This is a genomic window from Microbulbifer jejuensis (assembly GCF_047289955.1).
Lineage (GTDB): Bacteria > Pseudomonadota > Gammaproteobacteria > Pseudomonadales > Cellvibrionaceae > Microbulbifer.
This window is the reverse complement of record NZ_JBLBUB010000026.1, coordinates 1-57,671: the sequence shown is the minus strand read 5'-3', so window position 1 is coordinate 57,671 and position 57,671 is coordinate 1. Positions and strand designations below refer to the sequence as shown.

46 protein-coding genes, 1 tRNA gene and 1 pseudogene (1 of these 48 running past the window's edge) are annotated in these 57,671 nt (G+C 55.3%); 35 read left to right on the top strand and 13 right to left on the bottom strand.

Annotation, left to right across the window (positions count from 1 at the left end; all coding sequences use genetic code 11):
- The 18 genes from fabG to ACL7TT_RS15995 all read left to right on the top strand — a co-directional run.
- Nucleotides 1-516, top strand: the 3' portion of a protein-coding gene (gene fabG / locus ACL7TT_RS16080; protein WP_413396910.1) for a 3-oxoacyl-ACP reductase FabG. It extends 240 nt beyond the left edge of the window; 516 of the gene's 756 nt are visible here — the last part of the coding sequence; its start codon lies off the left edge, out of view; it ends in the stop codon at nt 514-516.
- Between the two features lie 225 nt (nt 517-741).
- Nucleotides 742-978, top strand: a complete 237-nt coding sequence (gene acpP, locus ACL7TT_RS16075; protein ID WP_299945251.1) for an acyl carrier protein — start codon at nt 742-744, stop codon at nt 976-978.
- A gap of 192 nt (nt 979-1,170) precedes the next feature.
- Complete coding sequence (fabF, locus tag ACL7TT_RS16070; protein ID WP_413396908.1) at nt 1,171-2,412, top strand: beta-ketoacyl-ACP synthase II; 1,242 nt, start codon at nt 1,171-1,173, stop codon at nt 2,410-2,412.
- A gap of 45 nt (nt 2,413-2,457) precedes the next feature.
- Entirely contained in the window at nt 2,458-3,228 is a 771-nt protein-coding gene (locus ACL7TT_RS16065; protein WP_413396906.1) for an aminotransferase class IV, read from the top strand.
- Nucleotides 3,225-4,286: an endolytic transglycosylase MltG gene (mltG, locus tag ACL7TT_RS16060; RefSeq protein WP_413396904.1), complete on the top strand. Its 1,062-nt coding sequence runs from the start codon at nt 3,225-3,227 to the stop codon at nt 4,284-4,286. The genes ACL7TT_RS16065 and mltG overlap by 4 nt, the downstream gene beginning before the upstream one ends.
- 3 nt (nt 4,287-4,289) lie before the next feature.
- Nucleotides 4,290-4,910 (top strand): dTMP kinase, encoded by a 621-nt coding sequence (gene tmk / locus ACL7TT_RS16055; RefSeq protein WP_413396902.1) that lies wholly within the window; start codon nt 4,290-4,292, stop codon nt 4,908-4,910.
- A gap of 71 nt (nt 4,911-4,981) precedes the next feature.
- Nucleotides 4,982-6,007, top strand: a complete 1,026-nt coding sequence (locus ACL7TT_RS16050) for a DNA polymerase III subunit delta' (RefSeq protein ID WP_413396900.1) — start codon at nt 4,982-4,984, stop codon at nt 6,005-6,007.
- Nucleotides 6,008-6,135: 128 nt separating this feature from the next.
- Nucleotides 6,136-6,489 carry a PilZ domain-containing protein gene (locus tag ACL7TT_RS16045; RefSeq protein ID WP_299945234.1) on the top strand — a complete coding sequence of 118 codons (354 nt, stop codon included), beginning with the start codon at nt 6,136-6,138 and terminating at the stop codon, nt 6,487-6,489.
- A gap of 8 nt (nt 6,490-6,497) precedes the next feature.
- Nucleotides 6,498-7,274, top strand: coding sequence for a TatD family hydrolase (locus tag ACL7TT_RS16040; RefSeq protein ID WP_413396898.1), 777 nt, complete (start codon nt 6,498-6,500; stop codon nt 7,272-7,274).
- A 23-nt stretch (nt 7,275-7,297) separates the two neighbouring features.
- Nucleotides 7,298-7,924 (top strand): dUTP diphosphatase, encoded by a 627-nt coding sequence (locus tag ACL7TT_RS16035; RefSeq protein ID WP_413396896.1) that lies wholly within the window; start codon nt 7,298-7,300, stop codon nt 7,922-7,924.
- 131 nt (nt 7,925-8,055) lie between these two features.
- Entirely contained in the window at nt 8,056-9,036 is a 981-nt protein-coding gene (locus ACL7TT_RS16030; protein ID WP_413396894.1) for a malate dehydrogenase, read from the top strand.
- Nucleotides 9,037-9,217: 181 nt separating this feature from the next.
- Complete coding sequence (locus ACL7TT_RS16025; RefSeq protein ID WP_299945224.1) at nt 9,218-9,739, top strand: DUF2244 domain-containing protein; 522 nt, start codon at nt 9,218-9,220, stop codon at nt 9,737-9,739.
- Nucleotides 9,740-9,822: 83 nt separating this feature from the next.
- Nucleotides 9,823-10,299 carry a thioredoxin-dependent thiol peroxidase gene (bcp, locus tag ACL7TT_RS16020; protein WP_413396892.1) on the top strand — a complete coding sequence of 159 codons (477 nt, stop codon included), beginning with the start codon at nt 9,823-9,825 and terminating at the stop codon, nt 10,297-10,299.
- 88 nt (nt 10,300-10,387) lie between these two features.
- Complete coding sequence (locus tag ACL7TT_RS16015; RefSeq protein WP_413396890.1) at nt 10,388-10,675, top strand: hypothetical protein; 288 nt, start codon at nt 10,388-10,390, stop codon at nt 10,673-10,675.
- Between the two features lie 33 nt (nt 10,676-10,708).
- Complete coding sequence (locus ACL7TT_RS16010) at nt 10,709-11,155, top strand: helix-turn-helix domain-containing protein (protein ID WP_299945218.1); 447 nt, start codon at nt 10,709-10,711, stop codon at nt 11,153-11,155.
- Nucleotides 11,156-11,266: 111 nt separating this feature from the next.
- On the top strand, nt 11,267-11,599 hold the full coding sequence (gene yajC / locus ACL7TT_RS16005) for a preprotein translocase subunit YajC (RefSeq protein WP_299945215.1): 333 nt from the start codon (nt 11,267-11,269) through the stop codon (nt 11,597-11,599).
- A gap of 497 nt (nt 11,600-12,096) precedes the next feature.
- A complete protein-coding gene (locus ACL7TT_RS16000; RefSeq protein ID WP_413396888.1) occupies nt 12,097-13,143 on the top strand; it encodes a D-cysteine desulfhydrase family protein in 1,047 nt (348 codons plus the stop codon).
- A gap of 107 nt (nt 13,144-13,250) precedes the next feature.
- A complete protein-coding gene (locus tag ACL7TT_RS15995; RefSeq protein ID WP_413396886.1) occupies nt 13,251-14,909 on the top strand; it encodes an alanine/glycine:cation symporter family protein in 1,659 nt (552 codons plus the stop codon).
- 180 nt (nt 14,910-15,089) lie between these two features.
- Here ACL7TT_RS15995 and ACL7TT_RS15990 read toward each other — a convergent pair whose 3' ends face one another.
- Together ACL7TT_RS15990 and ACL7TT_RS15985 are read right to left on the bottom strand one after the other, a co-directional pair.
- Nucleotides 15,090-17,222 carry a M4 family metallopeptidase gene (locus ACL7TT_RS15990; RefSeq protein WP_413396884.1) on the bottom strand — a complete coding sequence of 711 codons (2,133 nt, stop codon included), beginning with the start codon at nt 17,220-17,222 and terminating at the stop codon, nt 15,090-15,092.
- Between the two features lie 430 nt (nt 17,223-17,652).
- The gene (locus tag ACL7TT_RS15985; RefSeq protein ID WP_413396883.1) at nt 17,653-18,987 is read right to left on the bottom strand and encodes a glutamine synthetase family protein; all 1,335 of its coding nucleotides are present in this window, start codon (nt 18,985-18,987) and stop codon (nt 17,653-17,655) included.
- Nucleotides 18,988-19,232: 245 nt separating this feature from the next.
- On the opposite strand from ACL7TT_RS15985, the gene ACL7TT_RS15980 reads away from it, so the two are divergent.
- From ACL7TT_RS15980 to cysB, 3 genes are all read left to right on the top strand, one after another.
- Nucleotides 19,233-20,522 carry an NAD(P)/FAD-dependent oxidoreductase gene (locus ACL7TT_RS15980; protein WP_413396881.1) on the top strand — a complete coding sequence of 430 codons (1,290 nt, stop codon included), beginning with the start codon at nt 19,233-19,235 and terminating at the stop codon, nt 20,520-20,522.
- Between the two features lie 742 nt (nt 20,523-21,264).
- Entirely contained in the window at nt 21,265-22,167 is a 903-nt protein-coding gene (locus ACL7TT_RS15975) for a 5'-nucleotidase (RefSeq protein ID WP_413396937.1), read from the top strand.
- A gap of 209 nt (nt 22,168-22,376) precedes the next feature.
- Nucleotides 22,377-23,348 carry an HTH-type transcriptional regulator CysB gene (gene cysB / locus ACL7TT_RS15970; protein WP_413396879.1) on the top strand — a complete coding sequence of 324 codons (972 nt, stop codon included), beginning with the start codon at nt 22,377-22,379 and terminating at the stop codon, nt 23,346-23,348.
- Between the two features lie 35 nt (nt 23,349-23,383).
- On the opposite strand, the gene ACL7TT_RS15965 is transcribed toward cysB, so the two are convergent.
- The 3 genes from ACL7TT_RS15965 to ppsR form a co-directional block, all read right to left on the bottom strand.
- Entirely contained in the window at nt 23,384-23,677 is a 294-nt protein-coding gene (locus ACL7TT_RS15965) for a hypothetical protein (RefSeq protein ID WP_413396877.1), read from the bottom strand.
- 183 nt (nt 23,678-23,860) lie between these two features.
- Nucleotides 23,861-25,192 carry an aminodeoxychorismate synthase component I gene (pabB, locus tag ACL7TT_RS15960; RefSeq protein WP_413396876.1) on the bottom strand — a complete coding sequence of 444 codons (1,332 nt, stop codon included), beginning with the start codon at nt 25,190-25,192 and terminating at the stop codon, nt 23,861-23,863.
- A gap of 73 nt (nt 25,193-25,265) precedes the next feature.
- Nucleotides 25,266-26,093 carry a posphoenolpyruvate synthetase regulatory kinase/phosphorylase PpsR gene (gene ppsR / locus ACL7TT_RS15955; RefSeq protein ID WP_413396875.1) on the bottom strand — a complete coding sequence of 276 codons (828 nt, stop codon included), beginning with the start codon at nt 26,091-26,093 and terminating at the stop codon, nt 25,266-25,268.
- A gap of 205 nt (nt 26,094-26,298) precedes the next feature.
- Between ppsR and ppsA the strand changes: the two genes are divergently transcribed.
- The 5 genes from ppsA to ACL7TT_RS15930 all read left to right on the top strand — a co-directional run bounded on the left by ppsA (nt 26,299) and on the right by ACL7TT_RS15930 (nt 35,023).
- Entirely contained in the window at nt 26,299-28,662 is a 2,364-nt protein-coding gene (gene ppsA / locus ACL7TT_RS15950) for a phosphoenolpyruvate synthase (protein WP_413396874.1), read from the top strand.
- Between the two features lie 432 nt (nt 28,663-29,094).
- Nucleotides 29,095-29,664 carry a L,D-transpeptidase gene (locus ACL7TT_RS15945; RefSeq protein WP_413396873.1) on the top strand — a complete coding sequence of 190 codons (570 nt, stop codon included), beginning with the start codon at nt 29,095-29,097 and terminating at the stop codon, nt 29,662-29,664.
- Nucleotides 29,665-29,797: 133 nt separating this feature from the next.
- A complete protein-coding gene (gene rraA, locus ACL7TT_RS15940) occupies nt 29,798-30,277 on the top strand; it encodes a ribonuclease E activity regulator RraA (RefSeq protein WP_413396872.1) in 480 nt (159 codons plus the stop codon).
- Between the two features lie 281 nt (nt 30,278-30,558).
- Complete coding sequence (locus ACL7TT_RS15935; protein ID WP_413396870.1) at nt 30,559-32,793, top strand: acyl-CoA dehydrogenase; 2,235 nt, start codon at nt 30,559-30,561, stop codon at nt 32,791-32,793.
- A 22-nt stretch (nt 32,794-32,815) separates the two neighbouring features.
- The gene (locus ACL7TT_RS15930; RefSeq protein WP_413396868.1) at nt 32,816-35,023 is read left to right on the top strand and encodes an acetyl-CoA hydrolase/transferase C-terminal domain-containing protein; all 2,208 of its coding nucleotides are present in this window, start codon (nt 32,816-32,818) and stop codon (nt 35,021-35,023) included.
- Nucleotides 35,024-35,027: 4 nt separating this feature from the next.
- Here ACL7TT_RS15930 and pta read toward each other — a convergent pair whose 3' ends face one another.
- Both pta and ACL7TT_RS15920 read right to left on the bottom strand, forming a co-directional pair.
- Nucleotides 35,028-37,181: a phosphate acetyltransferase gene (gene pta / locus ACL7TT_RS15925; RefSeq protein ID WP_413396867.1), complete on the bottom strand. Its 2,154-nt coding sequence runs from the start codon at nt 37,179-37,181 to the stop codon at nt 35,028-35,030.
- A 2-nt stretch (nt 37,182-37,183) separates the two neighbouring features.
- Complete coding sequence (locus tag ACL7TT_RS15920; protein WP_413396866.1) at nt 37,184-38,392, bottom strand: acetate kinase; 1,209 nt, start codon at nt 38,390-38,392, stop codon at nt 37,184-37,186.
- A gap of 429 nt (nt 38,393-38,821) precedes the next feature.
- Here ACL7TT_RS15920 and ACL7TT_RS15915 point away from each other — a divergent pair, with 429 nt between their 5' ends.
- From ACL7TT_RS15915 to ACL7TT_RS15900, 4 genes are all read left to right on the top strand, one after another.
- The gene (locus tag ACL7TT_RS15915; protein WP_413396865.1) at nt 38,822-39,274 is read left to right on the top strand and encodes a MarR family winged helix-turn-helix transcriptional regulator; all 453 of its coding nucleotides are present in this window, start codon (nt 38,822-38,824) and stop codon (nt 39,272-39,274) included.
- 24 nt (nt 39,275-39,298) lie between these two features.
- A complete protein-coding gene (locus ACL7TT_RS15910) occupies nt 39,299-39,670 on the top strand; it encodes an antibiotic biosynthesis monooxygenase family protein (protein ID WP_413396863.1) in 372 nt (123 codons plus the stop codon).
- Nucleotides 39,671-39,917: 247 nt separating this feature from the next.
- Nucleotides 39,918-40,205 carry a cytochrome b gene (locus tag ACL7TT_RS15905; protein WP_413396862.1) on the top strand — a complete coding sequence of 96 codons (288 nt, stop codon included), beginning with the start codon at nt 39,918-39,920 and terminating at the stop codon, nt 40,203-40,205.
- Nucleotides 40,206-40,207: 2 nt separating this feature from the next.
- A complete protein-coding gene (locus tag ACL7TT_RS15900; protein WP_413396860.1) occupies nt 40,208-41,299 on the top strand; it encodes a CDGSH iron-sulfur domain-containing protein in 1,092 nt (363 codons plus the stop codon).
- A 130-nt stretch (nt 41,300-41,429) separates the two neighbouring features.
- Here the strand turns inward: ACL7TT_RS15900 and ACL7TT_RS15895 are convergent, their stop codons facing one another.
- On the bottom strand, nt 41,430-43,028 hold the full coding sequence (locus ACL7TT_RS15895; protein ID WP_413396859.1) for an isocitrate lyase: 1,599 nt from the start codon (nt 43,026-43,028) through the stop codon (nt 41,430-41,432).
- A 114-nt stretch (nt 43,029-43,142) separates the two neighbouring features.
- Between ACL7TT_RS15895 and ACL7TT_RS15890 the strand changes: the two genes are divergently transcribed.
- Nucleotides 43,143-44,078, top strand: a complete 936-nt coding sequence (locus ACL7TT_RS15890; RefSeq protein WP_299948494.1) for a LysR family transcriptional regulator — start codon at nt 43,143-43,145, stop codon at nt 44,076-44,078.
- Between the two features lie 186 nt (nt 44,079-44,264).
- Complete coding sequence (locus tag ACL7TT_RS15885; RefSeq protein ID WP_413396857.1) at nt 44,265-46,439, top strand: malate synthase G; 2,175 nt, start codon at nt 44,265-44,267, stop codon at nt 46,437-46,439.
- A gap of 514 nt (nt 46,440-46,953) precedes the next feature.
- Here ACL7TT_RS15885 and guaA read toward each other — a convergent pair.
- Together guaA and guaB are read right to left on the bottom strand one after the other, a co-directional pair.
- Nucleotides 46,954-48,531 carry a glutamine-hydrolyzing GMP synthase gene (gene guaA / locus ACL7TT_RS15880; protein ID WP_413396855.1) on the bottom strand — a complete coding sequence of 526 codons (1,578 nt, stop codon included), beginning with the start codon at nt 48,529-48,531 and terminating at the stop codon, nt 46,954-46,956.
- A gap of 106 nt (nt 48,532-48,637) precedes the next feature.
- Nucleotides 48,638-50,125: an IMP dehydrogenase gene (gene guaB, locus ACL7TT_RS15875; RefSeq protein WP_299942909.1), complete on the bottom strand. Its 1,488-nt coding sequence runs from the start codon at nt 50,123-50,125 to the stop codon at nt 48,638-48,640.
- Between the two features lie 171 nt (nt 50,126-50,296).
- On the opposite strand from guaB, the gene xseA reads away from it, so the two are divergent.
- On the top strand, nt 50,297-51,649 hold the full coding sequence (xseA, locus tag ACL7TT_RS15870; protein WP_413396854.1) for an exodeoxyribonuclease VII large subunit: 1,353 nt from the start codon (nt 50,297-50,299) through the stop codon (nt 51,647-51,649).
- A 326-nt stretch (nt 51,650-51,975) separates the two neighbouring features.
- On the opposite strand, the gene ACL7TT_RS15865 is transcribed toward xseA, so the two are convergent.
- Complete coding sequence (locus ACL7TT_RS15865; RefSeq protein WP_459564500.1) at nt 51,976-52,956, bottom strand: NAD(P)H-quinone oxidoreductase; 981 nt, start codon at nt 52,954-52,956, stop codon at nt 51,976-51,978.
- A 640-nt stretch (nt 52,957-53,596) separates the two neighbouring features.
- Here ACL7TT_RS15865 and ACL7TT_RS15860 point away from each other — a divergent pair.
- Nucleotides 53,597-53,673: transfer RNA gene (locus ACL7TT_RS15860), tRNA-Arg, on the top strand.
- 328 nt (nt 53,674-54,001) lie between these two features.
- Nucleotides 54,002-55,807 carry an FG-GAP repeat protein gene (locus ACL7TT_RS15855; protein ID WP_413396853.1) on the top strand — a complete coding sequence of 602 codons (1,806 nt, stop codon included), beginning with the start codon at nt 54,002-54,004 and terminating at the stop codon, nt 55,805-55,807.
- Nucleotides 55,808-56,116: 309 nt separating this feature from the next.
- Here the strand turns inward: ACL7TT_RS15855 and ACL7TT_RS15850 are convergent, their stop codons facing one another.
- Nucleotides 56,117-56,482, bottom strand: a complete 366-nt coding sequence (locus tag ACL7TT_RS15850) for a hypothetical protein (protein WP_413396852.1) — start codon at nt 56,480-56,482, stop codon at nt 56,117-56,119.
- 20 nt (nt 56,483-56,502) lie between these two features.
- Nucleotides 56,503-57,671: pseudogene (locus tag ACL7TT_RS15845) on the bottom strand (hypothetical protein); the annotation flags it as partial.

The following is a 57,671-nucleotide window of genomic DNA, read 5'->3' as shown; positions in this document are numbered from 1 at the left end:
AAAAGTGATTTCGGTGCGCCCACTATTTTGGTCAATAATGCGGGAATCACCAGGGACAACCTGCTGATGCGCATGAAGGATGACGAGTGGGACTCGGTCATTGAAACAAATCTGTCCGCCGTATACCGTGTAACCAAGGCCTGCTTGCGCGATATGACCAAGGCGCGCTGGGGGCGTGTTGTCAATATCAGCTCTGTTGTAGGCAGTATGGGAAATGCGGGCCAGAGTAATTACGCTGCTACCAAGGCTGGCGTGGCAGGATTTGCGCGCTCACTGGCGGCAGAAATCGGCTCTCGCGGCATCACGGTCAATACCGTTGCGCCCGGGTTTATTGATACCGATATGACCAAAGTGCTGCCTGAAGCACAGCGCCAGGCACTTCTGGAAAAGATCCCTCTCGGCCGACTTGGTCAGCCTGAGGAGATTGCCTCTGTGGTAGCATTCCTGGCGAGTGATGCCGGTGGCTATATCACCGGTGAGACAATCCAGGTCAATGGCGGCATGTACATGACCTGATGAGCAATTGAAATTTATTCTTTAACTTATTGATTTTTAAAGTATATGTTAGTTTGCTGGCGGTGGTGAAGGGCCGTACATTACATCCCCAAAAACTTGGGGTACAATGGCCTCTGAATTTAGCCAAAAGCTGTGTGAGCCGGTCGTTATCGCCAAAAATTGAATTTGGTGGAATAACAATAGCGACCAAAACAGATTTTTACCCACTAGGAGTTAAATTGAATCATGAGCAGCATTGAAGAGCGCGTTAAAAAGATCGTTGCTGAACAACTGGGCGTGAAGGAAGAAGACGTTAAGCCTGAAGCCTCTTTTGTTGAAGATCTGGGCGCGGACTCGCTCGACACAGTTGAGCTGGTAATGGCTTTGGAGGAGGAATTCGAGACTGAAATCCCCGATGAAGAAGCTGAGAAAATCACTACTGTTCAGCTGGCAATGGATTACATCAAGAACAACCTTGGTTAATTTCTGCTGGGTAGTTTAGGCGCTGGCGGTATCATTCCGATACTGGGCCAAGCGACTCTGGGAGCCGTTCTATGTTTTTCATAGCGCGGCTCTCTTTTTATTCGCACCATGGAATTATGACTGCTGACCGGGGGTTGTTCTCTCCACTGGGTTGGAATCTACGGCGGCAGCAAGAGCTTCGGGGGAACCAGAGTGTCGCACAGAAGAGTTGTAGTAACCGGAATGGGGGTTGTCAGCCCGCTGGGTAACACCATTGGAGAGACTTGGTCCGGCATTCTCACTGGGACCAGTGGCGCAGCTCCGATAGAGACATTTGATGTTTCCGCTTTTTCCACCCGCTTTGCGGCCACAGTAAAAGCGTTTGATCCCACCCCTTACATGCTGGCTAAAGACGCGCGCAAAATGGATCCCTTTTTGCAGTATGGCCTGATTGCGGGTATCCAGGCGATGGAAGACAGTGGCCTGGAAGTAGACGAGTGCGACGCTCCGCGTATGGGCACCTGTATCGGTTCGGGCATGGGGGGCATCCTGGCCATTGAAAATAATGGGATGCTGATTGCGGAAAAAGGGCCGCGCAGGGTGTCACCCTTCTTTGTGCCGGGCGCCATTATCAATATGGTCGCGGGTAATTTGTCGATTAAGTATGGTCTAAGGGGGCCGAACCTCGCTGTGACTACGGCCTGTACAACCGGCACACATGCGCTGGGCCTGGGTATGCGCACAATCCAATATGGCGACGCAGATGTCATGGTGTGTGGCGGTGCCGAAATGGTTACGACACCCGTTGGGCTCGGCGGATTTTGTGCAGCGAGGGCACTTTCCACCCGCAATGAAGACCCGCAGGTCGCCAGCAGACCCTGGGACAAGGACCGCGACGGTTTTGTGTTGGGAGAAGGGGCTGCGGTGCTTGTTCTGGAAGAGTACGAGCGGGCCAGGGCGCGAGGGGCAAAAATCTATGCGGAAGCAGTCGGTTTTGGTATGAGTAGCGATGCCTTCCATATGACCTCTCCCCCCGAGGACGGCGCAGGTGCAGCATTGTCAATGCAAAATGCGCTCAGCGATGCCGGACTCAATGCGGATGCCATTCAGTACATCAATGCCCACGGTACCTCAACGCCACTGGGCGACAGGGCAGAAATTCAGGCGGTGCATAGTATCTTTGCGGACACTAACAGAAAATTGGCCGTGAGTTCCACCAAGTCAATGACTGGTCATTTGCTCGGGGCAGCGGGCGCAATAGAAGCGGTTTTCTCCGTTTTGACGCTGCGCGACCAGGTAGCACCGCCTACCATCAACCTGTATGACCCGGACGATGCCTGTCGCGGTATAAACCTTGTCCCCCATGAACCCCAGTCCATGGCGATAGACGCAGTGCTATCAAACTCCTTCGGGTTTGGTGGTACTAACGGGTCACTGATCTTCAAGCGAGTCTGATCCGCTCGCCCATACAGGGGTGAGCGCGCTGCTTTGGGGGGGAGGATGTTTCAGTTACCACAATTCTTCCTGCGGGGGCAGGCTGTGCCCCGGTTGGTCCCCGATAGTGACTATACAGATGGCATTCTCGAAACTATGCGTTGCCGCAATGGCAGCCTGCGGTTGTGGTCGCTGCACCGGGCCCGCCTGATCCGAAGCACCTCTTTGGATCAGGATCTCCTCGCTGAAATAGATCGTTCCATCCCACACCTGGCGACCCAGTCTATCCGGGGGGAGGCGATCGTCCGATTGCGTATCGGCCTTGTTGATGGCCACAAATGCTGGGATCTGTCCTTTTTTCCAATGATGCACTCAATGGAGGCAGAACTTGGTGTTCACTTATTTCCCTGCAACACACACCTGCCAATTTCTGAATTGATGAATTCGGGCTGCAAATTTTTGTGTCGCAGCCGATATAATGCAGCAAAAGCCGAACTGCCAGATGGCGAGCGCCTGGATGGTCTGATGCTCGATAGTGCTGGCAGGGTAATAGAAAGCCTGCGCTGTAACCTGCTGGCACGCTTCGGCGGGACCTGGGTGACTCCGAACCTGCAGCGCTGTGGTGTCCGGGGAGTCATGCGTGCATGGTTGTCTGATTGGATCGGGTGGCAGGAGCGGGACATGGATATACACCTACTGTGCGGTGCCGATGAGGTGGTGCTGTGCAACAGTGTCCGGGGGGTGTTGCCCGTGGTAGAGATTATTGGCTTTAAGAACTGGTCAATAGGAGCGGGTGCGCGAAGGTTGCAGCAGTTGATTGGGGAAGAATTGTGGTGAAGAAAAAGCGGCCCAGTGCCTCAGGAAAGCTTTTTAAGGCCGCATTTGGTGGGTTCTTCCTGGTGTGTCTACTGGCGGCACTAACGCTGTGGGTGGTGAAGACCACTTTGACGGCTGCACTGCCACTAGGGGAAAGCGGGTGGCAGTTCCAGGTAGAAAAGGGCAGCAGCTTATCCGGAGCGCTCAGACACCTGCAGCGCGATGGCATTATCCACTGGCCCCGTCTTGTGCTCGCCTATGCCTATTGGGCGGGCAAGACCGATATCCATTCCGGAGAATACCTGCTGCCCCAGGGCAGCAGCGCAGTAGACCTGGTCTCCCGTCTGCACCGTGGCGAGGTTATGCGCTATCGGGTTACGCTTGTGGAGGGCTGGACATTCCGCCAGGCACTGCAGAAGATCAGGTCTGAGCAGAAGATCGTAAAATCCGCAGCGGGCAGCACTGTACATGCCGCTGCCCTGGCGCTCGGCTTGGAAGGCGGCGCAGTCGAGGGCTGGATTTTCCCCGACACTTATGTGTATCGCTCCGGCACCACCGATATCGAGTTGCTGCAGCAGGCCTATGAACGTATGCAGCAGGTATTGGGCGAGGAGTGGCTGGCGAAGGGAGACAGGCTTCCCTACAAATCCCCTTATGAGGCGCTGATCATGGCCTCTCTAATCGAGAAAGAGACCGGGCAGCCTTCCGAGCGCAGTCAAATTGCCGGGGTTTTTGTGCGCCGCCTGAACAGGGGTATGCGGCTGCAGACAGATCCTGCGGTGATCTATGGTTTGGGTGAGGGTTACAACGGAAATCTTACCCGCGCGCATTTGCGCCAGCCAACCCCCTATAATACTTATGTTATCCGTGGACTTCCCCCGACGCCTATAGCCCTGCCAGGGCGCGCAGCCATTCGCGCAGCCCTCAATCCCGAGCCGGGCAAAAGTCTTTATTTTGTAGGTAAGGGTGATGGCTCCCACCATTTTTCAGCGACTCTAACAGAGCATAACCGTGCGGTGCGGGAGTATCAGCTGAAGCGGCGAGCAGACTATCGCTCCAGCCCGGCAGAAGGAAATTAAATTGTGTCGCACGGAAAATTCATAACCCTGGAGGGAGTGGAAGGCGTTGGTAAGTCCACCAACCTGCAGTTTATTACCCAGTGGTTGAAAGATCGTAACATCCCGTTTATCCAGACCCGAGAGCCTGGAGGTACGCCTCTGGCGGAACAGTTGCGCGCCCTGCTGCTCACCAGACGCGAGGAAGTAGTGAGCCCAACGGCTGAACTGTTAATGGTATTTGCCGCAAGGGCCCAGCATTTGGCCCAGGTGATTGTGCCGGCACTGAAACGTGGCGATTGGGTTGTCTGTGATCGTTTTACGGATGCTACTTACGCGTATCAGGGCGGCGGCCGCCAGCTCGATAGAGCACGGATTGAGCAGCTGGAGCAGGCTGTGCAGGGGGATTTGCGTCCGGACAAAGTGCTGCTGCTGGACCTGGACCCGGAAACCGGTTTGCAACGCGCAGGCCGAAAGGGGGCGGCAGATCGTTTCGAGAGCGAGCACCTGGCTTTCTTCCATCGAGTGCGCGCCGCTTATCATGAACGCGCACTGGCCTTCCCGGGGCGGTATGCCATTGTCGATGCCAGCCAACCCCTGGAACAGGTGCAGAGAGCGCTGGTGCAGGAGCTAGAACGATTGTTGTAGCCGTGAGCCAAACGCTCCTCAAAAAAGTGCGGCCTGCAGATGGCGGTTTTCCTTTAACATGAACTTGGCAAATGTCCGTATCTGAAACACTTGAACAGACTTCCATTCCCGCCCTGCTACCCTGGCAGATTCAGCAGTGGCAGCGCCTCGGGGTTCAGTGGCGGGCAGGACGCTGTCCACACGCACTGCTGCTGACGGGCCAGGTGGGGCTTGGCAAACGACGCTTTGCCGAGGCTTTTGCCGCTCTGGTGCTGTGTGAACAACCGCAGAACGGGCAGGCCTGTGGCAGTTGTCGGGATTGCCGGCTCTGGCAGGCGGGCTCTCATCCGGATTTTCTGCGACTGGAGCCTGAGAAGGCAGGGGGGGGCATCAAAGTGGAGCAGGTTCGTCAACTGGGTAACTTTGTTGCACGTACCAGCGGGCGTGGAGGCACGAGGCTGGTATGGCTGGCGCCGGCGGAAGCCATGAATATCAATGCGGCCAATGCGCTCCTGAAGAATCTGGAGGAGCCGGCGCCGTCGGTCATCTTCCTGTTGATTACAGACTCGCCCTCGAGCTTGTTGCCGACCATACGCAGCCGTTGCCAGTCGATTGTTTTTCCGCCGCCATCGGAGGAAATGGCCTTGCAGTGGCTGGAAAACGCCGGCGTCGAAGACACCGTGGCGCGGCGATCCCTGGCTCTGTCCGGCGGGGCACCACTCATGGCTGCGACTCTGGCTGGAGTGGAGGCCAGGGCAGAGCGTGAACAGTTTCTGCAGGCGTTGACCGCCCTGGCTCAGGGGAATGTCAGTGCAGTCACTGCGGCCGCTCGCTGGGAGACACCCCCCGGGGACACAGCGCTAGACCAGCTTTTACAGTTCTGGCAGCAATGGCTTGCGCAGATGGTGCAAATGCGCAGCTGTGATTTAAGTGGGGATGCCCAGGTGATGGCCCTGTTGCAAAGACTGCCTGGCACCGGGGAGGAAAGCCTGCGACCGCTGTTTGGATGCTACGATCACCTTGCGCAGGCGCGCAGGGGATTGATGGGAGGAGCAAACCCCAACCGCCGTTTGCTTCTCGAAGAGCTTATGATTCGCTGGGCGAGGCTGTTTATCTAGAAACCTGCCCCGAAACGGAATTTGAGATTGCCGCCAGGGCCCATTCAGGGTCAGAGAAAGTGTGAATTCTGGACACGGCCGGTGGGCTCGGATAAGTTAGTACGATAGTAAAAACAGTGGGATTGAGCATGAAAGCCATGGGAGGCGGTGCCCGCAACGGTATCCTTTCGCTGAAGATTCAGGATAAGTCTGTTCTCTATGCGGCCTATATGCCCTTCGTAAAGAATGGGGGTCTGTTTATCAGTACTGAAAAATCCTACAGCCTCGGCGATGAAGTTTTCCTGCTGCTGAGCCTGATGGATGAGCCGGAAAAAATCCCGGTGGCTGGCAAGGTGATCTGGATAACTCCGAGCGGGGCACAGGGTAACCGCACGCCGGGTATCGGCGTTCAGTTTGGAGACAAGGATAATATCGCCCAGAATAAGATCGAGACCTACCTGGCAGGCACGCTGGAATCGAGCCGGCCCACACACACGTTGTAGATACCTTTATGCTTGTAGACTCCCATTGTCATTTGGACAGGTTGAAACTCGATAAATTGGATGGTGATCTCGATGCGGTGCTGGAGCTCGCCCGCAGCCGCGGGGTTGGCAGGTTCCTGTGTGTCGGGGTCAGCCTGGAAAATGCGGATACGGTAGTGGAGATTGCTTCCCGCTACCGGGATGTTGTCTGCTCGGTCGGAGTACACCCTCTGGATGTGGAATCGGGGCTGGCCGATGTCGATACACTGATAAAAATGGCTGAGCGCCCCAAGGTGGTTGCACTGGGGGAGACCGGTCTCGATTACTACTACAGTACAGAAACCAAGAGCGTTCAGCAGCAGAGTTTTGCTGCACATCTGGAGGCTGCCGGCCGAGCGGTGCTGCCGGTGATTGTGCATACCCGCGATGCCCGCGAGGACACCATCAACCTGATTCGCGCATACGGTAACTTGGAAACGGCAGGGGTTCTGCACTGTTTCACTGAGAACTGGGAGATGGCAAAGTCTGCACTGGATCTCAACTATTATATTTCCCTGTCCGGCATTGTGACTTTTAAAAATGCGCAAGCACTGCGTGACATAGCGCGCAAGCTGCCTCTGGATCGTCTGCTGGTGGAGACGGATTCTCCTTACCTGGCCCCGGTTCCCTATCGTGGCAAGCCAAATATTCCCGCCTATGTACGGGAAGTTGCCGAGTTTATCGCCGACTTACGGGGAATTCCCTACGGGCGACTGGCCGAGATGACCACTGAAAACTTTTTCCGATTATTCTCCCGAGCCGCTTGATTCGGTCTATAGGAAGTACCCCAATGATGAAACAGCAATTGCAGGTCATGCTGACACTGCAAGACGAGATTAATACCTTGGTCAATGACAACTGGCGCACACAAAATTTTGCCTGGTATCGGGCGATTTGGGTGGAAAGTGCCGAGTTGTTGGATCACTTTGGCTGGAAGTGGTGGAAAAAACAGCAGCCGGATATGGATCAGGTAAAACTGGAGCTGGTGGATATCTGGCATTTCGGGCTCAGCCTGGAGTTACAGCAGGGCGCTCCGGAACGGGTGGCGGTGACTATGCTGCAGGAACTTGAGAGCGAGCGGCGCGCGCCGGGAGATTTCCGTGAGAACCTGGAGTCTTTCACCCTGAACACGCTGGCCAGCAAGCAGTTTGATCTGGTGGGATTTGCCCAATTGCTCGCCGATACCACAATGTCATTTGCGGAGCTTTATCGGCGTTATGTCGGTAAAAATGTGCTTAATCGCTTTCGCCAGGACAATGGTTATAAGCAGGGTACCTATCTGAAGCACTGGTGCGGGCGTGAAGACAATGAACACCTGGCCGAGATTGCCGATCAGCTCGATTCTGCCGCTGCCGATTACAGCGACCAGGTTTATCGCGCTTTGCAAACGCGTTACCGGGAACTTGTGCGGACTTGAGGGGCCTTTTGTAGTGTTGGCGCAAGCAGGGCGTTTTCACTCTTAAATTGGCTCGCTTATTCGCTTGAATGAGATGAATTTTACCTGCGAGGCCCTATAATGCGGCCGCTTACCAATGAGGGAGAATTATCGTGAAAGCACCTGTTCGTGTTGCTGTTACCGGCGCTGCCGGCCAGATTAGCTATTCGTTGTTGTTCCGTATCGCTTCCGGCGAGATGCTGGGTAAAGATCAACCGGTTATTCTGCAGTTGCTGGAAATTACACCGGCATTGGAGGCGCTGAAAGGGGTCGCCATGGAGCTTGAAGACTGTGCTTTTCCGCTGCTCGGGGGTATCGTTCAGTCCGATGATGCCACTATTGCCTTTAAAGATGCCGATTACGCACTGCTGGTCGGTGCGCGCCCCCGCGGGCCGGGTATGGAACGCAAGGATCTGCTGGAAGCCAATGCCGCAATATTCTCTGCACAGGGTAAGGCCTTAAACGATGTTGCTTCGCGCACGGTAAAAGTACTGGTAGTTGGCAATCCGGCGAATACCAATGCGCTGATCGCCCAGTGCAATGCCCCGGATCTGGACCCGCGCAACTTCACCGCGATGACCCGCCTGGACCACAATCGCGCTCTGTCCCAACTGGCCAACAAAACAGCGTCCAGCGTGAACGATATTACCCATCTGACGATCTGGGGCAATCACTCCTCCACCCAGTATCCGGATCTGTACCAGGTGAAAGTTTCCGGCGGTGCCGCTATGGACAGGGTCGCGCAGGAATGGTACGAGAATGACTTTATTCCCACTGTTCAGCAGCGTGGTGCGGCAATCATCAAGGCCCGGGGTGCCTCCTCCGCGGCATCTGCTGCCAATGCGGCGATCGACCACATGCGCGATTGGGCACTGGGTACTGCTGAAGGCGACTGGACCAGCATGGCAGTGTACAGTGATGGTTCCTATGGTATACAGAAAGGCCTGATTTACTCTTTCCCCTGTACCTGCAAGGATGGCCACTGGGAAATTGTCCAGGGCGTTGAAAACAACACTTTCTCCCGTGAGAAGATGGCTGCCACCGAGCAGGAGCTGGTGGAAGAGCGTGATGCAGTAGCGCACCTGCTGCCATAATCCGGTTGATCGACCAGCCATTGCGTCTGGTCACTCGCCAACAAACCCGCCCGGTCCAGCGGGTTTTTGGCGGTGTTTGTTCTGGAGCCGCATATGGGAGGATTTACCGGGCGGTTCTGCCAATGTGGGCTGCCGGCAGCGACACTACACTGTGAGTAAGTACTTGCCGGAACCGTCTGCCATGGTTACTGAAGTCGGCCGTTACTCTCCCCGCTGCGCCTGTATTCTTCTTCAACCAAACCAATCCCTGTCTGTCTCTGCAAACCTGTGGGTGTTTTTCTCCCTGGTCGCTGTTTCCCTCGGTATCAGCCTGGCTTTCGCCTTTGCCGGTGCCTGGATGATTCTGCCGTTTGCGGGCCTGGAGATGCTGTTATTAGCGGTGCTGTTTGCCTATGTCTGCCTGGAGGGAACCCGTCGCGAAGTGATTCGTATTGATGATGAGCAGGTCGTGTTCGATTGCTGCAGAGGGTTTCGTCAACAGAGCGTTTACCACCGGGAATTCACCAGGGACAGCCTGGCGGTCCTGGTGCGCATGGGCAGCGGGACAGCAGAACCCGCCTCGGTGAGCTTTAGTGGCCCTGAGGGGTGCCTGGAAGTGGGGGAATTCCTGACTGATGCGGAAAAGGCGGAGTTAGTTAAGAGGTTGGGACGTATAGGTATCTGCGCGCGTAAAGACAGGGCATTGCAACTGCACCAGTTTTGATTTTTGCGCCGAACTGGCGTTTCTATAGCCTCCTTTCGTTATAATCCCTGCATTGTTTACTCCAGCTCCACGGGGGATTTCATATGGCCTTTCCCAAAATTGGTAATTTGGCACCGGCTTTTACCTTGACCAACCAAAATGGTGAGAAAGTTTCTCTTAAGGATTTTCGTGGCAAAAATCATCTGGTGCTCTATTTCTACCCCAAAGCGCTGACGCCGGGCTGCACCACGCAGGCCTGCGGTATCAGGGATAGTGCCGAGGCGTTCAAGAAACGCGGTACCGTAGTGTTGGGGGTCAGCCCAGATGGGGTGGGGAAGTTACAGCGGTTTATTGAGAAACAGGGACTCAACTTTGATCTCCTGTCCGATGAAGAGCATAAAATCGCCCAAAAATATGGTTGTTGGGGCTTGAAAAAGTTTATGGGCCGGGAGTACCTGGGCTTGATACGGACCACCTTTATCATCGACAGGAGCGGTCGTCTCAGGCATGTCATTGACAAGGTTAAAACCAAGACCCACCATACCGATGTGCTCAACTGGATCGATGAGAATCTGGATTGACCGCCGTGTAGGGTGGGTTTCGGCAGGGCGTGTGTCCATTGGTCGCCCTGGGGCGCGGTTTCCTGCGCTTTGAGCCCTGGTTCAGGGAGTGGGTATTGCACCTGCAGCAAAAGACAATGAAAAAAAGCGCTGTCGTCCCTTGCTTTCTCAAATCTTGGTCTATACTGGCTGTTGTAAAGGAAAGGTGCGCCGGCGAGAGAGTGTTTCTCTGTGGGGTATTGCCGGAGCGGTTAGTTTAAAAATTGTACATCTCTGTGAAGGATTCGATGTCAGTTTTCGATGCATCCCGCATCAAGTGGTAGCCCGAAAAGATGGTTGGTATGCAGGAGCGGGCAGTGGTAATCGGGATTCGCTGGAAGCGGACATAGAAAAATAACTGCGGCTCACGGAACTCAAAAGGAGCAGCTCGATGAACCATACTCAGCCCGACCAGACTTCGCTATCTGAAGACAAATCCCTTCAGCAGGCCAGGATATCCGGAGACCCGAATATTCTCGACCAGCTCCTGGCCCCCCCGGAGGCAACCAGCTTTGGTATTGCCGCTCGGGTGATCGATGTGCTGGAACAGCGCATTGGCAAGGCCTCTCTCGCGATTCGCCCGGTCGCTTCCGATTTAAGCATGTCTACCCGGACTTTACAGCGCCGATTGCAGGAGCACAGCTTGAGCTTTGCCTCGTTGCGTGATCACGTGCGATTCCGCCATGCAGTGCATTTTCTCAAGGATACTGCGCTCAGTGTCGACGGTATCTCAAGAATTCTGGACTTCTCGGACAGAACCAGTTTCACCAGTGCCTTCAAGCGCTGGACTGGTATGTCGCCAACTGGCTACCGGCGCCAGGTCCGCCAGCGGTTTTAAGCGGAAATGGGTTTGGCCGGTTCAGCCCGGATCGGTCCGATCCGTTGCCTCGGCGGGGTAAACCCGTTAGAGTTGGCGGCAATTTTATAGGCTGACTCTTTGAGGTTTTGCATGAGCTTTTTTATCCCTTCTGCCATGGCACAGCAAGCCGGGCCGGCACCCCAGGGCAATTCAATGATTACCCTGTTGATGTTTGCGGGCCTGTTCGCGTTTATGTGGTTTTTTATTATCCGCCCTCAGCGCAAGCGCCAGAAAGAGCATCAGGCGTTGGTGGGTGCTCTGAAAAAGGGCGATGAAGTGGTCATGAGCAGCGGTATGCTGGGCCGGGTCGACAAAGTCGATGACGACTACATCGTTTTGGAGGTAGCGGACAATATGTCCCTGAAATTCCAGAAAGTGGCAGTGAATGCTGTATTGCCCAAAGGCACGATCAAAAAGATCTGACAAGTTGTACGGCCTGCGCCTTTAGCTGTTTAGTCAAGAAAAGCCTGGTAGCCGCCGGGCTTTTTTATTGGGCCTGATTCGGTTTTGAAGAGAATCTTCTGCGTACTGTTTGGTAGGGGATTCGCTATCAGGTGAAGGCTGTGCTTAAAACAAAGGCAATTGGTTGACAGCAGACATTGTCTGGAAGGTAATGACAATCCGGGATTCAGCTCAGCTAACCTGTGAAAGGGGGGAACAGCCTCTTTTCTCAGGTCAATTGTTCTGCACAGGCCGCCCTTAATCGGGCTTTTCTGATCAGTGGGACTATCCAGGATTCAGGCCAATCTGCCGGAGGAAGCGACTGAGCCAATGAGGGAAATTTGTCGGGCTGCCTGTATGGGCTTACGCCGTGGTATAAGCCGTTCTCGTCGCCTTGGCCTTGGCAAAAACAGGTTCTAGAGGCACTGATCTGTAGGGGCAAGGGATTCCCAATTCGGCCACCGTTTGCCATTGATCCAATGAACTGGGATGGAACCGCTGTGCGCAAAAGCCTGCCCATTGAGTTGCCCGCCCGTCTGAAGCTGGCCAATCTGCCAACCCCTTTACAGCCGTTGAATCGTATCAGCGAGCATTTTTCCTTCCCTTATGGTGGGCCGCGAATCTGGGTGAAGCGGGATGACCTGACTGAATCCGGGATGTCGGGCAATAAGCTTCGCAAGCTCGAGTTTGTCACCGCTGCTGCCACCGGGCAGGGCTGTGATACGCTGATTACCTGTGGGGGGTTGCAATCCAACCATTGCCGCACCACGGCACTTGTGGGTGCCAGGCTCGGTTTGCAGGTACAGCTGTTACTGCGAGGAGGGACCAGTGAGGAGATGGATGGAAATCTGTTGTTGGATCGCCTGGCTGGCGCAGCCGTGGCAGTGTATCCAGCGGAGGAATACCAGGAGACGTTAGCTGAGTGCTTTAAATGCTGGGCTGAGGACTATCGGTCCCGGGGCCACCGGCCATTCTGTATTCCCACGGGTGCCAGCGACGGTCTTGGTATCTGGGGGTATATCGCGGCGTCCAGGGAGTTGATGACTGACTGCCTGGCATATGGTTTCGAGCCAGAGCATATCGTGTGCGCTACCGGAAGTGGGGGAACCCAGGCTGGCCTGACGCTGGGTTGCCACCTGCTGAAGACTGGGTGTAAAGTCACTGGCTACGCTGTTTGTGATAACGCGGCCTATTTTCAGGCCAAGGTAAGGGAGGATATTCGTCATTGGTGTGCGTTGGCGGGAGCGAGAGTGGTTACCGCCTCACTTGCAGTTCGTGTCAATGAAAATTATATCGGGCCGGGATATGCCCAAGCAGAGAGACCGGTTTATCAAACCATTGCTGAAGTGGCGAGCCTTGAGGGACTTTTACTGGACCCGGTCTATACCGGCAAAGCCTTTCACGGGCTTTTGCAGGAATTGAAAATGGGGAACTATGGAGGGGCTGACAATCTGGTTTTCGTTCATACCGGGGGGCAGTTTGCCCTGTTTCCCTACCGGCAGAACTTTTCATTTCTGGGGGATTGACCGGCATTACTGTTCTAGCGCCGTGGAAGCTGCTAATCTGCGCCACGTATTACAGCTTTGGCTGTCTATAAAATAATCAGAACTCAGTCAGAACCGTGGGGGTTAGCTTGGAGTCCTTTAATCAATTATTGCTGTCACTGGACGGCTTGCTCGGTTCAGCACCCTGGTTTCCCTGGGTGTTGTTGGGAGTCGGTTTCTTTTTCACCATTTATCTTGGGTTCCCGCAGATTCGCTACTTCAGGCATGCGATCAAAGTTGTACAGGGCAAGTACGACAAGCCCAGCGATCCCGGTGATGCCTCGCACTTTCAAGCCCTTGCGACCGCGCTTTCCGGTACTGTCGGCACCGGTAATATCGGTGGTGTGGGTCTCGCCATCTTCTTGGGGGGGCCGGCTGCGCTTTTCTGGATGTGGATGACGGCTTTTCTCGGTATGACAACCAAGTTTGTCGAGGTGACGCTGTCCCACAAATACCGTATCAAGGCAGCGGACGGGTACTTTGCCGGTGGCCCCATGTTCTATATGGAGCGCCGTCTCAATATGAAGTGGCTCGCTGTTCTGTTTGCCATTGCCACGGTCATTTGTTCATTCGGCACAGGGAGTCTTCCCCAAGTCAACAATATCGCCCAGGCCATGCATGATTCTTTCGGTATCAATAAGGGGTTGACCGGCGGAGTGCTCGCTATCTTGCTTGGGATGGTGATCATTGGGGGTATCACGCGGATTGCCAAGGTGACTTCCACCATTGTTCCCACCATGGCATTAATTTATGTGATCGGTGCCCTGGGTGTTATTTTATACAACTACGAAAATATTATTCCTTCCTTTGGGGCCGTTTTCCGCGATGCCTTTTCCGGCAGTGCGGCAGTGGGCGGTTTTCTGGGTGCCAGCTTTGCCTATGCCTTTAACCGCGGGGTAAACCGGGGCCTCTTCTCCAACGAAGCGGGGCAGGGTTCCGCACCGATTGCGCACGCCGCAGCGCGCGCCGATGAACCGGTTTCCGAAGGTATGGTTTCCCTGCTGGAGCCTTTCATCGATACGATCATTATCTGTACCCTGACCGGCCTTGTGATTCTCTCCTCCGGGGTTTGGACAGAAAAGCATGAGAACCTGTTTGAAGGGGCGGATACCTATGTGGTGGAAGGCCAATTTGACGAGAACAATGCTAAGAATGTGAAGCAGCTGTTTAATTACCTGAGTAGCCAGCCAAGTACTGTAAAAGCTTATAATGGCTCTGTAGTGGTGGACGACGGTCATGTGCAGAATACCCAGGATTTTACCCTGATTCACGCGCGCTCTATCGCGGAGGATCTGGATTTTCGCGTTGGCGATGACAGCTTCAGCGGTGTTCTCACTGTAGTGGACGGTAAGTTCGCCAATGAGGATGTCGATATCTGGGGCAAATCCCTGGTGCACTCGGTGGCATTGACCAACAAAGCGTTTCAGCGCGGTTTCTTTGGGGAATATGGTGGGCTAATTGTTACCCTGGGGATTCTGCTGTTTGCCTTCTCCACGGCTATCGCCTGGTCTTACTACGGCGACCGCTCGATGATCTACCTGTTCGGGCCTAAAGCGGTAATGCCCTACAGGATTGTGTATGTGGTTGCCTTCTTCTGGGCGGCAATCGAGGACACAACCATCATTTGGAACCTGTCCGCTGTGGCGATCATTATTATGACCCTGCCCAATCTGTTCGGTATTACGGTGCTGGCAAAAGAAATGAAGGATACGGTCAAGGAATATTGGAAAGATCCTAGGCACAAGTAACTGGCTGATCCCGAAGGGGGTCCTCGAAAGTGAAAAAGGGCGGCCAAGAGGCCGCCCTTTTTATTGGCGCTGTACGGCTTTCGTTCCCAAGCCTTAATCTAACCCCAGTGCGGGGGTAGCGATGGGTACTCCGTTAATTGCTCTGGGCCGGTCGCCGATACATTGGTTCAGTGCCTGTGCTTACTCCGCTTGAGCACTCAAGGTTACGTCTGAGTAGGAGGAGTAGCCCCGGATACTGACATGCCAGGTACCCGCCTGAGGATTGTCGATACTACAGCTTTCATCGTTACCCCATTTGTAGGGACGGCAATCCCAGGTGTCGCGGGTGGGGGCGGAGCCGTAACGCACGTAGAGGTCACTGTCGCCGCTGCCGCCGGACATTGTCGCGGTAAGAGAAGACATGCCACTGGCCACCTCCAGTGTGAAGTGCTGCCAACCGCGCTGGGAGCCGGACAGGTCGGTTTCCTCCCAGCCGCTTCCGCTGCTGCCGGCGTAGTTACCTACCAGGTTGACGCCGGTGAAGGAGGTGTAAGCGCGGACCATCACATAGTAGGTGCCTTCCTGGACATTGGAAACAGGGCAGGTTTCGTTGTTGCCAGGGGTGTAGGGACGGCAGTCGTAGGTGGAAGTCGTGGGGGCGGCGCCGAAGCGGACATACAGGTCGGCATCACCCGTTCCGCCAGACATGGCGAAACTCAGGTCGGTCGCGCCTGCCGGGACTGCCAGGGTATAGTGGATTTCCTGGCCGGTGTTGCCCGACAAATTCTCTTCGGGGACGCCGTTCTCCAGCTCACCACCGGTCGGGGGTTCGGTACCACTACAGTCGCTGGTGGAGACGCCCACCGTGTCGAAGGCCGCCGTGACCGCCGATACGTCGTAACCGAGGTCTTCGGTTGCCGAGACCACACCACAGGCACCATCAACGAAATTTGAATTTTGGCTCCAGTACATCTGGTTGGCGAGCACAAAAGTGTCAAAGGCGGTACGAGTGGTCCAGCCGTTGGTATTGGAAATCAGATAGAAGGCACGGTTAAAGACACCGGAGCTGAAGTGGACATCCATCCCATCGACATAGTCACTGGCGTGACCAATAGAGCGGCCATCACGGGTTGGATCTTCAAAGTAGCGCAGTGCGCCGCTGAGTTTGAAAATTTCTGCACCAACCAGCCAGTCGTTACTACCGCGCATATAAAACTCAGCCGCCTCTCCGGCGATATCTGAAAACGCCTCGTTGATTCCCCCGGACTGGCCGCTGTAGCGGAGGTCGGAGTTTTGCGCGGTGAAACCGTGGCTCACTTCGTGGGAGGAAACATCCAGGCTGACCAGGGGATAGAAGGTGTTGCGACCATCGCCGAAGGTCATTTGAAGGCCGTCCCAGAAGGCGTTTTCAAAGCTGTTGCCGTAATGCACCCGCATCCGCAGCTTCTGGGTTAGCGGAGAGGTGTTGTACCAGTCACTGTAAAGGTCGAAGACCACGCCGCCAAAGAAATGGGCATCGTTCAGCGGTGAAAAAGCGCCATTGATCGGTTTATAGTCATTATAAGGACAGACGAACTGGTGAATATTGCCGCCACTGGTCCCGTGATTCATATCTACCGTTTCGACATTGACAGTATCCATGCGGCAGTTACTGTCCACCTCCATGGGTGGGAAGTCAGTACCATACTCGTAGCGGCCGGTTTTCTGGTTGCCGCCGGGGCCGGTGGCCTCCTGGAACTGCTGGAAGTTCAGGCCGTCCCAGTGCTGGATGACTTCGCCGGTCATGGCATCGATAAAGTAGAAGGGGCGGGTGGGCTTATCGCCGTACTCCACCCAGTTGACCAGATAAGCCAGGCGGGCCTCATCCTCTTCATTGATATAGATATAGAGTTCTTGCTTAGGGTTCTTGGCTTCCAGTTTGAGCGCGGGCAGGGAAAGTGCGCCCTGCACCAGGCCCTGCTGGGTGCGCGTGGTGATCTGGTGATTCATTGCGCGTTCAAGCGCATTGTTGCTATCAATGGAAGCGCGAACATTGGGGACTTCCAGTTCCAAACCAGTGAGCACATTGCCGTGCACTTCGGTGATCAGTCCCTGTCCAGAGCTGGTTACTGTTTGACCCCAAATGGGAATTCCCTTGTGAGTCTGCTGATATCGGGCGACAGTTCTGCCATTGCTCAGAGTGCGTTCACGCACTTTTTTAAGCCCGATATCAGACCCGGCAATGGCGGTTAATGCCTGGGGCGAGAGCATATCCACAGTGGCGGGGACGCGCTCGGCGGCCTGGGCACTAATAGCCATGGCTAAAGTGCAGGTAACTCCTACTAAATGCTTCATTGCTAGCTTTCCCTTTAATTGCTTTCTTATACGAAACCGGAAGCCCGGCACCGGAAATCCTCCCTTGTGAGGATGTGTGGAAAATCCGGCAGGTACAGTCCGGTCTTCATGTTTGGTAAGACGTCAGAAGGTGGCCGGGCGTCAAGGGGGTAGGGCCGCATGAGCGGTATTGACGCACGCTTTCTCAAACCGAGTGCCCGATATTTTCGGGTATAGAGAGAGTACCTTGCATACATATGCTGGCAACAAAAAATTCATGGCAAATCCTTTTATTTTAATTGTTTTCGATAGTTTTGCCCAAGTAGTCACAAATCAGGAGTTAATATCCTGCCGGGTAATTTATTGGTTGAGTGGGGGCGGATATTGTTTAAACGGTACGCCAGTTAATTAATTATTTTCAGAAAAGTTCGAGATGATTCGTTAGGGACGTTTACACGTTAAGAAGGAGGAACTCCCTCTCCCAGGAACTGATAACCCTATTGAATTCTTCATATTCGTCGCGCTTAATGGCACTCCATGCTTTTACGAACTTGCTGCCAAAAATTTCAGCGGCTTCCTTGCATTCCAACAAGAGGTTGAGTGCGTGTTCTTGTGTGCGGGGGAGAGTGATGGGCTCTCTTGAGCAGTCGCCCTGATACGGTGCACTTGGTGCCACTTTATTGATCATGCCCAGATAGCCGCAGGCAAGGGATGCCGCAATTGCGAGATAGGGATTGCAGTCGGCACCGGGGAAGCGATTTTCCAGTCTTTTTCCTTGTGGTGTGCTATCGGGTACACGAAGGCCCGTGGTGCGGTTGTCATATCCCCAGTGTAAACTGATCGGAGCTGCCATTTCCGGAATAAAGCGTCGGTAGGAATTGACGTTGGGGGCAAAAAAGCTGATAAATCCAGGGATATATTTTTGCATGCCGCCAATAAAATGCAGGAAAGTATCATTTTCTTTTTCGAGATTATCGACAAAAATATTCTCCCCGGTTTTTACGCTAACAACACTTTGATGGAGGTGTAGTGCGCTGCCGGGTTCGTCCTCCATGGGTTTTGCCATAAAGGTTGCGTAAATGCCATGGCGTAGAGCGGTCTCACGCACGGTGCGCTTAAAAGTGAAAACCTGGTCGGCAATTTTTAGCGGGTCACCATGCAGGAAGTTGATTTCCATCTGCGCGGTACCCGATTCGTGGATCAGTGTGTCCACATCCAAACCCTGTGCTTCACAGAAAACGTACATATCCTCAATGATGGGTTCATATTCATTCGCCGCATCAATGCTATAGGGCTGCCGGTTTTTTTCAGTGCGTCCGGAGCGACCAACGGGGGCGGACAGCTTTTCATCCGGGTTCAGGTTGCGCTTAACCAGATAAAATTCCACTTCCGGCGCCACGACCGGTTTCCAGTCCTTTGCCAGATATTTTTCTAAAATAAATTTGAGAATATTGCGCGTGCTGATGGGATGCGGTCGACCATCACGCGTATAGCAGTCATGTATAATTTGTGCAGTAGGGTCGTTGGCCCAGGGGTTAAGGCGGACGGAATGGGGATCGGGTACCAACAGCATATCGCTATCCGCCGGGTCCACCAGTGTATTGTGCTCATCCACGGAGCCACCGGTGACGGTTTGCACCAGAATACTTTCCGGTAGGCGGCTGTCCTGGGTCAGGAACTTGTCTGTGGGAGTGAATTTACCTCTGGCATTGCCCGACATGTCCGGTACCAGGCACTCCACTTCGACAATTTTATGCTCGGCGAGCCAACGCTTGATTTTGTTCATGGAGTTCCTTTGAGCTCATGCTCCGACCTGCGGTATTGCTTTAGTATACTTTGGGGTCCCGGTCTGTGGGTGCTGCCTCGCAGGTTGCCCAAGCGTAAATGCGGCGGCGGTTGTCACCAGCAGTATAGGGCGACAGGCGTATTTTGATGAAGGTAAAAATACGCATCACCATTCAATATTGTTTGGCTAATGATTCGATTTTGGCATGAAAAGGCGCGTTGGTACTTTTTAAAGTTCGGCAGAGAATGAAAAATCTACAGGGGCATACAGATTCCTACTATGCGGCAAGCGCAAATGTCGCACCGTCTTTTCCCCATTTGATAGGTGCTGTTTCTGTGGATATCTGTGTGGTTGGCGCCGGGTACACCGGGCTTTCCACAGCGTTGCACCTGGCCGAGCGGGGCTTCAAGGTTGCAGTTGTGGAGGCGCAGCAGGTCGGCTGGGGGGCTTCAGGCCGCAATGGCGGCCATGTCGGTGTGGGTCAGCGCCGAAGCCAGGCTGACCTGGAGAAAATGCTCGGCAAGGCTATGGCAAACACATTGTGGCAATTCAGTGTCGAGGCGGTACAGTTGGTTGAACACCTGATCAAAAAGCACAGTATCCGCTGTGACCTGAAGCGCGGTATTATGCACCTAGCGGCCAAGCCCAGCCATGACAATCACCTGCGCAGCGACGTGGATTTGTTGCAGGAGCGTTACGGTTACACTCGAATTCGCTATGCGAATGCGCAGGAAGTTCGCGATCTTATTGGGTCTAAGCGCTATTTGGGTGGACAGCTGGATTGTGGCTCTTTGCACCTCCACCCCCTGAATTATGCCCTGGGCTTGGCACGGGCCTGTGCTGCTAACGGTGTTGACCTCTATGAGCACAGTCGGGTATTGCGTTATCGGGGCGGGAGCCCCTGCGAAGTAGAAACGGTAAATGGGCGGGTTAGAGCGCGCAATATTGTGCTGGCCTGCAATGGCTATCTCGGCAAACTTGAGCCGCGCCTGGCCGGCAGGATAATGCCGATAAATAATTTTATACTTGCCACAGAGCCACTACCGGTGTCATTGGGCAAAGCGTTGATCACCAATGATTACGCTGTGCAGGACACGCTCTTTGTTATCAATTACTGGAAATTATCTGGTGATAACCGCCTGATTTTTGGCGGGGGGGAAAACTACACTACTCAGTTTCCCAAGGATATTTCTGGCTTTGTACGCAAGTATATGCTGCGCGTCTATCCCCAGTTAGCCAATATACGGATTGACTACGCCTGGGGAGGTACCCTCGCCATCACCCTGAACCGTTTACCCAATTTAGGCAGGCTAGGGCCAAATGTTTTTTACAGTCAGGGCTATTCAGGCCATGGTGTCCCCACGGCGACTTTTGCCGGAAAACTGCTTGCGGAAGTGATCGCCGGTACAGAAGAGCGCTTTGATGTTCTAGCGGGATTACCTGCGCACAGTTTTCCGGGGGGAACGCTGCTGCGCTGGCCTTGCCTGGTGCTGGGAATGCTCTATCACAGCCTGCTGGATCGATTCGGCCGTTGATCCCCAGGGGCTTTCGGGTGCCATGGGGCTTGGAGTCGGGTGCTTATACGAATAGGTTGCCCAATAAGCCAAAGCGGTCTTTCATAACCTTTAGTAGGCTGTTGAAAAAACAATTTTCAGCAACCTGTTAGGCCGTTTATCTTTGAAATACCAACAGGCTTTGCAGGGTTATTTGGATATTAGGGCCTACCCCACGCAGCTCGAAGTCAGTGACGGTGAACACTTTAATGTGGCACATTGACCGGTGAGACTGCCTCTATCATGCCAATATATGACCATTGCTACACCGTATTTTGGATTGGCAAACAGCATCAAAGTTAGTCTTGGATGCCGCAGCCTGACAGAGCCAGCCCAAGGCTGAAATTTCGGTGCAGGCTGGCCTCGATTGTCAATCCCCCGCTCTGCTGTGTACGCGCCCTCACGATGAGAGGGGAGGGCAGTTTGATGATAAAGTACCCTCAGCCATTACCGGAGGACCGATCTTGTCCAACATCAACGGGCGAAAGCGCAAAAGTCAGTATATATCCCGGTGTGGGCCTGGGTGGGCCCGCACACGCGGAGAAATCCGGCGGAATTTCTCTATTGCCCGGCGACCTTTGGCGTATGGTGGACCCAACTTCTGTGCCTATGGCAGGTTGGCGGCCCCCCAGTTGATCGGGTGCCTGGTGCATTGTGGGCTGTCGCCAGTGGCAGCGACGATGTGCCGCTGGTCCGAGGCGCCTTCTGTTGTGAGGGCGCACAGATGAGCACCCTGCCGGACAAGCTGGTCATTGCAATCTCTTCCCGGGCATTGTTCAACCTCAACGACAGCCACCGGGTGTTTGAAGAGCAGGGATTGAATGCGTTTTCCAGGTACCAGGTTGAGCGAGAGAATGACATCCTGGAAAAGGGCGACGCTTTTCCACTGGTGCAGAAATTCCTCAAGATCAATAAGCTGCTAGGCGGCGAGCCTCGTGTGGAAGTGATTCTGCTTTCGCGCAACAGTGCCGATACCGGCCTGCGTATTTTTAACTCTATTGAACACTATGGACTGGACATTACCCGCGCAGCTTTTTGTAATGGCGAGAGTCCCTACCGCTATATTGGCCCTTTCGGCTGTGATTTGTTTCTGTCTGCGGATGGGCTGGATGTCAGGCGCGCTCTGGAGCAGGGTGTGGCTGCGGCCACCCTGGTGGCTGGCGGCGGCCATGAACAGCAGGAAGACGTGTTACGGTTTGCTTTTGACGGTGATGCGGTCATTTTCTCTGACGAAGCGGAGCAGGTTTACAAGCGCGACGGGCTTGCCGCTTTCACCGAGGTGGAGCGTGCTTCGGCACAGAAACCGCTGGGTGGCGGCCCCTTCAAAGGGTTTCTGGAAGCATTGCACAAACTGCAGGCGGAGTTCGAGCCCGATGCCTGCCCTCTCCGCACCGCGCTCGTCACGGCGAGGTCAGCACCGGCGCACGAGCGGGTAATCCGCACACTGCGAGCCTGGGACATACGTGTGGATGAGTCCGTATTTCTAGGAGGGCTACCCAAGGGCGCGTTTCTGCGCGCTTTTGGCGCTGATGTCTTTTTTGACGACCAGCCCGCCCATTGTGCTTCAGCCGCTGAGCATGTGGCTACAGGCCATGTCCCCCATGGCATTGCCAATATCGAAACCTGAGCGCAGCAGCCCCACAGAATGGTACGGATTTCCCAAATCCGATTGACACCCGCCCCTCTACACTGGATATTCATCCGTCAGTTGGTCTGGGGTGGGTTTCACTGCTATTCTTTTTGCGCATAATTTTTGATGTTCTTTATAACAAACAATTTATCTGTCAACGTGGCGCTCGCCTAGGGGCGGGGTGATTGATCACTCAGGGAGGACCTATGAAGCTGCAGCAGTTGCGATATATCTGGGAAGTGGCGCATCATGAGCTTAATGTTTCTGCTACAGCGCAGAGCCTCTACACGTCCCAACCGGGGATCAGTAAGCAAATCCGCTTACTTGAAGATGAACTTGGCGTAGAAATATTCGCCCGCAGCGGCAAGCACCTCACGCGGGTGACACCCGCCGGTGAAGCCATCCTCAAGACTGCCGGCGAGATTATGCGCAAGGTGGAGAATATCAAGCAGGTTGCCCAGGAGTTCAACAACGACAAAAAAGGCAACCTTGCCGTTGCCACCACCCACACCCAGGCCCGTTACGCACTGCCACCGGTGATCAAGTTGTTTATCTCCCGCTATCCGGAGGTGTCACTGCACATGCACCAGGGTACGCCGATGCAAATCTCAGAGATGGCCGCGGACGGCACGGCAGATTTTGCCATTGCTACCGAAGCGCTGGAATTGTTCAGTGACCTGGTCATGATGCCGGTATACCGCTGGAATCGCTGTGTGCTGGTGCCCAAGGGGCACCCTCTGTGCCAGGTTGACCAGTTGGAACTGGATGATGTCGCCAAATACCCCATTGTGACCTATGTCTTTGGCTTTACCGGTCGCTCCAAATTGGATGAGGCCTTTATGGAAAAAGGGTTGTCCCCGAAAGTGGTTTTCACCGCTGCAGATGCGGATGTCATCAAGACCTATGTACGTCTTGGCCTGGGTATAGGCATTGTCGCGGATATGGCCGTGGACGGTGAGGATGAGGATCTGGTGGCGTTGGATGCGAGCAGGCTTTTCGAGCCCAGTGTGACGAAAATCGGTTTTCGCAAGGGGATTTTCCTGCGTGGCTTTATGTTTGATTTTATTCAGCAGTTTGCCCCGCATCTCACCCGCGAGCTGGTAGAGCAGGCCGCGCACGCCACTTCCCGCGCAGAGGTGGACGCCCTTTTTTCGAACCTGGAACTGCCGGTCTATTGAGTGGGAGCGCCATCGGGGGGTGAAAAGAGTGGAATCTAGCAGGACTCGACCTGGCCCGCTGGCTGCAAAACCTCTTTGGCAAACTTGGCGTAAATGGTATAGATTTCTGCCTCTCGACCTTCCCGCTCCACGATAAAGAAGGGGGCGCGCTCCACTTTGTACTGCCGGGCGATTTTAATGCCGGCACTTTGAGGGTCGCGTACATCTGCGATCAGCGTCCGGCCAATCCGGCTGAGCTGCCCTTTTTCTTCCAGCCGTGCCTGCACGTCGCGGCATTTTTTGCAGAGAGAGCCGTCGGCGAGCACTTTTTTGACCAGTGTGATTTTCACGATAAATTCCCTGATGCGGGTTCAAGGCCAAAGGGCACTATTGGAGTGGAATTTATCAGCATGCTTAATAACAATGAAATATCAATCCCTGATATTTTTATAACCAAACGCTGTGACGGCATCCCAAAAAAGCGGGTCGTCCAAAGGAGAGGCAGGCCCTGGCCGCGAAGCGGTCCCGCTGTGTCAGCAGAGAAACTGCTCAGTGGTCTCCAGCAGCAGGTGCACCTTGGCGAGGCACTCCCGGTGTTCAGCTGGCGGCTCGGAGTCAGCAACAATACCGCCGCCTGCCGCGCAGGTCATACGGCCTTTGCTGGCGCTAAAGGTGCGGATGGCAATGTTGGTGTCGGCACGACCACAGCTGCTGATATAGCCGATACTGCCGCAGTAGATACCCCTCGGACTTGACTCCAGTTCGCGGATCACTTCCATGGAGCGCCGCTTCGGCGCCCCGGTGATGGAACCACCGGGAAAACAGGCGGACAGCAGCTCGCTGTAAGCGGTGTCTTCAGGCATTTCTCCGGTAACAACACTGACCAAGTGGTGCACATTGGCGAAGCTGGCCAGCTGAAACAGCTCGGGTACGCGCACGCTGCCACTACGGCACCGCTTGCTGAAATCGTTGCGCAGCAAGTCCACAATCATCAGGTTCTCAGCGCGGTCCTTCGGGCTCTTCTGTAGGGCTGAGGCCGACTGCTGATCCCGGGGCGCATCGGTCGCCCTGGCGGCAGTGCCTTTGATGGGTTCGCTGCGCAGGTTGCAGCCATCGGCGCGAATGAAGCGTTCCGGTGACATGCTTAGCAGGCTGCCCTGGGGCAGCGCCATATAGGCTGAAAAAGGCCCTGCAGCCCGCTTGCGCAGGGCGAGGTAAGCGCTGAAGAGATCGCCCTCGTAGGGTGCGCAGAAACGTTGGGTAAAATTCGCCTGATACACGTCGCCGGCAGCGATGTACGCCAGAATCCGTTCGATGCGCGCGTGGTAATCCGCGGCGCTGAGTTCGTGTTCGAAGGGTTCCAGCAGGCGGAATTCGCCGGGCGCCGGGGGCTTTTGCCACTGTACGGACTCAAATCGGCCGATCAACTCTCGCACTTGCCGGGGTGGACAGGCGGGGTGGAATATCAGATGGCTGCTGCCCAACTGATGATCCGCGATAAAAGCCCAACAGTAAAGCCCGAAAAAGCCTGCGGGCAGGTCGGTTGGGCGGGGATCTGCCGGCAGATAGTTGCCCTCCACCCCCAGTTCATAGCCGGCGTAGCCGATGGCTCCGCCACAAAACGGCAGTTGCGAGCTTCTGTCCTGTGGGCAGAGTTCGCGTATCAGGTCATCCACCTGGGTAAATGGCCTCGGGCTGTCGGCACTCAGTACCAGGGTGTTCAGTGGGTCGGCGCTGATAATATCAAAGCGACCGCCGCAGCTGAGTGGCCGGCCACTGTCGAGCCAGACCGGTGCCGGCAGATCGGCCACTGCGGCGAAAGCGGCTGCTGAGTTAAGCGAGTAGGGCAGGGAGACAATTTTCATTTTACAACACGGCCTTCCGTCAGACGGCGCACACTACACAGTTTGCGGCGGCTAGAAAAGGCCGGGCGACACTTTAGTCAATTCTTCGCTCAATGCCGGCCTGAGACATGAGGCGGGTGGCAAGTTCTTCCACCGAGAGTTGTGTGGCATCGAGGAAGGGCACTTGGGCCCGCTTCAGCATCTGTTCAACCTGGCGCACCTCAAAATCACACTGTTCCTTAGAAGCGTAGCGGCTATTGGCGCGTCTTTCCTGCCTAATCTGCATCAGCCGGGTCGGATCAATGGTCAGTCCGAATAGTTTGTGGCGGTAGGGGAGTAGTATTCTCGGTAGATTGGTGGAATCCATATCCTCTTCGGTAATTGGGTAGTTGGCCGCACGCAGGCCGAATTGCAGGGCCAGATATAGGCAGGTGGGGGTCTTGCCGGTGCGGGAGACACCGAGGAGTACCACATCCGCCTGCTCGAATCCACTGATGCGGCGCCCGTCGTCGTTGTCCATGGCAAAGTGCACCGCGTCGATGCGGTCGTTGTAGCGGTGATTGTCGGCGATTCCGCGCGAGACGTTGACCGTCTGGGCGGGGTCCCGGTTGAATAGACTGGCAAGAGGCGTCAGATAGTTTTCGAAAATATCCAGCATCAGGGCCGGGCTCTGGTGCAGCTGTTGGCGAATCTGGTCGGATACGATGCTGGTGATGATGATGGGCTGTAAACCCGACTCCCTGGCGGCCATTTCTATGCGCTGAAGAGCCTGCTGCACCTTACCGGCGGAGTCGATATAGGGCAGCGTGACCTGCTCGAGATGCTGGTCCTGAAACTGTGCCAGCAGGCTGTGGCCAATGGCCTCCACAGTGAGCCCGGTTCCATCGGAAATAAAAAAGGCGGTGCGCTTGTCTTTTGCCACATCTCTTCTCTGGTTGTTGCGGGGGAACTCAGGTACAGGGGCGTTAGTATAATAAGAGGTGTGCTGCCAAGGGGCTTTTATTTTCAGGTTGCACATAGTTTTGTAGAAAATTTACAACAAGCCCGCTGCTGTTTCCGGGCTATTTTTTACAAGCCGCATCCTTATAATCAGCCGCCACAGACATCGGATTTTAGAGGGCCTTCACTTGACGAACTTCACCATCGACTTTGCAAAACTGGGTATGGATGATGTCGACAAGGTCGGCGGCAAAAACGCATCACTCGGTGAGATGATTGCGTCGCTCACCGATGCCGGTGTCAGTGTACCGGGGGGCTTTGCCACCAGCGCGGAAGCCTACCGGACTTTCCTTGCCGAGGGGCAGTTGGCGCAGCGTATTGCCGAGCGCCTGAAGGGGCTGGATGTCAGCGATGTCACTGCCCTTGCACGGGTTGGTGAGGAGATCCGTAACTGGATTTTGCAAACGCCGCTCCCCGCGCAACTGGAGAAGGAAATCCGCGCTGGTTATGAGGGTCTTGGCGGTGGCGAGACCGCCGTTGCGGTGCGCTCTTCGGCCACTGCGGAGGATCTGCCGGACGCCTCTTTTGCCGGTCAGCAGGAATCATTCCTGAATATCCGCGGTGTCGAGTCGGTGCTGCAGGCGGTGAAAGGGGTATTTGCCTCCCTGTATAACGACCGCGCCATCGCCTATCGGGAGCACACCGGATATGGGAATGTGGGGGTGGCGCTTTGTGCAGGTATCCAGCATATGGTGCGCAGTGAAACCGGCGCCGCTGGCGTTATGTTTACCCTGGATACCGAGAGTGGTTTCCGCGATGTAATCTTTATTACCGCGGCATTTGGCCTGGGGGAAACTGTGGTACAGGGTGCGGTAAACCCCGATGAATTCTATCTCTATAAGCCCGCATTGGATGCGGGTCGTCCGGCGATTTTGCGCCGCAAACGGGGTAGCAAGGCGATCAAAATGGTCTATGGCGAGTGTGGTGAGTTCGGCCATTCGGTGCAGACGGTTCAGGTGGCACAAGAGGATTGCCAGCGTTTCTCCCTCAATGATGAGGAGCTGACCAGCCTGGCGCTGCAGGCCCGCAAGATTGAGCAGCACTATGGTCGCCCGATGGATATTGAGTGGGCCAAAGACGGGGATAGCGGCAAGCTGTTTATCCTTCAGGCGCGTCCGGAAACAGTGCGCTCCCGCGACCAGGGCACCAGCATTGAGCGCTACAGCCTGCAAGAGCGCGGTGAAGTGCTGTGCGAAGGCCGTGCCATCGGCCAGCGTATTGGTACCGGGCGCGTGCGCAAACTCAATTCTGCCAAGGGGATGGCGGAGATGCAGGACGGTGAAGTCCTAGTGACCGATATGACCGATCCGGACTGGGAACCGATACTGAAAAAGGCGGGTGCCATCGTGACCAATCGCGGTGGCCGCACCTGCCACGCGGCGATTCTGGCGCGGGAGCTGGGTATTCCAGCGGTGGTGGGCTGCCGCAATGCCACTGAGATCCTGGAAAACGGCACTCCGGTCACTGTGTCTTGTGCTGAGGGGGATACCGGCTTTGTCATGTCCGGCGAGTTGGACTTTGAGCGTGAAGAGGCCGAAGTCAGGGATATGCCCAAGTTGCCCTTTAAAATTATGCTTAACGTGGGCAATCCGGACCGTGCCTTTGCCTTCAGTCGCGTACCCAACCGGGGTGTCGGTCTGGCGCGCCTTGAGTTTATTCTGAACCGTATGATCGGTATTCATCCGAAAGCGCTGCTGGAGCTGGACAGCCTGCCGCAGGATCTGCAAATAAAAATCCGTGAGCGCATCGGTGGCTACCCATCCCCGAAGGACTTTATCGTGGAGAAACTGGTGGAAGGGATTGCCACTCTGGCTGCTGCCTTTGCACCCAACCGCGTGATCGTGCGTCTGTCGGACTTCAAATCCAATGAATACGCCCACCTGGTGGGAGGACAGCTGTATGAACCCAGCGAAGAAAACCCGATGCTGGGCTTTCGCGGTGCTGCGCGCTATCGCTCCAAGGACTTCTGCCAGTGCTTTGCCCTGGAGTGTCGTGCTTTGAAAAAAGTCCGTGACGAAATGGGCCTGACCAATGTGGAAATCATGGTACCTTTCGTGCGTACGCCCGAGGAGGCAAAGGAGGTCATCGGCCTGCTCGCGGAGAATGGCCTGCGCCGTGGCGAAGGTGGTCTGCGAGTGATGATGATGTGCGAATTGCCCTCCAATGCCCTGTTGGCGGAGGAGTTCCTACAGCACTTTGATGGTTTCTCCATCGGTTCCAATGATCTAACCCAGTTGACATTGGGGATTGATCGGGATTCCGGCCTGGTGGCGGACCTGTTCGATGAACGCAACCCCGCGGTCAAGGTATTGTTGTCCCGCGCCATACAGGTTTGTAAGAAAGCCGGGAAATATGTGGGAATTTGCGGGCAAGGTCCGTCCGATCACAAAGACTTCGCACGCTGGCTGGTGGACGAAGGGATAGACAGTATTTCCCTGAACCCCGATACCGCTGTGGACACCTGGCTATATTTAGCCAATAAAAAAGATTAAAGTTTCTTTTTGTGCGGCTATTTTGGGCCGCTTTTTCGTTCTGAGAACCGTATTTTCCCAGCAGTTTTTTTCACAAAATAATGATCTTTTCTGTTGATAATTTAGAAGGTTGTTGCAGTTTGCGCTGAAATTACCAGAATTTTTCCTGCATTTTTTGTGTGCGAATTTGCCATCGCACACTACCGAAAAAATCCATTCCACTATCACCGCCTGCCTAGAGAAGAATTCATTCTAACTGTCTGCGGCGGCCTCAATAGAATCAAAAGGGTCTTGGGCCTGTGCGTAATTTGGAAAAGAGTTTGCGCATTTTGCTCTGAAGCTGAGTCATCGCAAAGAGAGGACTCCGCCGCCGATGAACTTCAAGCGGTTTTGGTTGGACTTTTCGACTGTCCACCCGCTGGATCAAAGCGGAGAGAGTTGGTGAGGTGAGCCATGCACACAAGTAGACAGTTACAAATCCCCATACTACACATCTTTATAGTGTTGTGCCTGATGGTATTTTTGGCGGTCCCCCCGGCAATGGCGAAACCCCGGGGTGTCAACTGGTTCGATGACCGGGCCGCAGCCAGAGGCGGCGGTCCCTCAATTAAAATTGATTTGAGCGAGCAGCGCGCCTATTTGTACAAAGGTGGCAGGCTGGTAGGGGTTTCCAAGGTCTCTTCCGGCAAGCGTGGCTACGGTACCCGCCCTGGGTATTTCCGCGTACTTTCAAAACATCCGTATCATCGCTCGACCATTTATGGGAGCTTTGTCAGTAAGCGCACCGGAAGAGTGGTGAGATCCAATGTGAATACCCGCAGGCATCGCCGCCCCGCCGGAGCCGTTTATCGCGGTGCCAGAATGAATAACTATATTCGTTTTAATGGTGGTATCGGCATGCACGCATCCAGCCATGTGCCCAATTATCCAGCATCGCATGGTTGCGTGCGTATGCCGCCGCATATGGCGAGAAAGTTTTACCGGCATGTGCGTGTCGGCACACCGGTTCGTGTCACCCGCTGACAAGATTTGCGACAGCGAAGGTTTGACCGGGCATTATCCAAAGAGGTGATGCCCGGTATTTGTTGACATCGCTGCTACTGTTGTCCCAGTTAAGGTTACTATTATTTTTCATCTGATGATAACGAGATACCATATGTCAGTTTCGACGCCCGATCTGTGCGATGCGCACAGGGAAGATGTGCAGGTGGTTGAGCCTTTTTTTGTTAATTATGGTGGTCGCGAGCGCTTCGGTGGACAAATCGTTACCATCAAATGCTTTGAGGATAACTCCCTGGTGCGCGATCTGGTGGCGGAGCCGGGTCAGGGAAAAGTACTGGTGGTGGATGCCGGTGGTTCCATGCGCTGCGCCTGCCTGGGGGATAGACTCGCTGCGCAGGCGGTGGGCAACGCCTGGGAAGGCATTGTAGTGTTTGGGTGTATCCGCGATGTGGACGAAATATCGGCGCTGGATCTGGGGGTGCAGGCTTTGGGCAGCCACCCCATGAAAACGGAAAAGAAGGGCGTTGGTGAGAGAGAGATCACAGTGGCATTTGGCAGTGTGACTTTCTATCCAGGCCATTATCTCTACGCGGACAATAATGGCATTATTGTCGCCACACAGTCGCTGCTCTGAACCTTCGCTGTGATCCCCCCCCACTGGCCTCAGGCTAGGCTGTCATTCCGGGCTGAGCCTGATCCTCTATGGTGGAGAGCACGGCAGGCGGTTTCTGCCGCAGGAATGCCTTTCCCCGCCCGTAATACCGCCTGTGTAGCGCCAACCCGGTCCAGTCGCTCATTCCCTCCGGCGGTCAAACTGTAGAAGAAATCGTCACCTATCATTGTCCTGTGATACCACTCAATGACCCGGGGAAATGGCAGGGTATTTCGCTGTCGCGACCACCATGGAAGGTAAATATGGGCGAATTGCGCAAGAAGTTTTTTACGGCACCGCTTTTGAAAACCATCAAGCGGGTTCTCCCCTCGATTTCCGCCACTGAGCGCGAGGCGATGGAAGCCGGGGAAGTCTGGTGGGACGCCCAGTTGCTATCGGGAAAACCGGACTGGAATCAACTGCTGGACATGGGGCCCCCGGAATTGAATGCAGAAGAGCGGGCTTTTCTGGATGGCCCGGTGGAAGAGCTCTGCCATATGGTGAACGATTGGCAAATCAGCTTCGTGGACTACAACATCCCCGAGCATGTATGGGACTTCCTGCGCAAACACCGCTTTTTCGGCATTATTATTCCCAAGAAATACGGTGGCCTTGGCTTTTCTCCTTCAGCACATGCAGAAATAGTCACCAAAATCTCTACCCGCAGCACCTGCGTGGGAGTGACCGTCATGGTGCCCAACTCCCTCGGGCCTGGAGAGCTACTGCTCTCCCACGGGACCCAGGTGCAGAAGGATCACTATCTTCCCCGCCTGGCCGATGGCACCGATATCCCCTGTTTCGCTCTCACCAGCCCTCAGGCGGGCTCCGACGCTGCCTCCATGGTGGATCGGGGTGAGGTCTGTTACGGGGAGCACGAGGGCGAGAAAGTCCTCGGTATGCGCGTCAACTGGCACAAACGCTATATCACCCTGGGGCCCATTGCCACGGTACTGGGTCTGGCCTTTAAACTCTATGACCCCGAGCATATCCTTGGGGACAAGGAAGCGCTTGGCATCACCGTTGCCCTGGTCCCCACCGATACTCCGGGAATCACCATCGGTCAGCGCCACCTGCCAGCCATGCAGTCCTTTCAGAATGGCCCCAACTGGGGCAAAGATGTGTTTATCCCTATGGAGTGGATTATCGGCGGCAGGGAGAATGTGGGCAAAGGCTGGGAAATGTTGATGAGCGCGCTTGCCGCCGGGCGCGGCATCTCTCTTCCTTCGCTGTCAATGGGGGGCGCGAAAATGGCTGCCCGGACCACCGGGGCCTATGCGCGCGTGCGAGAGCAGTTCAATGTGCCCGTGGGGCGCTTTGAGGGAGTGCAACGGCGCTTGGCAGAAATTGCCTCTATTGCCTTTGTGCTGGATAGCGCCCACAAGACGACAACGCGGGCTTTGGATGAGGGCCGCAAGCCCGCGGTCATTACCGCAATTATGAAAGCCAATGCCACCTCCGCATTGCGCCGGGCGATCAACGACGCCATGGATATCCATGCGGGCAAGGCCATTATGGACGGACCCTCCAATTACCTTGGCAATGTCTACCGGGCTATCCCCGTAGCGATTACTGTGGAAGGGGCCAATCTGCTGACACGCAGCTTGATGATATTCGGTCAGGGTGCCATACGCTGTCATCCTTATTTGCTGGATGAGATACTCGCGGCAGAAAATCCCGATACCGGCGAGGGGCTGGACCAGCTTGATACGCTTCTGCCAAAACACTTCTGGTTCCAGATAAAAACCCTGTTTCGCGGTGTATTCCACGGCTGGACGGTGGGCCTGTTTGCCAGCAGCCCCCGTGATGTCGGTGTTGCGGCCAAGTACTACCGACAGCTGAACCGGTATTCTGCAGTACTTACCCTGATTACAGAAATCTCCCTGATGACCCTGGGGGGGGAGCTGAAGAGAAAGGAGTTGATCTCTTCCCGCCTCGGGGATGTACTCAGTCAACTCTATTTATTGAGCTGTTCCCTGAAGCGTTTTTATGACGATGATAATCCCAAGGATGACCTGCCCCTACTGGAATTCGCCATGCGCGATGGCCTGCATAAAATTGAGGTCAGTTTGCTGGAGGTTTTCCAGAATTTCCCGCGGCCATTCTTCGGGCAGTTAATGCGGTTTTTGGTCATGCCCTGGGGCCACAGTGTCCATACGGCTTCGGACCGTCAGGCGCGCGCTTGCGCCGAACTCCTGCTGGCCCCGTCGACAACCCGGGACAGGCTGACCTCTGGTGTCTATCCCGGCAATCCCGGCGATGGAGTTGATATTGTCGAGCAGGCTTTCATTAAGGTTTGCGCTACAGAGCACGCACGTGCCAAGCTGAAAAAAGGCGGGATACGCGTGTTGAGCAGGGAATCGGTAGAGGAAGGTTTACAGCGCAACCTGATCAGCGATGGGGAAGCAAGTGCCTTGCGGGAAGCCGCGGATGCGGTGGATAGTGCGATTCAGGTTGATCACTTTGAGCACTTGGGGGAGCATATCGGCCGCTCGGGCTAAAGGTGTGCGGTTATAGATATCCATGCAAACCCCTTCCAGAAAAACCCCCCAGCGTTTTAGCACCGTTGAGCCCTGTATTGATGCGCTGTTGGAAAAAGTGGGCAAGGAAATCGTATTGGGTCTGCCCCTGGGGATCGGCAAGGCGAACCACTTTGCCAATGCCCTCTACGCTCGTGCGGTTGCCGATCCATCGATTTCCCTGACCATATTCACCGCCCTTACCCTGGAGCGCCCCAAGGGGAACAGCGATATATTGCGTCGTTTTATCCAGCCTTTACTGGATCGCCTCTATGGTCACTATCAGGATCTCGCTTACGCTTCCGCCCGCCGCAGGGAACAGTTGCCGAGCAATATCGAGGTGATCGAGTTTTTTATGGCACCGGGTGCACTGCTGGGAAATGACTATGCACAGCAGCATTATGCCAGTGTTAATTACACTCAGGTGCCCGAAGCGCTTTTGAGAAGCGGTGTGAATGTGATTGCCCAGATGGTGTCGCCAGTCGAGGATGGTGTGCGTTTTAGTTTGAGCTGTAACCCCGATCTGACGCTGCCGTTTTTGAAACTGAGCAACGCCTGCGATGACCATCCATTGATTCTGGTAGGCGAGGTCAACCCACAGCTGCCCTATATCACCGGCACCAGCGAGTTGGATGCAATCGAGTTTGATTTTTTGCTGGAGGGAGACACTTTTGATACGCCGCTGTTTGCGGCTCCGGCGATGCCGGTGAGTTTTACTGAACACAGTATTGGCATGCATATCGCCAGCCTGATCGCAGATGGTGGCACCCTGCAGCTGGGTATTGGCGCGCTCGGAGATGCGGTATGCCATGCCCTGCGTTTGCGCCATTTAGAGAATGGACATTATCGGCGCTTGATCGAAGGACTGAACCGCCACAAGTCCCCGGCCTGCGGCGAAGCACTGACACCTATGGCGGAACCCTTTCAACAGGGGCTCTACGCTGTCAGCGAAATGCTTCCCCATGGATTTTTGCACCTGCGCCGGGCCGGTATTCTTACCCGGGAAGTCTATGCCGATGCCGCTCTGCAAGCCCTGCTGGATCGGGATGAAATTACCCATACGGTGAACGAGGAGACCCTGTTGGCGCTGAAGAAATGCGGCCGCATCTCTTCCCCCCTGACCCCGGAAGATACCGAGTTCCTACAGCGCTTTGGCATTGTCGATGCCAGCTACAGCTGGCGCGGGCACAAGTTGCTGACCCCTGACGGGGAGGAAGAAGAGTGTGATCTGCACAGTGAGCACGGCCGCAGGCGCTTGATAGGAGAGTGCCTCAACAGGAAACTGTTGGGGGGGACCTGGTTGCACGGTGGATTCTATCTGGGGCCGGAATTGATGTATCGAGAGCTTCGCGACCTGCCCCCCAGGGAGCGGGCCGGCATTGATATGACCGGAATCGATTTCACCAATGATTTGCAGTCCCAGCGGACATTGAAGCGGGTCCAGCGCAGGCAGGCGCGTTTCGTGAACTCGGCCATGATGGTGACATTGGGTGGCGCGGTTGTCTCCGATGGCCTTGTGGACAACCAGGTGGTGAGCGGTGTGGGGGGACAGTACAACTTTGTTGCCCAGGCGTTTGAACTGCCCGGTGCACGCTCGATTATCGCCTTGCCCAGCACCCGAAACCGCGACGGCATCTGTGTAAGCAATATCGTGTGGGAATATCCCCATACCACCATCCCCAGACACCTGCGCGATGTGGTGGTCACCGAGTACGGAGCTGTGGACCTGCGCGGCAAGACGGATCGGGATGTGATGGTATCCATGCTCAGTATCTGCGATGTCCGTTTCCAGGCAGTGCTGCTGGAACAGGCCAAGCAGGCAGGTAAAATTGAAAAAGACTTTCTTCTTCCCGCAGAGTTCAACAACAATACGCCTGGCCATATCGCCAAAGTTTTCACAAATAAAAAATGTCTGGCAATGCTGCCTTATTACCCCCTGGGCACCGATTTTACCAGTGAAGAGGCCCTGCTCGCGGTGGCATTGCAGCAGCTAAAAGCGGCGGACCGGCGTTGGTGGCACATGTTGATGGCTGTTATCCGGGGACGGAGAGTCTGGCACGACAAATCCGAGAGTGCCGAGTATATCCAACGCTGTCTGGCGCGCATGGGCTACGATCACACCGAAACTTACGAACATCGCCTGGAAGCCTATGTGGTTGCTGCCGCTTTGCGGGATTTTGTCGATACGAGGCGGCCTCTGTGCTGGGAGTAGCCGGCTATTGATTCCGCTGCTGCGCCTGGATGGCCGTGAGGGCGATGGTGAAGACGATGTCATCCACCCGGGCGCCGCGCGACAGGTCATTGACCGGCTTGCGCAATCCCTGCAGCATGGGTCCAATGCTCACCAGATCCGCACTGCGCTGCACGGCTTTGTAGGTTGTATTGCCGGTGTTCAAGTCGGGAAAAATAAATACCGTTGCACGCCCGGCCACCGGGCTGTGTGGTGCCTTTTGTGCGGCTACGGTTTTGATAAGGGCGGCGTCGTACTGCAAGGGTCCATCGATAACCAGCTTGGGTCGCTGTTGCCTGGCAATTTTGGTGGCTTCGCGCACCTTGTCGACATCCGAACCGCTGCCCGAGGTTCCGGTGGAGTAACTGATCATGGCCACACGCGGCTCGATACCAAAGGCTGCGGCAGAGTCCGCGGACTGGATGGCAATAGCGGCCAGTTGTTCCGCGTTGGGGTCCGGATTGATGGCGCAGTCCCCGTATACCAGCACTTGATCCGGCAGCAGCATAAAAAATATGGATGAGACCAGTGGCTCGCCGGGGGCGGCCTTGATCAGCTGCAGGGCGGGGCGAATGGTGTTAGCGGTGGTGTGTATGGCCCCGGACACCAGGCCGTCCACCTCGTCAAGTGCCAGCATCATGGTGCCCAGCACCACATTATCCCGCAGTTGTTCCCGCGCCACTACCTGGGCCAAGCCCTTTTTCCTGCGCAGGGTGACCATGGGTTCCACATAGCGGTCCCGCACCTCTGCCGGATTGATGATCTGCACCTTGTCACAGAGCTTGAGCCCCTGTTGCTCTGCAGTCCTCTGGATGGTTTTGGCATTCCCCAGCAGTATTGTCTGGGCAATACCCCGCTCGCTGCAGGTCAGTGCGGCTTTGATGGTGCGCGGCTCCTCCCCTTCCGGCAGGGCAATGCGTTTTAGCGAACGGCGCGCCAGCTCGGTGAGGTGATAGCGGAAGGCAGAAGGTGACATACGCCGGGGACGGCTGGAAACCTGACTGAGGGAGTGTACCCAGTTTTCGTCCAGGTGGCTGGCAAAAAAATCCTGCACCCGGTTGACCCGCTCCCGGTCGTCTGCCGGGGTGCGCTGGTTGAAGGTCTGCAAATCCATCACAGTTCGCCAGGTATTGGCGCCCACGAGGAGGATCGGTAAACCGGTTTCCATTGCTGGGGTACAGATTTTGAACAATTCACGATTCAGCTGATAACCGCCGGTGAGCAAGAGACAGCCGATCTTCACTCCATTCATCACCGCCAGACAAGCGCCAGCAACAACATCGGGCCTGTCCGCAGAGGTCACCAGCATGGCCCCCGGTGTAAAGCGTCTGAGCATATTGGCCAGGGAGCGGGAGCAAAAGGTCACGTTGCGCAGTCGCCGGGTTTCCAGTTCCCCGCGGTTGATGATCTGTGCATCGAAGTGTCGGGCCAGATCCAGAGCCCGCGGTGCGAGCAGATCTACATTCCAGGGAATGCAGCCCACAATCCGCAGGGGGACCTGCTGGTAAAGGGCCTCTTTGGTGATGGAGGTGGCGCTTTCCGCGGGTGTCTCCACTTGGGCGGTCATGCCGGCGTGGGCGCCGGGGGTATCCGAATAATGGAAAGGGGCGCCGAGTTTATTGATGATACAGCCCACCACCCGGTTGGAATCCCCTTCGCCGAAAGCGCGCACCGCAAACTCCAGCCGCTCTTTTAACTGTTTGGTGGCGCCGCCTGGGGGGCAGGCCACCAGTACCACCTCTGCGTCGAGGGTTTTGGCAATCTGGTAGTTGAGCTGGTTGGAGAATTGGCTGTTGCTGCTGGGTAGAATGCCTTCAACCACAATCACATCCGTGTGTCTGCTGCCACTGCGGTAGCGGGCCAGTATCTCTTCCAGCAGCTCGGGCATTTTTCCAGTGGATACCCGGGTCTCGGCATATTGTGCGCTGAAGGGACTGGGACTGGCCAGGTTGGCATTGTGTCGCAGTATTTCAGTGGTGCGCTCTGTGGTGCCGTTCGGGGAGGGTTCCGCGACGGGCTTGAAAAACTGCACTTCCACCCGGTTGCGTTCCAGTGCGCGGATCAAACCGAGGCTGACCGAGGTCATGCCCACGCCCGCGCCCACAGGAACCAGCATAAGGGTACGAGCATTGTGCGGCATGCTTAGGCTCCCCCCCGCGCCAATTGGGCGGTATCTTTGGCGATAACCCAGTCTTCCCGGGTGGGGATCACCAGAACTTCCGGGGTATTTGGCCGTGAAATCCGCCCCTCGGCACCAAAGCGTATTTTTTCATTCAGCGCCGGGTCCAATTGATAGGCGAGGCCATTTAACCAGGCGGTGGTTCGATCGCGTACCCAGGCCGAGTTCTCGCCGATACCTCCGGTAAATACCAGTGCAGTGACCCGGTGCAGGGGAATGGTGTAGGCGGCAATGTATTTTGCCAGCCGGTAGCAAAATACCTCCAGGGCCAGGCGTGCGCCGGTATGCCCGTCTTCAGCGGCCTGCTCCAGCGCACGGCAGTCATTGCTGAGCCCGGAGAGGCCGATCAGGCCGCTTTCCCGATTCAGCAGTTGCTCGATTTCGCCCAGGGAATAGTTCAGTGTCCGCCCCAAATACAGCAGTAGGCCCGGGTCCAGATCACCGCAGCGCGTGCCCATGACCAGCCCTTCCAGCGGGGTCAGCCCCATACTGGTATCCACGCTGTAGCCACCTTTGATGGCAGCGATGGAGGCGCCGTTGCCCAGGTGCGCCGAGATAACGTTGACCTCCGGGGCGGGCCTGCCCAGCAGTTGGGCACTGCGTTCACTGATATAGCGATGGCTGCTGCCGTGCATCCCGTAGCGGCGGATATGGTGCTCCTGGTAAAGCCTGTAGGGGAGCGCGTACAGGTAGGCGTAGTCCGGCATACTCTGGTGGAAGGCGGTATCGAACACGGCAACCTGTGGCAGTTGGGGGAAGGCGGCAAGGGCTGCTTGAATGCCCTGTAAGGCGACAGGGTTGTGTAACGGGGCCAGTTCGCAACAGGATCGGATGGCAGATAGAACATCCTCGTCAATCAGAACCGAACTGGCAAAAAGCTCTCCGCCATGGACCACCCGGTGGCCGATGGCGAGCAGCCGCTCTCTCAATTCCGACCACTGTCTATCAAACCGATCAACAAGAATCCGAATCACGGTGGTGTAGTCGTCATCCCGATCAAGCTGTTGTGTCTCATTCTGGGCTCGGTAGCGCCATACCAGCTTTGCTGTGGTCCCCCCCAGGGCGTATGCCTGACCACACAGGAATTCCTTCCCGGATTCGGGGTCAAGTACGGCAAACTTGAGTGAAGAGCTGCCGCAATTGAGAATCAGCACCAGGTCGGGGTCGAGCATAGAGCAAGTGTTTCAACGGGATACCCCCTAAGGCTAGACAAAATGAGACCGAGGGTTCCACCAGGGGAAATCACAGTTGGCGACTTCAAACAGTATCGTTGACGCCATTGCAGGCCTCGGGCTGGGCGCCCATTTGGAACCCCGCAGTGCTGTACAGTCATGCCTCCGGTACTCTTGAGGTGATCCTGAATAAACCGGGGATCTGTCCTCTTGTGGGACTAATGGTACCGGTTTCAAAGCGCGGTGTGATGAAGGTGTCGCAGCCCTGGTTTGATCTGACAGACACTGCCGATAGGCTTTAAATGCAATCCCAATAGCAGATGCTCAATCAATATAGGCTCGGTGTATTGCCACGCGCTGTTTCGGGTCTTCAAAAGGAACTGTATACACAGATTGACAATATATTTACAGTATGACAATATGATAAAAATGAAGCGAACAATTGAAGGCGAAGCGTTGACTGCCCTGATCCTTGAGACCTTTCGGCTGAACGGGGTGTTATTGGCAGCGGGTAACAAATTGACCAAGCCAATGGGCATGACGAGCGCTCGATGGCAGGTAATGGGGGCTATCGACGAATGGGGGCAGCCACTCACGGTTGCCCAGATAGCCAGGAGAATGGGGCTGGCTCGTCAAGGTGTGCAGCGCATTGTCAATGATCTCGAGGATCAGGAGCTGGTTACTTTGGAGGAAAACCTTGATCACAAACGTTCGCCGTTTGTCACAATCAGCGAGGCCGGGCATGCGGTCATGATTGAAATTGGCAAAGCACAAGCCGCTTGGGTCAACGCACTGGCAGAGGGGCTGAGTGAGCAAGGTATCCGAGACGCGCTCAGGCTTTTGGAAATCGTTCGTGATCGCACTGAGCAAACAGGTGTTTGAAACAACGGTAAAAGGAAATGAATGATGGCAAGATTCGAAGAGCTCAATGACAAGGTCAGTCTGGCCGAGCAAATGCAGACAAACGAAGACGGTTCCATCGTACTCATCAACGTCTTCACCGTCGATCCAGCCGAGGAAGAAGCCCTGCTTGCGGCGTGGAAACACGATGCAGACTTTATGCGTGCACAACCCGGTTATATCGCCACACAATTGCACAAAGCCATTGGCGGCAGCGGAACCTTCGTAAATTACGCGATATGGGAAAGCGTGGACAGTTTCCGCAACGCATTTACAAGCCCGGAGTTTCAGAAGCGCATTGGTGGTTACCCTGAAAGCGCTATTGCCTCCCCGCATCTGTTCAAAAAGCTCGCCGTGCCCGGCCACTGTGTAGCCTAACCAATGGAACGCAGTGTCACTCAAAAGCACATCAGAGCAATACGGCACGGTTGCTGTGGCCATTCACTGGCTCAGTGCTCTGCTCCGTTGTAGTGATCGGTTCGGGCTTTCGAGCAGGCGCAATGGAGGATGCAGCCGCTTTGCGAGTGCATGTCCCGATAGGTGTGGTGATTCTTTTGCTGACACTGGTGCGCATCGGCTGGTGGTGCTTTATGGACTATAAACCCGCTTCAGTGCCCATGCCCAGTTGGCAGGATCGTGCATCCCGAGCCTCCATATCCTGTTTTATGTGGTCATTCTCGGTACGGCTGCCAGCGGTATCGGCATGGTGATTCTATCGGGTGCCGGCCCAATCATCTGCGGCGGAGACCTGGCGACTCTGACCGATTTCTTCGATTATCCACCGCGCAGGCCGCATGGTATCGGTGCCCGCGTTATCATCGCGCTGCTGATCCTACATGTCGGCGCAGCGCTCTATCACCATCTATTGAAGCGGGACCAACTGCTGCGACGCATGTGGTTCGGAGCCAGATAGCAATGACAAAGAGCAGAGTACACGCTATTGCCGGAATTGTAGGCTTTCTTATGATTGCTACATTCTGGACCTCGACAGTGGTTTCAGAGCTGATCGGTCACCAAGCGGCCATTACGGCTGTTAAGAATGGCATTGTTTGGGGCATGCTCGTGTTGATCCCCTCTATGGTGATTGCCGGAGGCTCCGGGATGTCTCTGGGCCAGAGACGCGGCGATCAAGGCGTTGTGGCGAAGAAAAAGCGGATGCCGATCATTGCATTGAACGGCCTGATCGTCTTGCTGCCGTCAGCCGTTTTTTTGGCCTCGAAAGCAAACGCGGGCTCTTTTGATAGCGTTTTCTATGCTGTCCAGACATTGGAGCTCATTGCCGGCGCGACGAATCTGACCTTGATGGGGCTCAATATCCGCGATGGTTTGCGCCTCACAGGCCGGATCGCTTCGCCCAGTGCTGGGGTCGCTCAGTGTGCGGCGTCAATCGTGCTACGCAAGAATGGCCCCGCAATCATCAGTGGCGTAGAGGATTTCATCGGCGCTGACGGTGCGGCCCTAGCCACCCAGGCCACAGTGACACTGTGCCGCTGCGGTGCATCAAAGAACAAACCCTATTGCGACGGTTCACATACCCGTGTGGGTTACTTAGATGGGAAATCGCCTGAACGCACAATCGATGAACTCTCCAGGTACAGGGGCAGGGAAATAAACATCCTTTACAATCGGTTGCTCTGTTCCAAAGCCTATGAATGTGGCCGGCGCCTCGAAGCGGTATTCGATACAGCGCGTGACCCGTGGATAGACCCGGACAAAGGTTCGGTTGCTGAAATACTTGATGTTATACGCGCCTGCCCCTCCGGTGCATTGGGGTACGAACAAAATGGCGAAGGTCTGCGCCACGAGGTGCCGTCCGGCACTGCAATTGAGGCGGAGGCAAGCGGGCCTTATCGTGTGCGCAATGTCGCACTGGCCAATGCGGTATGGTGCGAGGGGGCGTGCGAGAATAAATACGCACTTTGCCGTTGTGGCGCGTCAAAGAATAAACCGTTTTGCGACGGATCGCATGTCGCAGAGGGTTTTACTGATGGAGAGGGAAGTGCGTAATAGGGCTTATGGCCACGGGTGATTCACTTTCTCGGGACGCACTCCCCCGGTTGAATTTTTCGGAAATGGGTAAGCAATAAAAGGCGGCTTGCGCCGCCTTTTATTGCTTCTGGAGAACATCGCAACCGGTTTATCCAAACTGGTTCATGGTGTTGTCTTTACCAGCGGATTTTAGGGCGGCTTCACCCGCGAAGTACTCTTTGTGGTCATCGCCGATGTCGGAACCCGCCATATTCTGGTGCTTGACACAGGCGATACCCTGGCGGATTTCCTTGCGCTGGACACCTTTCACGTAACCCAGCATACCCTGCTCACCAAAGTATTCCCTGGCCAGGTTGTCGGTTGACAGAGCCGCAGTGTGGTAGGTGGGCAGAGTGATCAGATGGTGGAAGATACCGGCTTCTCGGGCGGCATCGGCCTGGAAGGTGCGGATTTTCTCATCGGCAGCGGCGGACAGCTCGGTATCGTCATACTCGGCGTGCATCAGGCTGTCGCGGTCGTAGGCGGATACATCTCTGCCCTCTTCAGTCCAGGCATCGAATACCTGTTGGCGGAAATTCAGGGTCCAATTGAAGGATGGGCTGTTATTGTAAACCAGCTTCGCATCCGGAACGGCCTTGCGGATCTCATCCATCATACTGCCAATCTGGCGAACATGGGGCTTTTCGGTTTCAATCCAGATCAGATCGGCACCGTTTTGCAAGGCGGTGATACTGTCCAGGATACAGCGCGCTTCACCGGTGCCTTTGCGAAACTGGAACAGGTTGGAGGCCAGGCGTTTTGGACGCAATAGTTTGCCATCGCGGTTAATGACAACATCGCCATTGGCAAGCTCGGAGGCCTCAATTTCCTCGCAGTCCAGGAAGGCATTGTACTGGTCACCCAGGTCGCCGGGTGTTTTGGTCACGGCAATTTGTTTGGTCAGGCCGGCACCCAGGGAGTCAGTGCGCGCAACGATGAGTCCGTTGTCTACGCCCAGTTCCAAAAATGCGCAGCGCACGGCGCGGATCTTGGCCAGGAATTCTTCGTGCGGGACGGTGACCTTGCCATCCTGGTGTCCACACTGTTTCTCATCGGAGACCTGGTTTTCGATCTGAATACAGCAAGCGCCTGCCTCAATCATTTTCTTGGCCAGCAGGTAAGTTGCCTCGGCGTTACCGAAGCCGGCGTCTATGTCGGCAATGATGGGCACAATATGGGTCTGATGGTTGTCGATTTTATCCTGGGCAGCCCTTTCGGCCTCTTTGTCCCCGGCCTCGCGGGCGGCATCCAGGGCCCGGAACAGGTCGTTCAGTTCACGGGCATCCGCTTGGCGCAGAAAGGTGTACAGCTCTTCAATCAGGTGCGCTACCGCGGTCTTTTCGTGCATGGACTGGTCGGGCAGGGGACCGAACTCGCTGCGCAAAGCGGCAACCATCCACCCGGACAGGTACAGGTAGCGGCGGTCGGTCTTGCCATTGAAATGCTTCTTGATGGCAATCATTTTCTGCTGGCCAATGAATCCGTGCCAACACCCCAGTGACTGGGTGTATTTGGCGGGGTCCCTGTCGTAGTTCTCCATGTCGGCACGCATGATGTTGGCAGTGTATTTGGCAATATCTAGGCCGTGCTTGAACTTGTTCTGGGCACGCATACGCGCAATGGATTCCGGGTCGATAGCGTCCCATGTGCCTCCATGGTTTTCACGGAGCTTGGCTACCGCATCGATGTCTTGAGTGTATGTGGCCATGACTGCATTTCCTTAAAACGGTGACTGCGATTAAGTGTTGAGTATCTTAGGGGGCATGGCATAATTTGCCTAATTTATTGATTTTATTTTCACTATCGATTTGGCGAATGATTTATGCAACTGGAAAGAGCCGACCTGAACCTGCTGGTCTACCTGGATGTACTACTGCGTGAACGCAACGTCACCCGTGCAGCCAATTACCTGGGGCTCTCCCAGCCGGCCATGAGCAATGGCCTCAAGCGCCTGCGCGAGCAGTTCGGCGATCCGCTTCTGGTGCGCACACGGGAGGGTATGATGCCGACGGAGCGGGCCCTGGAGCTGCAGCCCATGGTGCGCGAGGCTCTCTCTTCCATAGATCGAGTGATACAGCCAAACCGGGATTTCAACCCGGCCAATACCCGCAGGACCTTTCGTATCATGGCCAGCGATTACGCAGAATCGACCCTGATTCCCCCACTGCTCAGGCAACTACGGCAGGATGCCCCCGGTATCAGCCTGGATATCATGACTCCCAGTGATGTGAGTTTCGTGGATGTGGAGCAGGGCAAGGTTGACATGGTGATCAACCGTTTTGACAGCATGCCGCAGAGTTTTCACCAGGCAACGGTATGGCGGGACAGTTTCTCCTGTGTGATGCGTACGGATAACCCGATTCTCGAAGACTACAATCTGCAAAGCTACCTGAAGGCGCAGCATATCTGGGTGAGCAAAACCGGTATGGGCGTTGGCGTGGGGGTAAACCCCGAGGATGTCCAGAGGCTGGGCTGGGTGGATGAGGCGATCGATCGCCTGGGGGAAAAACGGGATATCTCTGTGTTCACCCGTCATTACCAGGTGGCCATGTTACTGGCGGAGCAGAGCGACCTGATTGTGACGGTGCCCACCCGCCTGGCGCAGTTGGCCAGTGACAATCCCAAGGTGGTTCGTCGGAATCCGCCACTGGATATTCCCCCGTTTGAGCTGAAAATGGCCTGGAGCCCGCTGCTGCAGCAGAGCGCCCCCCACCGCTGGCTGCGGCGCCTGATCCTGGATATTGGCCGGGCGCTCTGAGCGATGGACAGGGTGCGTTCCCAATTCGGGTTTGTGAGCTCAAGGTGTTTGTCTTGCAGTTCCCTACAGTAGCACCAATAAAAAATTGAATCTGTGAATAGTGGAAATTGCGCCTATTAATTAGCAGTATGGGGAAATGGCTGTATAGAATGCCGTTATTCCAACGATCAGAGAGAGGCCCAGGGTATGACGGAACGAATCCAAATCGGCGATCTGCAAATTGCAACGGCGCTTTACCATCTGGTCTGTGATGAGGTGATCCCAGGGACCGGGATCAGCGCCGAAGTTTTCTGGGCTGAATTTGAATCGGTTGTCCGCGATCTGGCGCCGGTCAACCGTGCCCTGCTAGAAAAGCGCGACAAACTGCAGGCAACCCTGGACCACTGGTACGGCGAAAACCCCGGGGGTTTTCGCGACCTGGAAGGCTACCGCGCGTACCTACAGAAGATCGGCTACCTGGTTGATGAACCTGCAGACTTCACTGCCGGCACCGAGAATGTTGACACGGAAATCGCCACCCTGGCCGGCCCGCAGCTAGTGGTGCCGGTGATGAATGCCCGCTACGCCCTCAACGCCGCCAATGCCCGCTGGGGCAGCCTGTACGATGCCCTTTACGGCACCGACATGATCAGCGAAGCGGGTGGTGCGGAAAAGGGTACCGAATACAATCCCGTGCGCGGTGCCAGGGTGATTGAATATGCCCGCGGTTTCCTCGACCAGTCCGCTCCGCTCACCTGTGGCAGCCACAGAGAGGTTGTGCAATACCGTGTGAACGGTCCCCTGCTGGAAATGGAACTGGACAACGGCGATATCGCCACGCTGAAAGACAGCAAGCAGTTTGCTGGTTACCGCGGCGACAGCGAAGAGCCCAGCGGCATCTTGCTCAAGCAGCACGGACTGCACTTTGAAATCCAAATCGATCGGGAAAGTCCCATCGGCAAGTCCGACGTTGCCGGGGTTAAGGACGTGCTGATGGAATCCGCACTCACCACCATTATGGACTATGAAGACTCTGTAGCTGCAGTGGATGCCGAAGACAAGGTTGTGGTTTACCGCAACTGGCTCGGCCTGATGAAGGGGAATCTGAAAGAAACCATCAACAAGGGCGGCAAGACTTTCGAGCGCAAACTCAACGCCGATCGTGCGTACACCAGTCCGAACGGTAACCAGCGTATCCTCCCCGGCCGCAGCCTGATGTTTGTGCGCAACGTGGGCCACCTGATGACCAGTGATGCCATTTTGTTCGGTGATGGCGAGGAGATTCCGGAAGGGATACTCGATGGCATGATTACCAGCCTGATCGCATTACACGACCTGCGCGGCGAAAGTGCATTCCAGAATTCCCGTACCGGCAGCATCTATATTGTGAAACCGAAGATGCACGGCCCGGAGGAGGTGGCATTTGCCAATACCCTGTTCAACCGCATCGAAGATGTCCTCGGTCTGGCGCGCCACACGGTAAAAATGGGTATTATGGACGAGGAGCGCCGCACTACGGTGAACCTGAAGGCCTGTATTGCCGAAGCCAGGGAGCGGGTGGTATTTATCAATACCGGCTTTTTGGATCGCACCGGTGACGAAATCCACACCTCCATGCTTGCCGGTCCCATGATCCGCAAGGGCGATATGAAACAGTCCACCTGGATCAAGGCCTACGAAGAGTGGAATGTGGATGTGGGTCTCAACAGTGGCCTCAAAGGCAAGGCGCAGATTGGCAAGGGTATGTGGCCCATTCCCGACCAGATGTCAGCCATGATGCAGGCCAAGCTTGCCCACCCCATGGCCGGCGCCAACACCGCCTGGGTACCATCGCCCACCGCGGCCACCCTGCACGCGCTGCACTATCACAAGGTGGACGTCAACCGTCGCCAGGAAGAAATCCAACATCGCCACCACGCCAAGCTGGAAGATATTCTTACCCTACCGGTAGCGGAAACACCCAACTGGAGCGCCAGGGATATCCAGCTGGAGCTGGACAACAACGCTCAGGGAATCCTCGGTTACGTTGTGCGTTGGGTAGAGCAGGGTATAGGCTGCTCCAAGGTACCGGATATCAACGATGTTGGCCTGATGGAAGACCGTGCAACCCTGCGTATCTCCTCCCAGCATATCGCCAACTGGCTCAAACAGGGTATCGCCAGCGAGCAGCAGGTGCGCAAAACCCTGGAGCGCATGGCCGCCATTGTAGATCGCCAGAATGCCGGCGATTCCAATTACCGCAATATGGCACCCGATTTTCACAAGAGCATCGCCTTCCAGGCCGCCTGCGAGTTGGTGTTTGAGGGTTGTGCGCAGCCAAACGGGTACACTGAGCCGGTGTTGCACCGCCGCAGACGGGAGTTTAAGGCCATGCATGCTTGATCGCCGGGCTCAGGGATGAATACCATGGGTCCATGGGACACCAGTATTTTTTAAAATCCATCGATTGTAGGTAAGCGCTGGGCTTCGGCCATAACGCAGCGCTTATAGTGAAATCGGTGTTGGACAAAACCAATCGGCCTGCCGCACACCTGTGCAAGCCGGGCTGTTCTTGCAGCACGTAGGGCCCCGGCTTTGATTTGTTCCGTCAAGCCAGGGACATCAACAATGCCAGCGCCGGCGAGCGTTTTCTGCACTGACCAATGGCAGCTGTACCGTAAGCGATCAAGTAACCTCACCCTTTGACTCACTCGAAAGATCTGCTTGCGTTACGTTCTGAAGATTCCATGGCAACAGGGCTGCAATCTCCTCGGTGGTCCGGTTCGCGGTAAGTCGACGTAAACCCGGGCTGGAAAGTGCCTGACACTGCCAGTTAATGTTAGAAAAAACCCTATTGAATACAATTGGTTATGATTGAATTACTACTTGCAGATGGCAAATGCTGCGAGACATGGAATCATTCCCACTCGATCGTCGCCGGCGGCTTGCTGGATACGTCGTATACCACGCGGGAGATTTGCGCTATCTCATTGATAATGCGATTGGAGACCTTCTCGATCAGTTGGTAGGGCAGATGCGCCCAGCGCGCCGTCATAAAATCTAGGGTTTCCACTGCCCTTAGAGCCACCACATATTCGTAACGGCGACCATCGCCCACCACACCGACAGACTTCACTGGTAGGAACACGGCAAAGGCCTGGCTGGTTTTGTGGTACCAATCGGCCTTGTGCAGCTCTTCGATAAAAATTGCATCTGCCTCACGCAGGATATCCGCATACGCGCTTTTCACTTCCCCGAGGATACGCACACCCAGACCCGGGCCCGGAAAGGGGTGGCGGTATACCATATCGTAAGGCAGCCCCAGCTCCAGCCCGATCTTGCGCACTTCATCCTTAAAAAGCTCCCGCAGCGGCTCCACCAGCGCAAACTGCATGTCGTCCGGCAGGCCGCCCACATTGTGATGGGACTTGATAACGTGTGCCTTGCCCGTCTTTGCGGCAGCCGACTCAATAACATCGGGGTAGATGGTGCCCTGGGCCAGGAATTTTACATTCTGCAGTTTGGAGGCTTCCTGATCGAACACCTCAATAAAGGTATTGCCAATAATCTTGCGCTTCGACTCAGGCTCATCCACACCCACCAGGCGAGCGAGGAAGTGGTCTTGAGCGTCTGCCCGAATCACTCGTACCCCCATGTTCTCGGCAAACATCTGCATTACCTGATCGCCTTCGTTTTTGCGCAACAGGCCGTTGTCCACAAATACACAGGCCAACTGGTCCCCGATCGCTCTGTGTAGAAGCGCTGCCACCACGGAGCTGTCGACACCGCCGGACAGGCCCAGCAGTACCTTGCCCGCGCCCACCTGTTCACGCACTCTGGCGACAGCGTCTTCAATAATGTTCGCAGGCGTCCACAGCTTTTCACAACCACAAATATCAATCACAAAGTGTTCGTAGATGCGCGCACCCTGCAGAGTGTGCGTTACTTCCGGGTGAAACTGTACGCCGAAGAAGTTCTTCTCGGCGTTGTACATACCCGCAATGGGGCAGGAATCCGTAGAAGCCATCCGTTTGAAGCCCCCCGGCATCTGCACCACTTTATCGCCGTGGCTCATCCAAACATCCAGCAATGCATCGCCATCATCGCTGAGGTGGTCCTTGATATCGCGCAGCAAACTTGAAGTGCCCTCAACCTTTATTTGGGCATATCCAAATTCGCGCACATGGCTACCTTGCACCGCACCGCCGAGCTGGTGCGCCATGGTCTGCATGCCGTAGCAAATGCCCAGTACTGGCACTCCCAGGTTGAAAACCATATCCGGCGCGCGAGGTGAATCCGGTTCGGGTACAGACTCGGGACCACCAGCCAGGATGATGCCTTTGGGGTTGTACTCGCGAATCTCCTCCCCACTCATATCAAAAGCGCGGATTTCGGAAAAAACACCCAGCTCGCGTATGCGGCGGGCAATCAACTGAGTGTATTGGGACCCGAAGTCCAGAATCAGAATTCGACTGGAGTGGATATCTTGGCTCATGATTGACTCGATACAATGATGAAGTAGCGGCAAACAGACCATAAGGTCTGTTTGCCGCTTATTTTTGAGGTTGTGGTTACCGTCTGGGGGCAGCTTCTATTGGTGCCTACCGTCCACTCACCGGGTAATTGGGCGCTTCCTTTGTGATCTGCACATCATGCACATGGGATTCACCCATGCCTGCAGTGGTCACCCGGACAAATTCTGGGCGGGTACGCATGGTTTCAATATCCACACTGCCGGTATAGCCCATGGCCGAGCGCAGCCCGCCCATCATCTGATGCACGATGACAGACAGCGGTCCCTTGTAGGGAACACGCCCTTCGATACCTTCGGGCACCAGTTTTTCCGCGCCTTTACTGGCGTCCTGAAAATAGCGGTCAGATGAGCCCTGGGTACGCGCCATGGCTCCGAGAGAACCCATGCCCCGGTAGGATTTGTAGGTGCGCCCCTGGTACAGTTCCACTTCACCGGGCGCCTCTTCCGTACCGGCAAACATGGAGCCCATCATGACCGAGGAAGCACCGGCAACAATGGCCTTGGAAATATCACCAGAGTAGCGAATACCCCCATCGGCAATCATCGGGACTCCGGCATCTTCCAGCGCCCTGGCAACCTCCGCAATCGCAGTCACCTGGGGCACCCCAATTCCGGTCACGATACGGGTGGTACAGATGGAACCCGGACCAATGCCCACCTTCACCGCATCGGCACCGGCCTCAACCAAGGCCCGCGCGGCTTCACCGGTAGCAATATTGCCTCCAATCACATCCACCTGGGGGTGCATCCCCTTGATCCGGCGCACCCGGTCGATCACGTTGCGAGAGTGGCCGTGGGCGGTATCCACCACCAATACATCCACGCCGGCCTCCACCAATGCTACTACGCGGTCATCGGTGTCCGGGCTTGTGCCCACTGAGGCGCCTACGCGCAAGCGGCCATCGGAATCCTTGCAGGAATTAGGGTACTGCTCCGCCTTGTTAAAGTCCTTAACCGTAATCAGGCCGCGCAGCTCGAAGTTATCGTTCACCACCAGGACTTTTTCGATGCGATGCTGGTGGAGCAGTTCACGCACCTGGTCGGGAGATGCGCCCTCCTGGGCAGTTACCAAACGTGTCTTCGGGGTCATAATACTGGCCACACTGACATCCAGGTCGGTAAGAAAACGCACATCACGGCTGGTAACAATACCCACCAGATCGCCTTTATCCATCACCGGAACACCGGAAATATTGTGGTGCGCAGTGAGTGCTATCAGCTCGCGCACAGTGGCATCAGATTCAATGGTAATGGGGTCCTTGACCACACCGGCTTCGAATTTCTTCACCGCGCGCACCTCAAGAGCCTGCTTCTCGATGGACATGCTTTTGTGAATAATGCCGATACCCCCCTCCTGGGCCAGGGCAATGGCCAGCCGCGCCTCCGTTACCGTATCCATAGCGGCGGATACGATGGGAATATTCAGGGAAATGTTGCGGGATAGTTTGGTTTTGAGACTGACATCCTTGGCGGTTACCTCGGAATAACCGGGCACAAGTAGAACATCGTCGAAAGTGAGGGCTTCGCGCGCGATGCGCAGATTGGATTCAGACATTGACACTCAAACCTCGAAATAGGCGGGATTGGGTATCGGCGCGATTATACCTCCAAGTGCCTAAGACGCAAACGACAATTTGCTGAAAAGCGAAATTATCGAGCAAGGGGCTTTACCTCTCGCGACGTTACTGCAATATTGCTGCGCCAACCTTTCTCGTGAGTGCATCCGATGCAGCCGCTCTCCCCAACCCCAGGTGCCAAGCGCAGTGTCCTGTCAGTCAGCGAACTGAACCGGGAGGTAAAGCACTTGCTGGAGAATAGCGTACCCCTGTTGTGGGTCAGTGGGGAAATATCCAACTTTGCCAAGCCCAGTTCCGGCCACTGGTATTTCAGTCTCAAAGACGCCCGCACACAGGTGCGCTGCGCCATGTTTCGCAACCGCAATTGCAGCGTTGCCTTCCAACCGCAAAACGGTCGCGAAGTACTGATCCGCGCAAGAGTGAGCCTTTACGAGGGGCGCGGGGAGTTTCAGCTGATTGTGGAGCATATGGAAGAGGCCGGCTTCGGTATACTGATGCACCAGTTGGAGCAGCTCAAAACCAAACTTCAGGCAGAGGGGCTGTTCGACAGCGCGCGCAAGCGCCCGCTGCCCTACCTGCCTCTCAATATTGGCATTATCACCTCTCCCATCGGCGCAGCCATCCACGACATAGTCCATGTCCTACACCGGCGCCACCCGGCCGCAGAAATAGGATTATGGCCAGTGGCGGTACAGGGCCAGGGAGCAGCGCAGCAGATCGCTGACGCGATTGAAAAGGCCGGGCGCAGTCAACGCCACGATCTCCTGATCGTGGGCCGCGGCGGTGGCTCTCTCGAGGACCTATGGCCGTTTAACGAGGAGATTGTGGCCAGAGCACTGGCCGCCTGCCCGATTCCCACCATTTCCGCCGTAGGGCATGAAACCGATAACACCGTTACAGATCTTGTCGCTGACTTGCGCGCCCCTACGCCCTCGGCTGCAGCGGAAATTGCCAGTGCCAATATCGGCGAATTATACCAGCGGCTGGAAAGTGACAAGCACCGCTTGTTCCGGGCCCTGCAGCACCAGTTGCGCCACCTGCAGCAGCAGGTAATGCTGAAGCGCAACCGCTTGCGCCACCCCAGAGAGCAATTGCTGAACCGCGCCCAACGCCTGGACCATCTCGAGATACGGTTGCTCGCAGTGGGGAAACAGCAGGTCCAGCAGTGCCACACCCGACTCACTACTGCCCGGCGGGCATTAGCCCATTGTCATCCCCAGCACCATATTCACGAGAAACAGAAGCAGGTTGAGCAGGCCCAACGCAGTCTCCAGCGTGCAACCAAACAACAGCTCCAGCGCAGCCGCGATACCTTCAGCCATATTACACAACTGCTCAATAACGTGAGCCCCCTGGCAGTTTTGCAACGGGGTTACGCCATTGTCATGGACCTGGAAGGTGAGGCCCTGAAAGATAGCCGCACCCTGGCTCCCAAGCAAACAGTCAAGGTCAAGCTGGCCCGTGGGCACTTTAGCGCACAGGTAGAAGCCATCGAAGGCTGAATCCACCCCAGACATTGTGGAGTTTGCCTGTGGCTGCTTAACCGTTGGGTTTCGTTATTCCCTTCAATATTGCCACCTGCTGTTGCATGAGCGGCTGCCTAACAACCGACATATTGATGGGGAGAGAGCCTCTCGGGCGTCTGTAGTAGCGGCGCCCCTGGCAAAGCCTCGACAGGACCCTCAGCTGCGATATTACTGTACTGCCGTTATTAAAAACTGAAAAAACTTGCGACTCTGCCTCAGTCAGACAGATGCATTGCCCTATTGCGCGGGCTTCGAAAGGCTCTCACTGTAGATACCGCTTTCACGGCTAATTCAAAACAGAATTACAGAGTGAGCACGATTTTTCCAATGACTTTACCGGCTTCCAGCAGTCGGTGCGCCTCCGCCACCTGTTCCAGCGGAAACTGCGCTGCTATCTGCGGGCGGACTTTGCCGGTCGCAATCAGCGGCCAGACCCGAGCCTCAAGTGCGTGCGCGATATCCGCCTTAACCTGTGCCGTGCGGTGTCTCAGGGTTGAGCCTGTCAAGATCAGACGCTTGAGCATCACCGGCAGCATGTTTACCTGTACCTTAGCGCCCCGCTGGTAGGCGATATTGACGATCCGGCCATCGTAAGCTGCCACACTTATATTGCGGTCAATATAGTCGCCTCCCACCATATCCAGGATGACATCGGCACCATGATCTCCGGTGGTTTCTCGCACGACCTGCACAAAGTCCTCCGCCCGGTAATTGACCGCCCTTTCTGCACCGAGTGTTTCACAGGCTGTACACTTTTCTTCAGAGCCTGCAGTGGCAAAAACCCGTGCTCCCATGTGATATGCCAGTTGGATTGCCGTGGTGCCAATACCGGAGGAGCCGCCATGTATCAACAGCGTTTCTCCACTTTGCAGTTTGGCCCGGTCAAACACATTGGTCCAAACCGTAAAGAAATTCTCAGGCAGAGCCGCCGCCTCAACCTCAGAGAACCCGGCCGGAATTGGCAGGCACTGGCCTTCAGCAACAGCGGCATATTCTGCGTAACCACCTCCGTTTGTCAGCGCACATACCCTGTCGCCCATCCGCCAGCGCCGCACCGCCTCACCCACAGCAACCACTGTACCGGCCACTTCAAGTCCGAGAATTGGCGAGGCGCCCGGAGGGGCCGGATAGTGCCCCTTACGCTGAATGATATCCGGGCGGTTGACTCCGGCTGCTGCCACTTCAATCAACACCTCGTCTGCCGCAACCTCCGGTTTGGCCAATTCCACCAGCTGCATCACTGCCGGATCACCATACCCCGACAACTCAATCACATGCATCATCCGCTCCTCTAAGTATTCGCCTGGTATGAAAGTCCGACATTCTCTCAGGACAGCCATCAGTTTGGTCAATATGGCACAGCAACCATAGACGCACATTACTCATTGGCAACCAACTAAATTTGCCGGACGAATCATATCCCTACCAACTACCGGAACATGGCTTCAGACTCATAGTATCTCAGCCACTGGCACCGCTATTGCGCCCGCTCAAAGCACCCGGCTGCGCAAGAACCCTTTAATCAGGGCTCCTTCTATCCTAACGGCGCTCACGCCATTGCCAGCTACCTATTGCATCGTCTTGAGCCGCCGGGGGAGTAAGCCTGAATCAACCATAGGCTTGTGCGGTGTGCTTAAAGGCCAAATAGCCCACCTCGTGGAATTGACAGACTTGGCGCCCCGCCTAGCTAGTAAGATTAGGTCCGTAAGCAAAGGGAAATTGACATAGCGCTAAGATCTCAAGCCGGCAGAGACAATTATTTTTAGATTAGGGCTTGCAAACTTCTGTCCAGCGCGGCAGAATTCGCGCCCTGTCGGTCTTTAAGGAAGTTCAGGAATCTTTCTAACTTGCGGATTTTTAAGGATTTTCTTTAAAAATCACTTGACTGGCAAAGTCCGATTCTCTATAGTCGGAAAACATAGCGCGCTCGTAGCTCAGCTGGATAGAGTACCTGGCTACGAACCAGGCGGTCGGAGGTTCGAATCCTCCCGAGCGCGCCATATAGATCAAGGGCTTACGTCAATCGGCGTAAGCCCTTTTTTGTTGTTGCCAAAAAATAATGCCAAAAATAACAGATCAACCTTGGCATTCTGGCCACCCCAGCCTCTATTAGCCAATCTATTCCTATCTTTTTATTCCTTCACCCGCGCCAAAATCTGTGCAGATTCCTGCTCCGAAAAGCGTAGCCCATACTTCTCAACAATTGCCATAAACCGCTGAACATAATTTGAATATTTTTCATTATCTAGCATAATCCCGCCCACATCTCGATGTAACTGGACTCGCATCTAAAAATCATTATCACAACGCAAAGACATGCACTCCAAAATGAAAAATGTAACTGCTTTTGTTTTTATATTAAGCCTGTCCCTGCTTGCCGCCTGTAGCGGCGGTGGCTCCGGCAACTCCAACAATAATCAAGCTCCTAGCCAACCTCAGAACTTTAGCTTGAGCTTCGAGGCTATCAAGTTATTCCGGTTTGAATGGGGCGGTGTCGAAGGAGCCAGCCACTACCGCCTTCAGGAAAATCCAGATGGTGTTTCGGGCTTTAGCCAAGTAGGGGAAGACATTCCTTTAGGTACCGAGACTTTCGCCTTGGAAGTACCTCTCTATGCTCGAACCAATGCACAGTATCTATTGCAGGCCTGTAATCAGGTGGGCTGCTCTGACTCCAAAATTGTTTCAGTCAGTGGTTCTTTGGTTGAAAGCATCGGATATTTCAAGGCCAGCAATACTGATGATGGTGATTACTTCGGTGACTCGGTCAGCCTTAGTCGAGACGGCAACACCCTGGCTGTGGGGGCATATGGCGAGGGCAGCAATGCGACGGGCATTGATGGCGACCAGGCCAATAACGATGCATTTGAATCTGGCGCCGTCTATGTATTTGTTCGCACCGGTACTACCTGGACCCAGCAGGCCTACATCAAGGCCAGTAATACAGATTGGCGTGACAACTTCGGTCGCTCAGTCAACCTTAGCGGTGATGGCAACACTCTGGCAGTAGGGGCATATGGCGAGGGCAGCAATGCGACGGGCATTGATGGCGACCAGGCTATCAATGATTTAGACAATTCTGGCGCAGTGTATGTATTTGCCCGCACCGGTGCCACCTGGACCCAGCAGGCCTATGTCAAGGCCAGCAATACTGATGAAGTTGACCATTTCGGTAGATCTATCAGCCTTAGCGGAAACGGCAATACTCTGGCGGTGGGAGCAGAACTCGAGGGCAGCGGTGCGACAGGCATTGATGGCGACCAGACCAACAATGATAAATTGTATTCCGGCGCTGTGTATGTGTTTTCCCGCACTGGGGCTACTTGGGCCCAGCAGGCCTATGTCAAGGCCAGCAATACTGATGTGGAAGACCTCTTCGGCTATTCTGTCAGCCTCAGCGATGATGGCAACACTCTGGCGGTGGGGGCGCTTGGCGAAGACAGCAGTACGATGGGCATTGATGGTGATCAAGCCAATAACGATGCATTTCTTTCTGGCGCCGTGTATGTGTTTTCCCGCACTGGGGCTACTTGGGCCCAGCAGGCCTATGTCAAGGCCAGCAACACTGATGAGAAGGACCTCTTTGGTAGAAGGGTCAGCCTAAGCGGTGATGGCAACACTCTGGCAGTAGGGGCATATGGCGAGGGCAGCAATGCGACGGGCATTGATGGCGACCAGGCTATCAATGATTTAGACAATTCTGGCGCAGTGTATGTATTTGCCCGCACCGGTGCCACCTGGACCCAGCAGGCCTATGTCAAGGCCAGCAATACTGATGAGAATGATGAATTCGGTTGGACGGTCAGCCTTAGTCGAGACGGCAACACCCTGGCTGTGGGGGCGCCTTACGAGGGCAGCAATGCGACGGGCATTGATGGCGACCAGGCCAATAACGATGTATTAGGTTCTGGTGCTATATATGTGTTTGCCCGCACCGGTGTCGTTTGGGCTCAGCAGGCCTACGTCAAGGCCAGCCATACTAATAAGAATAATTACTTCGGTTTGACAGTCAGCCTTAGTCGAGACGGCAACACCCTGGCTGTGGGGGCTTCTTACGAGGACAGCAATGTGACGGGTAATAATGGCGACCCAACCAATGACGATGCACCAAACTCCGGCGCTGTATTTATTTACTAGATGATGTCTTCGGCATTGCGGTCAGTCTTAGCGAAGATGGCGGCACTCTGGCGGTGGGGGCATCTACCGAGAGTAGCAATGCGACAGGCATTGATGGCGACCAGGCCAATAACGATGCACTAGGTTCCGGCGCTGTATTTATTTATTAGCAACATTTTTCCGTCTCTTAAACGGGGAGAATATCAAAATGTGATCTGTGCGGCCGCTTCCGGCCCGCTGATCACGTTTAACTGAGTTACCTGGATGGCGGGGGCTTGAGTTGGAATTGGTCAGTGCGGTGCTCTCGCCATTGACTGTTAGCTCTTCACTTCACTCCCCAATCACCACCCGCAGGTTCACCGTGCGCTGGATACACTCCATGCGCCAAGCGCCTTTATTGACCTCTTCGTTCTCGGTGCCCTCAGCCACAGCGGAGGCCTGCAGGGTTTCCACCTTGCCCGGGGTTTGCCAGGGCGTGCCGGCGGCATTGCTGCGCACCTGGTTATCCGTGGTAACAAAGGCACCGATCATCTTGTAGGCAAACTGGTCGGGACTGCCGTCCTGGTCCAGATCAATTGGATTGCGTACCTGCGAGATGCGCACAATATCACCGACATAGATGCCGCTGGTCAGTTCATAAAAGTGCTCGCCTTCTCCAGCGTTGCTGATGCCAGTGGCTTGAATGTATTCAATCATGTTGCTTCCTTAATTAGCTATTAGGGCTTGTGCCTTTGGTTATGGGTAATCACCCGGTGCTGGGAGTCCACACCGGCGGCATAGCTGATATTACCCACGCTGATCTTGTACACGGTGCGCAGGCCGGCACATTCGACCCGCTCGACGGTTTCCCAGGTGAGCGGCTCCTCTTTATGCAGCACACCCAGTTTTACTCCCTGGCAATGCTTGGCTTCGTACACTGTGCCTTGCGGGTCTGTCACCGGGGTTTCACGGCTGCAAATCACCTGGGCACCACTTGCCATGGTGAGTAGTACACAGGGCACTTCGTCCTGGGGTTTAACTTTGTGAATGGGCGCCAGGTGGGTATCCCTGTCACCAATATCCCAGCAGTCGATCAGATCGCCCGCTTTGCAGTGATCCGCCTGTAGCTTTTCTGTCAACCAGGTGCCGGCAGCCACGCACCAGGGATCGTCCGGTATGGTGCCGCCACCGCCATTGGCAGGTGTCCGGATAGTGCCGACCGAACGGCGCCAGGTGTGGCCGGCAAGCACCGGAAAGCTGGTGGTGGCCTTATAGGTAACGGTTCCCCCATTGAGGCCGGGATCATCGCAATACACGTAATATTTTCTGCTGAACGACAACCCGCTGATACTGCCGCTGTTGTAACTGATGGTGCCAAAACCGAACTGCAGTGTGTGCGCAGCCACGGTGATTCTGGCGGTGCTGCCGACATCGGCGGCGGAAAGTGCGGAGCTGGTGGGCAGGCTGGCGATGGCGGACTGGATTAATGGCAGATTGCGTTGGTCCTGTACTTCCACCACGTCGATCTTGACGTAGTCGATTAACATGTCTCCCGTTTTGTTGGAATAGTTGGCGTAAAAAAGCGGGGCGATAAAACGCACATTGGCCTGCAGTTTGGCCGGGTTGCCGATATGGTTACCGCCGCGAGCGGTACTGTACACGGCATTACCGCTGGCATTGCCCTTGACATAGGCCACCAGCCTTTGCCAATACTGCCCCACCAGATTCAGGCTGGCGGCGAGCACATAGTGCTGGCTGCCGGTGCTGTTCGCTCCGCTGGCATTGCAATAATTACCATTGGCATCAAAGCCAGCCAGGCCCGCGTAGAGGGTCCGGGTGGTGTCCTCATGGTTGTAGAAATAAACACGGGCTTCAATCCGATACAGCTTATCGGGATCAAAGGGCA

Coding starts and splice junctions, on each gene's coding strand:
- ACL7TT_RS15920 (WP_413396866.1), bottom strand. CDS start 38,392: ATGCTCGACCCCGACCTGGTGCTGATTCTCAATTGCGGCAGCTCTTCA.
- cysB (WP_413396879.1), top strand. CDS start 22,377: ATGAAGCTGCAGCAGTTGCGATATATCTGGGAAGTGGCGCATCATGAG.
- bcp (WP_413396892.1), top strand. CDS start 9,823: ATGGCCTTTCCCAAAATTGGTAATTTGGCACCGGCTTTTACCTTGACC.
- acpP (WP_299945251.1), top strand. CDS start 742: ATGAGCAGCATTGAAGAGCGCGTTAAAAAGATCGTTGCTGAACAACTG.
- pabB (WP_413396876.1), bottom strand. CDS start 25,192: ATGAAAATTGTCTCCCTGCCCTACTCGCTTAACTCAGCAGCCGCTTTC.
- ACL7TT_RS15935 (WP_413396870.1), top strand. CDS start 30,559: ATGGGCGAATTGCGCAAGAAGTTTTTTACGGCACCGCTTTTGAAAACC.
- ACL7TT_RS15895 (WP_413396859.1), bottom strand. CDS start 43,028: ATGGCCACATACACTCAAGACATCGATGCGGTAGCCAAGCTCCGTGAA.
- ACL7TT_RS15910 (WP_413396863.1), top strand. CDS start 39,299: ATGGCAAGATTCGAAGAGCTCAATGACAAGGTCAGTCTGGCCGAGCAA.
- ACL7TT_RS15890 (WP_299948494.1), top strand. CDS start 43,143: ATGCAACTGGAAAGAGCCGACCTGAACCTGCTGGTCTACCTGGATGTA.
- guaB (WP_299942909.1), bottom strand. CDS start 50,125: ATGTCTGAATCCAATCTGCGCATCGCGCGCGAAGCCCTCACTTTCGAC.
- ACL7TT_RS15990 (WP_413396884.1), bottom strand. CDS start 17,222: ATGAAGCATTTAGTAGGAGTTACCTGCACTTTAGCCATGGCTATTAGT.
- pta (WP_413396867.1), bottom strand. CDS start 37,181: ATGCCGCACAATGCTCGTACCCTTATGCTGGTTCCTGTGGGCGCGGGC.
- ACL7TT_RS15945 (WP_413396873.1), top strand. CDS start 29,095: ATGCACACAAGTAGACAGTTACAAATCCCCATACTACACATCTTTATA.
- ACL7TT_RS15975 (WP_413396937.1), top strand. CDS start 21,265: ATGAGCACCCTGCCGGACAAGCTGGTCATTGCAATCTCTTCCCGGGCA.
- ACL7TT_RS16045 (WP_299945234.1), top strand. CDS start 6,136: ATGAAAGCCATGGGAGGCGGTGCCCGCAACGGTATCCTTTCGCTGAAG.
- rraA (WP_413396872.1), top strand. CDS start 29,798: ATGTCAGTTTCGACGCCCGATCTGTGCGATGCGCACAGGGAAGATGTG.
- guaA (WP_413396855.1), bottom strand. CDS start 48,531: ATGAGCCAAGATATCCACTCCAGTCGAATTCTGATTCTGGACTTCGGG.
- xseA (WP_413396854.1), top strand. CDS start 50,297: ATGCAGCCGCTCTCCCCAACCCCAGGTGCCAAGCGCAGTGTCCTGTCA.
- ACL7TT_RS16010 (WP_299945218.1), top strand. CDS start 10,709: ATGAACCATACTCAGCCCGACCAGACTTCGCTATCTGAAGACAAATCC.
- ACL7TT_RS16035 (WP_413396896.1), top strand. CDS start 7,298: ATGATGAAACAGCAATTGCAGGTCATGCTGACACTGCAAGACGAGATT.
- yajC (WP_299945215.1), top strand. CDS start 11,267: ATGAGCTTTTTTATCCCTTCTGCCATGGCACAGCAAGCCGGGCCGGCA.
- ACL7TT_RS16040 (WP_413396898.1), top strand. CDS start 6,498: ATGCTTGTAGACTCCCATTGTCATTTGGACAGGTTGAAACTCGATAAA.
- ACL7TT_RS16050 (WP_413396900.1), top strand. CDS start 4,982: ATGTCCGTATCTGAAACACTTGAACAGACTTCCATTCCCGCCCTGCTA.
- ACL7TT_RS15900 (WP_413396860.1), top strand. CDS start 40,208: ATGACAAAGAGCAGAGTACACGCTATTGCCGGAATTGTAGGCTTTCTT.
- ACL7TT_RS16025 (WP_299945224.1), top strand. CDS start 9,218: ATGGTTACTGAAGTCGGCCGTTACTCTCCCCGCTGCGCCTGTATTCTT.
- ACL7TT_RS16000 (WP_413396888.1), top strand. CDS start 12,097: ATGAACTGGGATGGAACCGCTGTGCGCAAAAGCCTGCCCATTGAGTTG.
- ACL7TT_RS15980 (WP_413396881.1), top strand. CDS start 19,233: ATGAAAAATCTACAGGGGCATACAGATTCCTACTATGCGGCAAGCGCA.
- ACL7TT_RS15865 (WP_459564500.1), bottom strand. CDS start 52,956: ATGATGCATGTGATTGAGTTGTCGGGGTATGGTGATCCGGCAGTGATG.
- ACL7TT_RS16065 (WP_413396906.1), top strand. CDS start 2,458: ATGTTTCAGTTACCACAATTCTTCCTGCGGGGGCAGGCTGTGCCCCGG.
- ACL7TT_RS15985 (WP_413396883.1), bottom strand. CDS start 18,987: ATGAACAAAATCAAGCGTTGGCTCGCCGAGCATAAAATTGTCGAAGTG.
- ACL7TT_RS15850 (WP_413396852.1), bottom strand. CDS start 56,482: ATGATTGAATACATTCAAGCCACTGGCATCAGCAACGCTGGAGAAGGC.
- ACL7TT_RS15930 (WP_413396868.1), top strand. CDS start 32,816: ATGCAAACCCCTTCCAGAAAAACCCCCCAGCGTTTTAGCACCGTTGAG.
- ACL7TT_RS15855 (WP_413396853.1), top strand. CDS start 54,002: ATGAAAAATGTAACTGCTTTTGTTTTTATATTAAGCCTGTCCCTGCTT.
- ACL7TT_RS15885 (WP_413396857.1), top strand. CDS start 44,265: ATGACGGAACGAATCCAAATCGGCGATCTGCAAATTGCAACGGCGCTT.
- ACL7TT_RS15915 (WP_413396865.1), top strand. CDS start 38,822: ATGAAGCGAACAATTGAAGGCGAAGCGTTGACTGCCCTGATCCTTGAG.